Origin of the sequence: Coprococcus sp. RTP21428st1_C9_RTP21428_210409, assembly GCF_040227395.1 — a bacterium.
In the GTDB taxonomy this organism is placed as follows: domain Bacteria; phylum Bacillota; class Clostridia; order Lachnospirales; family Lachnospiraceae; genus Coprococcus; species Coprococcus aceti.
The window spans coordinates 1-57671 of record NZ_JBEHVV010000001.1 but is presented as its reverse complement, the minus strand read 5'-3'; the positions used below and the strand labels follow the sequence as shown (position 1 = coordinate 57671).

At 41.0% G+C, this 57671-nt stretch carries 42 protein-coding genes and 1 riboswitch (1 of these 43 running past the window's edge); of the genes, 2 read left to right on the top strand and 40 right to left on the bottom strand.

Going from position 1 to position 57671, the window contains the following annotated elements:
• The 18 genes from ABUA34_RS00210 to ABUA34_RS00125 form a co-directional block, all read right to left on the bottom strand.
• Nucleotides 1–978, bottom strand: partial view of an ATP-binding protein gene (locus tag ABUA34_RS00210; protein WP_055147233.1) — the 5' portion only. The gene continues 462 nt to the left of window position 1, outside the view; 978 of the gene's 1440 nt are visible here — the first part of the coding sequence; its start codon is at nucleotides 976–978; its stop codon lies off the left edge, out of view.
• A gap of 169 nt (nucleotides 979–1147) precedes the next feature.
• Nucleotides 1148–3046: an ATP-binding protein gene (locus tag ABUA34_RS00205; RefSeq protein ID WP_055147230.1), complete on the bottom strand. Its 1899-nt coding sequence runs from the start codon at nucleotides 3044–3046 to the stop codon at nucleotides 1148–1150.
• Nucleotides 3047–3067: 21 nt separating this feature from the next.
• On the bottom strand, nucleotides 3068–3814 hold the full coding sequence (locus ABUA34_RS00200) for an HNH endonuclease (RefSeq protein ID WP_172674891.1): 747 nt from the start codon (nucleotides 3812–3814) through the stop codon (nucleotides 3068–3070).
• A gap of 86 nt (nucleotides 3815–3900) precedes the next feature.
• Nucleotides 3901–4596, bottom strand: coding sequence for a phospholipase D-like domain-containing protein (locus ABUA34_RS00195; protein ID WP_349822647.1), 696 nt, complete (start codon nucleotides 4594–4596; stop codon nucleotides 3901–3903).
• Complete coding sequence (gene drmB, locus ABUA34_RS00190) at nucleotides 4578–6341, bottom strand: DrmB family protein (RefSeq protein ID WP_349822646.1); 1764 nt, start codon at nucleotides 6339–6341, stop codon at nucleotides 4578–4580. Before drmB ends, ABUA34_RS00195 begins: the two co-directional genes overlap by 19 nt.
• A complete protein-coding gene (drmA, locus tag ABUA34_RS00185; protein WP_349822645.1) occupies nucleotides 6341–9808 on the bottom strand; it encodes a DISARM system helicase DrmA in 3468 nt (1155 codons plus the stop codon). The genes drmB and drmA overlap by 1 nt, the downstream gene beginning before the upstream one ends.
• Nucleotides 9809–9821: 13 nt before the next feature.
• Nucleotides 9822–12554 carry a DEAD/DEAH box helicase family protein gene (locus ABUA34_RS00180; protein ID WP_349822644.1) on the bottom strand — a complete coding sequence of 911 codons (2733 nt, stop codon included), beginning with the start codon at nucleotides 12552–12554 and terminating at the stop codon, nucleotides 9822–9824.
• Nucleotides 12554–14092 (bottom strand): site-specific DNA-methyltransferase, encoded by a 1539-nt coding sequence (locus ABUA34_RS00175; protein ID WP_349822643.1) that lies wholly within the window; start codon nucleotides 14090–14092, stop codon nucleotides 12554–12556. Before ABUA34_RS00175 ends, ABUA34_RS00180 begins: the two co-directional genes overlap by 1 nt.
• A gap of 9 nt (nucleotides 14093–14101) precedes the next feature.
• Entirely contained in the window at nucleotides 14102–16690 is a 2589-nt protein-coding gene (gene drmD, locus ABUA34_RS00170; RefSeq protein WP_349822642.1) for a DISARM system SNF2-like helicase DrmD, read from the bottom strand.
• Between the two features lie 17 nt (nucleotides 16691–16707).
• Entirely contained in the window at nucleotides 16708–17979 is a 1272-nt protein-coding gene (locus ABUA34_RS00165) for a DNA cytosine methyltransferase (protein WP_349822641.1), read from the bottom strand.
• Between the two features lie 434 nt (nucleotides 17980–18413).
• Entirely contained in the window at nucleotides 18414–19955 is a 1542-nt protein-coding gene (gene guaA, locus ABUA34_RS00160; RefSeq protein ID WP_055147204.1) for a glutamine-hydrolyzing GMP synthase, read from the bottom strand.
• A gap of 260 nt (nucleotides 19956–20215) precedes the next feature.
• Entirely contained in the window at nucleotides 20216–21448 is a 1233-nt protein-coding gene (locus tag ABUA34_RS00155; protein WP_055147201.1) for a S41 family peptidase, read from the bottom strand.
• 64 nt (nucleotides 21449–21512) lie between these two features.
• A complete protein-coding gene (locus tag ABUA34_RS00150) occupies nucleotides 21513–22748 on the bottom strand; it encodes a murein hydrolase activator EnvC family protein (RefSeq protein WP_161172255.1) in 1236 nt (411 codons plus the stop codon).
• A gap of 183 nt (nucleotides 22749–22931) precedes the next feature.
• A complete protein-coding gene (gene ftsX / locus ABUA34_RS00145) occupies nucleotides 22932–23840 on the bottom strand; it encodes a permease-like cell division protein FtsX (protein WP_015533994.1) in 909 nt (302 codons plus the stop codon).
• Complete coding sequence (gene ftsE / locus ABUA34_RS00140; RefSeq protein WP_022216898.1) at nucleotides 23830–24516, bottom strand: cell division ATP-binding protein FtsE; 687 nt, start codon at nucleotides 24514–24516, stop codon at nucleotides 23830–23832. Before ftsE ends, ftsX begins: the two co-directional genes overlap by 11 nt.
• Nucleotides 24517–24752: 236 nt before the next feature.
• Nucleotides 24753–25841 carry a PucR family transcriptional regulator gene (locus ABUA34_RS00135; RefSeq protein WP_055224350.1) on the bottom strand — a complete coding sequence of 363 codons (1089 nt, stop codon included), beginning with the start codon at nucleotides 25839–25841 and terminating at the stop codon, nucleotides 24753–24755.
• A 196-nt stretch (nucleotides 25842–26037) separates the two neighbouring features.
• On the bottom strand, nucleotides 26038–27150 hold the full coding sequence (locus tag ABUA34_RS00130; protein WP_004851294.1) for an ABC transporter ATP-binding protein: 1113 nt from the start codon (nucleotides 27148–27150) through the stop codon (nucleotides 26038–26040).
• Nucleotides 27151–27593: 443 nt separating this feature from the next.
• Entirely contained in the window at nucleotides 27594–28184 is a 591-nt protein-coding gene (locus ABUA34_RS00125) for a LytR C-terminal domain-containing protein (protein WP_015533996.1), read from the bottom strand.
• Between the two features lie 148 nt (nucleotides 28185–28332).
• Between ABUA34_RS00125 and ABUA34_RS00120 the strand changes: the two genes are divergently transcribed.
• Complete coding sequence (locus ABUA34_RS00120; protein ID WP_022216899.1) at nucleotides 28333–29061, top strand: SDR family NAD(P)-dependent oxidoreductase; 729 nt, start codon at nucleotides 28333–28335, stop codon at nucleotides 29059–29061.
• A 114-nt stretch (nucleotides 29062–29175) separates the two neighbouring features.
• Nucleotides 29176–29424, top strand: coding sequence for a hypothetical protein (locus ABUA34_RS00115; protein WP_015533997.1), 249 nt, complete (start codon nucleotides 29176–29178; stop codon nucleotides 29422–29424).
• A gap of 117 nt (nucleotides 29425–29541) precedes the next feature.
• Here the strand turns inward: ABUA34_RS00115 and ABUA34_RS00110 are convergent, their stop codons facing one another.
• The 22 genes from ABUA34_RS00110 to ABUA34_RS00005 all read right to left on the bottom strand — a co-directional run.
• Nucleotides 29542–30618, bottom strand: a complete 1077-nt coding sequence (locus ABUA34_RS00110; RefSeq protein WP_055147183.1) for a putative manganese transporter — start codon at nucleotides 30616–30618, stop codon at nucleotides 29542–29544.
• A gap of 23 nt (nucleotides 30619–30641) precedes the next feature.
• Nucleotides 30642–31172, bottom strand: coding sequence for a histidine phosphatase family protein (locus tag ABUA34_RS00105; RefSeq protein ID WP_022216900.1), 531 nt, complete (start codon nucleotides 31170–31172; stop codon nucleotides 30642–30644).
• Nucleotides 31173–31316: 144 nt separating this feature from the next.
• On the bottom strand, nucleotides 31317–33239 hold the full coding sequence (locus ABUA34_RS00100) for a carbohydrate-binding domain-containing protein (RefSeq protein ID WP_349822640.1): 1923 nt from the start codon (nucleotides 33237–33239) through the stop codon (nucleotides 31317–31319).
• Between the two features lie 42 nt (nucleotides 33240–33281).
• Complete coding sequence (locus ABUA34_RS00095) at nucleotides 33282–33962, bottom strand: DUF4956 domain-containing protein (protein ID WP_055224592.1); 681 nt, start codon at nucleotides 33960–33962, stop codon at nucleotides 33282–33284.
• A gap of 93 nt (nucleotides 33963–34055) precedes the next feature.
• A complete protein-coding gene (locus tag ABUA34_RS00090; protein WP_349822639.1) occupies nucleotides 34056–34742 on the bottom strand; it encodes a polyphosphate polymerase domain-containing protein in 687 nt (228 codons plus the stop codon).
• A gap of 420 nt (nucleotides 34743–35162) precedes the next feature.
• Nucleotides 35163–36524: an NADP-specific glutamate dehydrogenase gene (gene gdhA, locus ABUA34_RS00085; protein WP_022216903.1), complete on the bottom strand. Its 1362-nt coding sequence runs from the start codon at nucleotides 36522–36524 to the stop codon at nucleotides 35163–35165.
• Nucleotides 36525–36772: 248 nt separating this feature from the next.
• Nucleotides 36773–37267 (bottom strand): Lrp/AsnC family transcriptional regulator, encoded by a 495-nt coding sequence (locus ABUA34_RS00080; protein ID WP_015534003.1) that lies wholly within the window; start codon nucleotides 37265–37267, stop codon nucleotides 36773–36775.
• Between the two features lie 247 nt (nucleotides 37268–37514).
• Nucleotides 37515–38330 (bottom strand): HAD family hydrolase, encoded by an 816-nt coding sequence (locus tag ABUA34_RS00075; protein WP_349822638.1) that lies wholly within the window; start codon nucleotides 38328–38330, stop codon nucleotides 37515–37517.
• Between the two features lie 154 nt (nucleotides 38331–38484).
• The gene (locus tag ABUA34_RS00070; protein ID WP_349822637.1) at nucleotides 38485–38844 is read right to left on the bottom strand and encodes a hypothetical protein; all 360 of its coding nucleotides are present in this window, start codon (nucleotides 38842–38844) and stop codon (nucleotides 38485–38487) included.
• 66 nt (nucleotides 38845–38910) lie between these two features.
• Nucleotides 38911–39285 carry a hypothetical protein gene (locus tag ABUA34_RS00065; RefSeq protein WP_349822636.1) on the bottom strand — a complete coding sequence of 125 codons (375 nt, stop codon included), beginning with the start codon at nucleotides 39283–39285 and terminating at the stop codon, nucleotides 38911–38913.
• 107 nt (nucleotides 39286–39392) lie between these two features.
• The gene (gene gltA, locus ABUA34_RS00060) at nucleotides 39393–40793 is read right to left on the bottom strand and encodes an NADPH-dependent glutamate synthase (protein ID WP_119202885.1); all 1401 of its coding nucleotides are present in this window, start codon (nucleotides 40791–40793) and stop codon (nucleotides 39393–39395) included.
• Nucleotides 40793–41680: a sulfide/dihydroorotate dehydrogenase-like FAD/NAD-binding protein gene (locus tag ABUA34_RS00055; protein ID WP_022058413.1), complete on the bottom strand. Its 888-nt coding sequence runs from the start codon at nucleotides 41678–41680 to the stop codon at nucleotides 40793–40795. The genes gltA and ABUA34_RS00055 overlap by 1 nt, the downstream gene beginning before the upstream one ends.
• Nucleotides 41681–41913: 233 nt before the next feature.
• Complete coding sequence (locus tag ABUA34_RS00050; protein ID WP_055224589.1) at nucleotides 41914–42219, bottom strand: hypothetical protein; 306 nt, start codon at nucleotides 42217–42219, stop codon at nucleotides 41914–41916.
• Nucleotides 42220–42528: 309 nt separating this feature from the next.
• Complete coding sequence (gene ptsP, locus ABUA34_RS00045; protein WP_349822635.1) at nucleotides 42529–44232, bottom strand: phosphoenolpyruvate--protein phosphotransferase; 1704 nt, start codon at nucleotides 44230–44232, stop codon at nucleotides 42529–42531.
• A gap of 135 nt (nucleotides 44233–44367) precedes the next feature.
• On the bottom strand, nucleotides 44368–44631 hold the full coding sequence (locus ABUA34_RS00040; protein WP_022216909.1) for an HPr family phosphocarrier protein: 264 nt from the start codon (nucleotides 44629–44631) through the stop codon (nucleotides 44368–44370).
• A gap of 401 nt (nucleotides 44632–45032) precedes the next feature.
• Nucleotides 45033–47099, bottom strand: coding sequence for a PTS fructose transporter subunit IIABC (locus ABUA34_RS00035; RefSeq protein ID WP_349822634.1), 2067 nt, complete (start codon nucleotides 47097–47099; stop codon nucleotides 45033–45035).
• Nucleotides 47100–47202: 103 nt separating this feature from the next.
• The gene (gene pfkB, locus ABUA34_RS00030) at nucleotides 47203–48105 is read right to left on the bottom strand and encodes a 1-phosphofructokinase (RefSeq protein WP_118649871.1); all 903 of its coding nucleotides are present in this window, start codon (nucleotides 48103–48105) and stop codon (nucleotides 47203–47205) included.
• Entirely contained in the window at nucleotides 48105–48854 is a 750-nt protein-coding gene (locus ABUA34_RS00025; protein ID WP_022216913.1) for a DeoR/GlpR family DNA-binding transcription regulator, read from the bottom strand. The genes pfkB and ABUA34_RS00025 overlap by 1 nt, the downstream gene beginning before the upstream one ends.
• 396 nt (nucleotides 48855–49250) lie before the next feature.
• Nucleotides 49251–50183 carry a cation diffusion facilitator family transporter gene (locus ABUA34_RS00020; RefSeq protein ID WP_015534011.1) on the bottom strand — a complete coding sequence of 311 codons (933 nt, stop codon included), beginning with the start codon at nucleotides 50181–50183 and terminating at the stop codon, nucleotides 49251–49253.
• Nucleotides 50184–50358: 175 nt separating this feature from the next.
• Nucleotides 50359–50442: riboswitch (NiCo riboswitch) on the bottom strand.
• A gap of 73 nt (nucleotides 50443–50515) precedes the next feature.
• Nucleotides 50516–53284 (bottom strand): glycoside hydrolase family 3 protein, encoded by a 2769-nt coding sequence (locus ABUA34_RS00015; RefSeq protein WP_349822633.1) that lies wholly within the window; start codon nucleotides 53282–53284, stop codon nucleotides 50516–50518.
• 125 nt (nucleotides 53285–53409) lie between these two features.
• The gene (locus ABUA34_RS00010) at nucleotides 53410–54264 is read right to left on the bottom strand and encodes a Fic family protein (protein ID WP_349822632.1); all 855 of its coding nucleotides are present in this window, start codon (nucleotides 54262–54264) and stop codon (nucleotides 53410–53412) included.
• Between the two features lie 266 nt (nucleotides 54265–54530).
• Nucleotides 54531–57671, bottom strand: a 3141-nt coding sequence (locus tag ABUA34_RS00005) for an RICIN domain-containing protein (protein WP_349822631.1), incomplete at its 5' end; no start/stop codon positions are given.

Here is a 57671-nt window from a genome sequence, read left to right as displayed (position 1 = left end):
TCTTCGCTTTGATGGAATTTTCAATAGATCTTTTCCTTCTAGAGAAATCCCACTTACCATTCCACCAGGCGAATATATTTCAATTCTATCATCGAACATATCTATATGGACTTCACTGCCTATCTCCATATAGTTTCTATGAATTAATGCATTTACTACACCTTCAAGCACTGCCCGATCCGGATAATCCGGCATTTCAATTCTGCCGTCCCCAACCTTACGCCATGCCTTCTTAGAGTTATTTCTCACAAAATCAGTTCCCGCCTGCAACAATGTGACAAGACTGCCAGTATATTCCTTATCATCAAGTGCATCTACAATTCCAGATGCCTTAGTAAGTCCATTCCATCTAGTGCAAAACAATCTGGAATGACGCACAGGTGATTCATCTGCCAGAAGTGCTCCAGCATTCGTCAGATTCCCTTTTTCATCAATCAATCCAAATGATTCATAATCTGTATCTTCAAATGTATTTCCTGTTCTCTGCTTATATACTGATTTCAATTTTGTAAATGACATATTGTCAAAATCATAGCTTGATTTCAGGCTATCATAGCTTTCACCGCTACCACGAAGAACCAGTTCTCTTAGTTGTGAAGGAGTCGCTGGAACACTTTCATTTCCTATACGCATAAATGCGACAAGTTGCCCGTCTCCCTCATAATAGTATGGTGTCTGCTGCCCTTTCATAACTTCTACAATAACAAAAGTCTTGTCCCCATCTTTTTCAAACGAAAGCTTAAACTCTGGTATTGGATTCAAATGTATTTTTATTGCTTCACTAATTTTCTCCGCATCACTTTCTGCATCAGCAAGTCCCACTAATTCACTATTGTTAGATACACCAAATATCAACTTGCCACCAAAACAATTAGCAAACGCACTGATGCTCTTGCACCAACTTTTAGGTTTCTTCTCTTCAAGAGCAAGCTTTTTGTCATAATCTGTGGTTTCACCAATTAGCAGCTTTATGTCCATGAATTCACTCCTTCTTTATTTTATGATTGATAAAACTATCTCAATATATAATTAAGCTTTTTCGTATTCAAAAACAGATTCTATCATTTATTGTTTTATGTTTACTATCAATTAAATTCACAAGCTCATTCAAAGTGATAAACTTATTCTTTAACTACATTATATATCCTTATTTATCAGATTTATTATTCTTTTTCATGCTTATGTCTTCATACATTTTATATAAATCATCATTATATCTTCTTGCTTCTGCAAGCAAATCCGAATATGATTTAATAAAAATACCCTCTTTTTCTAATCCTTTTCTATACTTATTTGCTCCTGGTTCATATGTCATATTATCAGATATCAAAAATCCCTTCACATTTCCCTGTGTTTGCGGAAACTGTGTTTCTATAAACTCTACATACTCGCAAATTTGTTGTATCTCTTTCATTGTCAATTTTATCCTTGGTCTTTTTAATTCTATAACATGAATAACACCTGCACTATTTGTACACAAAAAATCCAATCTTCTATTACTTTCTGGTAATATAGATTCATCATTAAATTTTTGTTTCAATAACTTTGTATAGGTAATTTCTCTTTCAAACTTTGACATCTTTGCATCTAACAGCCATGGAAATTCTTCTAGAAATTTTTGGATAACATCTCTCTCAGATGCATTAGTCTGTATAAATTTTTCAAATTGTTCAATAGTCTTTACTCTACCTATAGCAATCTTGGCATATTCTTTCGCTTCAATAGTGTTCCAGTCTGTAAGTAATTTTATAGCATGCTCATTATCTAATTCTTGTAATTCATCTAACTCTGCAGTAAATTGTTTAAATCCCTCAAAGCTATACATATCTTTAATACATCCAATATAATCTGCTGCTATATCCTCAGCAATATCATCATTTTCAATAATTGCATTTGTTAACTTCTGTGCTAAAGGTCTTTCTGCTGGATTGAGAGCTTTTATCCATTCGTCTACATCATAACCATGAGAAGATACTTTCCTTTTCTTTTCCGCTTTTCTTTGCTCCCTCCACTTCTTTTGAGCTATAGACACAAGTTTCTTTATAAGTTCTTGTAATTTAAATAACTCCTCATTCTCATCTATATCCCACGCAAGAGATTTTCTATCTGTAGAACAATTATCAACGTCAAAACTATTGTCTATAAAATCCACATCAAAACTTCCTGACATATATTGAAAAAAATTATCGTTTGCTCTATCATCAAATGAACTATGTTCCTGAACAAGTTTTCCTCTTGAAAATAATACTATTCCTTGAACATCCTTATTCAATGGTGTTTGTGATGTATATATCTTTCCTTGTACTCCTTTAACTTTGCCAAATTCGAATAAATCTTTGAATTTATAAGTTTCCGTATCAAAATCTTTTTCAAAATCTTCTGGAAATTTCCATATAAACTGACATTTATCCTCCGGGATATCATTTGAATTAATTTCATATTTTTCATCATCATTTATATGTACAACAAATTTATCTGAATAAATATGGAATCTAGTTTGCAAATTTCTATGTAGTCTTTCAATATCAAAATCCGACTTTCTTGATAAATGCTCAATAAAAAAAGAGGTTCCATTTTTTTCGTCAGTTTTAATACAATAATCAATAACTGTAGGCTTATATACATTTCCCTCACAATCTTTTAACTGCTCATAGTCCATTACAAAAGTATTCTTGATGCCAGACTTAACAGTTGAAATCGTAATTTTTTTACCTATTCCAAACATTGACAGCTTTCCAAGCCCCTTTTTACCTAACACTTTTCTTCCACCATCAGTTTCATCTTTATGCATTTCAACTCTACGATTTCTTCCAATTTTCAAAAAATAATCATTTAATTCAGAAAATGTCATTCCAATGCCGTCATCAGAAACAGTAATAGTCTTCTCACCTTCATTTTTAAAGTTTATATAAACATTATTTGCATCAGCATCCCAAGCATTTGATACCAACTCTGCAATCATTGGTGGAATCGTTGAATATAGTTTTACCCCCAAGTGATCTATTGTATTTATATCAAATGTTACCTGTAATTCTTTCTGCTCCATCCTATGACACCTTCTTTCTCATTAATTATCATAATAAAAATGATATATATTATTTGTATAAATGTTTATTCCCTTTTCTTTATTACATTTACTACACATCAATTGCATATTTGATACATCATTGAGTCCACCATCTTCTAAAGGAACAATATGATCGTATTGATTCTCATATTGTTCCTCAATATCCATGATTCCGGATAGATCCTTTTGACACATAACACATTTGCAACGGTCTCTATATTTGACTGCACGTTTTACCCATAGTGGAACATTTTTTCTATCTGACTTCCCTAGGAGCACATCTGACATAAATATATTAAAATGCATCAAAAACTCTCTGTTCTGAAACAGCAAATAGACTACTTCGTTCTTAATACAATCAATCACATCATAATAATTGTCCTCAAGATAATTAGTATATTGTGTGGCAACATCCAAAGCTTCAAACTCATCTGGAGTTATATTTTTTGCAATCCAATCTTCCATTTTTTCAATGCATCCTTGATAATGCATAATCGCCAATTCGAATGTAGTGTATTTGTATCCATATCTATAGAATACTTCATGTTTTTTACCAATTACATTTTCAAATCTATCTGCATCAATAGCACTTTCAACATCTAACGCCATATACTTATTTTGTTCGAAAAGAATTCTTTCCACAGCAAAATCTACAAAGCTATGAAGATACGATTCTTTAGAAAAATCTTCTCTTTCACATTCACTTAACGGATCTGTAAATTCTGCCAATGTTCTAGCATAATCCAAGCTAGAGTCCTCAATAATATATTGAATTATTGAACAAAAATAGTATGTGTTAAAATATTTCATTTCTAATTTTCGCAAAACAACACCTACTCTCTTAATTTTGAGAATACTTTCATCCTTACCATTTTTTTCATAACTTCCTCTATCTGTTTTGCCTTATCATGGGATTCAATCAAGAATCCCATTTCAATATTTCCTTGCATTCCGTGATATGAAAGATTCGCCGATGACACTAGTGACCTCTTTACATCTGATACAATAAGTTTCGCATGCAATGCTGCCATCTTGTCATCTTCTTGCTTTTGATATTCATATATCTGTAAGAATCTCGAACGATATGACATCAGCCTGTCAAGTACTTCTTTCTGCTTTTCTATATCATTTACATATATACGAACATATACTCCTTGCTGGCTTTTTTTAATAATAATATCGAGCATTTCGGCAAAATAATCTGAGATTGAATAACCAGTTATAGTAAGACTCTTTTCCGTATTCTCTATCATATTACGCATTGTATCTTTGGTTCTTAATGTTTTCACACGGAATGAATCTGGTGCAGTAAGAACAAGTTCTGCGTGTTCAATTTTCTTTGACGAATACATCTTCATACAAAGGCTGATTATATCTGTTATCTCTTGTTCAGAACAATTAGTAAAATGATTTCTAAGTTCTTCAATCACAAGACGAAACTGTGCATTCTCTCCATTAACAGAATAATTTTCAAGTGCATCTACAATCAGACCTGCGATATATTCGATTTTTACACTTGTATTCCACATAAATCTCTCACCAATTCTCTGAAATATCCCATTTCCTCATGCTCCGGTACCGGTACAACTAATGCTCTATCAAGTAGGCGGTTACCATTTTCACATGCAGTTTCTGATATCATAGTACAAGAATGACAGGCAGCCCCATTTAATCTCTCACTCGTCGGATTCTTCATAAAGCATTCTGGGTCTGTTGTACATGTTAAACCATTCTCCAGTGCCCCTTTTAAAAGCGGCAAAAACTTATTCATTCCGCCAAGTTCAACAAGTCCACCTAGTGAACCTTCCTTATCCGCCGCACCTGTGTAAATTAAAATTCCACACATATTTTCACTACTATAAATGCGTTCATGTAATGCAGATGATGAATATCCTGACTGCATAGACATTTCCTTAATCAACATATGTGAAAGTGTATGTAACAACACATACTCTGCATTTCTTGGTTTAAAATTCTCCCATCCTTTTTTCTGACAATATGCTGCATAACATTCCTCATATTTATCAGAACGAGATTTCACAGTCTCTATCTGCATCCACTGGTTTATTTTTTCCTTATTTAATTCAATAAATACACCTTCACCATTGATTTCGACTGCCGGAAGCCATTTTTCTCCCGAAGAGCACTTCAATTTTACGATATGTGACTGCTCATCCACTTCTGGTTCTGGTGCCTCCAATCTTGTAAAACCTGTCAAAACTCGTACTTCACGTAATCTATGTATTTTAATAATCCTAGAAATATACTCTTTTAAACTTTCACTCAAAGCAACTTCTTCTGCTTTGAAGTACTTAACATCATGTTGATACTCGACATCCTCATGATGCGTAATAGCTGCATACTCCATTTCTTTAAGTTCAGTAAACTCTTTGATATTTTGGCTTAATCTATCATAGGCCGCTTTAAAGTCTTCATAAGAATATTTATCTCCAAAATACTTCTGATAAGCAAATGAAAGACCTGCCTCTTCTCCCATAGCCTCTACCAATGTTTCAATAGTTGCTCTTTGTGTACCCATGATATCATTAATAGGATTTGTCCAAGGTGGAATTGATATTGCATTTCTTGTGACTGTAAAATACACATTAGATGCACCACGCTGGCTAGGTATTACACTCTTCTTACAAATTTTCGCCTTTGCTCCTGGTCTATGCGGATGGTTTCCTGAACAGCATAGACCAGCAAATTTTTCCTTCTGCATTGCTCCAGACATAACTCTCCTTGCACCGCAATTACACTCAACACGGAGTTCTGCAAGTGATGAAGTATTGCCCATTGATTTTAGGTACATATCTTCTTTACAACTTGTTTCTCCATGATGTACCCACCATCTCCAAGGGAAATCGTCCATATGCCCATCTTCGCATACTGTTATAAATCTCGAAGGGTATGCTGGGAATCCACACTTAGGGCATTTCACTTCACCTTGATTCTTTTTGTACTGGTCCATATCAAAGTAATCTCTCATATCAAATAAGAATTTACATGTTCCCTTTGAACACACATGGTAGTATGGAAATGACACAACTGGAATATCCTCTTTTCCACCTGTCTTTGGCATAAAGAATCGTCGAACATTCATATAACTAGCCAATCTTGCATCTCTAATTTCTTTACCAATATTGTTAGTATCCCAGTACTCTATATCTAAAACTGTCAATGAATCATTTACAGCATCCATTATCGAGCCTGGTCCATATGTAGTTATTAACTGATTCGGACGAATCTCGCCCAATTTTTTATAAAAATTCATCAGACACCCTCCCAATAAAAAACTGTTGATGATTGCTCAACATCACGCATAGAATTTAGTGTTGGTTTTTCTTTGTCTCCATAATATTCGCCATAGTATGTAAGCAGCCTCTTCTTATCATCAGCTACTGCTGGAACAAAATAATATAGCTTTTCGTCTTTTGCAATGTTCTTCCAAGTATTGATAAACTCATCCATTTCTTTCTCTGTATCTACATAAGACGATGGTGCAGTTATCTTAACTCGTTCAAGAATTTTGTCTTTTATATCTTTGATTTGTTCATCAGAAATATCATTAATGTTTGATGCTCCACCATTATCAGCCATCGTCTCTACCTGTAATCTTAGTAAAGAAACTACCAATGCATGTAATACTCTGTCTCTAGCTCTAGCCGCAAATGGCGTTGTTGTAGTTCCTTCTACATATCTATACATCTGTGAGTGGAAACCAACAAAATTCTCATAATTAGACAAATCCCTTGGTCTGTAAGGATTATAAACAGTAAAAATAATTCCAGGATGCTGTCGACCCACACGGCTTGTTGCCTGAATATATTCAGAGTTCTGCTTTGGCTGACCTACAACTGACATAAGTCCTAAACGGTCAACATCCATACCTACCGCTATCATATTAGTTGCAATAACAACATCATAACAGCCTTGCTTCTCCTTGTTTTTATCATAAGAAATTGCTAACTTTTCAAGAACCTGCGCAATATCCCATGAAGGTATGCGGGATGTAATTTCCTTCTTTCCCTCAAAACTGAGATACCTCTGTTCTAAGCTATTATATTTATTCTTTACAACACGAATACGGCTTGCTATATCGTCGTCAAGAAGGCGCACTGCACCACCCAATTCTCGAATACTATTAAAGTACCCAATCAATGTGTAATATGGATCAATATAATCCTCATATTCCGGTTCCTTTGCTATATCTAGTGCTGTTTGCAAAATAATCGAATACAAACGAATAAGAGTTGTTTTTACAGATTGTCCGCTCGCACATATACCAGCATATTGACGAAATGGCTTTTTTCCATCACTAATCATTCTACTGATTTTTTCTTCTGAAGCATCAACTAAATTTTCAGTTGGAAGCGGTACTTCCTTAATAAAAAATGAATCTCTTGTATCAAAGCCACTTGGCGGAAATTGTGCAAATTCATTTCTCCCATAAAGGAACTTAATCTGTTCCCCAGCATTTCTAATAGTTGCTGTTGAAACAATATACTTAGGTCGAATCTTCTTTCCATTCTTCTCAATACAACACATCTCTTCTACAACAGTTTCATATCCACCATAAATCGTTCCAAGAGGACCAGTAATTAAATGAAGCTCATCCTGTATAATTAGCTCAGGAGGATAGAATGGTTTACATGCAACCGTTTCAGCCCTTTCCAATCCCGCTGCGACATCTGCATTATGTCTTCCTGCATGCTTTTCTCCAATAGCAATATGTCCACATCTACTACAATATCTATCTGTTCTGCCAAATAGCAAACCAACTCGTTCAGACCATGGAAGTCTCGCAAATTTATCTACAGTAGAAATAATCACAGTAGGACACTTTGCATAAATTTCCTCATCAACAAGATAAACCGGTATGGTTCTTCCTGTTTTTAACGAAAACATACAATTCTTATCTGCACAATGAATTTTAACATACTTTCCCTTTTCATTGATGTCATATTCATCCCGTGTGATTTCCTTACCACAATAAGGGCATTTAATAATCTGCTTTGTAAGCTTCCTTATAAATTCTTTCTTCTTAAATTGATCAGAATCACTGTATTCGCTAAATTTATTTGGGGTAACATTACCTCCAACCCAGAATCCAATTGAAATTTTTTCCTTACCATATAATTTTTCATTCTTCTCACGCAATTGTTCCATTGCAACAATAAGACGCATCAGTCTGTCTCTCTGCTGAGTTGTAAGTAAACGAAGCGTGTACCTTAAAAATACTGTTACTCCACCATCTTTCTCATAATCAGTTTCATCTGAAGCTGTCAGTCTCCTATATGCTATAGTAAAAGCAATCAGCCCTAAATATGCCTCTGTCTTACCACCACCAGTAGGGAAGTATAATAAATCAACAATATTTCGTTCCGGAGACTCACCATCCATAATCCCATACAAATTCAAAAGAACAAATGCAATCTGGAATGGTCTCCACTCACTGTGATCTTTCTTTCTTCCTTTTTCTGGCATATCAGTCATATAATCTCTTAAGCTGCAAGGAATGCCATTACCATAATCTTTTGAAAAAGCTGTAATACTTCTCTGTAAATACATTGCTTGATTCATAAATACAAACGCTTGATATACCTTATCATTGTTTTCAATCAAATCAATTCCAGCATTCATCCTACGATTTGCATCATTGCATTTATCAATAATAGTCTGACCTGTTGCCTTAAATTTATCATCATGCATAGCTTCGTCGTTTGTCAATGCATCTGTAATCCAACTTCCATACATTTCTGTCAATGTACGAAGATTCTGAATAACTTCTGACTTTCTCTTTGGTGAGCCCATCTGAAGCATCGAAAAGGCATGCTCCGGCATATCATCTATCTGTGCACTTACACTTGGAATTTCATAATCTGGAATAAATGATGATTTTATAGCAGTCGCATTTATCTCTTCTGCTTTCTTTTCCCAAGTAGCAGCACAACCTCTTCCTCTTGCATAAACTGGTCTGCCTTTATAATAATATTCATCCTCTAATTCAACTTTTCTACAGAGATATTCTGGTACAAAAACAGGACTCATCAAATCATCTGCTATGAGCATCTCCACTTGGAACATTACCTTTGCATATTCTTTTTCATCGCCATCTGACTTATCATTATTATGCAAATAAACCGATACCATCTTGTATCCATTGTCTAACTGCATCTTCATAACATAAATATAGACGTTTCCATTAGACTCAAGTGAAATCTGCTTCGAACGCCCCATCTCATTAAAATCGATTTCCACAACATCATTCATCTGCTCACGAATATATATGGTATGTTTCTTCTTTTTCTTATTCTCTGCATCTTCTTCTAAGGTTTCATCTATTACTTCACCCTGCACCTGTTCTGCATAATACTTTCCCCAATTAATATAGGCATTAACCTTTTGAACATTATCAGAGACATAGAAAGACACACCTATAGAAGACGGCTTCTGAAAACCACCTTTTACTCTATCCTCTGGTTCCTCTTCTTCAAAAATTCCTGCCTCCAAAGTTTCTCCATCAGCATCGAAATTCTTTTCTGTAAACTCTACATCATTGTAATTTTCATCTTCCGTTACATCTGTATCAGCAGGATATAATAATCCCGTAATATAACTACTCGTTGGTACTTCATTCAATTGTTCACAATCTGATGTTGGTCCTATTAAGTCTTTTCGTACTGCATCTAAAATCTTCTGTCGAACAATAGCATGTTTAAAATCCTTTATATCAGCCATCTACAACCTCCTTTTATTCTCCGTCTACTACAACAGGAATTGCCATACCAATTACATATTTGAATGTATTACCTACTATAATCTTATCCCCTGGCACTAGGCGGTACTCCCAAGTCTTTCCGTCCGCATCCACCTGCGATGCACATTCGCACCACTTAATTGCAGCCTTTGCTTTTTCCTGTACATCTTCATTATCTGTTTGATTTGCAGCCTTCACTTCAATCATATATTTCTTGTCAGCCGTCTCTACTAAGAAATCAGGATTATATTGTTTTGCCGCCTTATAAAATAGTCCTAACTGATTCAAAGGTGGCTTTATAAATCTAATAACTTCTGAATCCTCTTCTAATACCACAGACAACCTTCTCTCATCATCACTATCAAATGCATTCTCTGCATAGTATGATTTCTTATATCCTTCAAACAAATATTGCTTAATATTTTTCTTATCTGGCACTTCCTTCTTAAAATTCAATCGTCCATTTTCCTTCATATTCTTCGCAAATGATTTGAATACAATAAGATCTTTCTGAACGTTAAATACAAACTCAGTGCTTTCTTCCTTTGACGCATATATCTGTTTTCTTAAGTCCTCTACTATAACAGATGCATATCTACGGACAATCTTCTTTTTTTCTTCATCCGTACCTTCGATTAATGCGAGATACTGATCAACCACCTCAAGAATAAATTCTGCATCATCAGAACTAAACTCCGGAATACTCTCCAATAAAGAAACTGCAAGCATATTCTCAGGATTTTCTACAATAAGTGCATCTGCATCCAGCACTTGCAGCAACTTACCATTTACAGCGTCATATCTCTCGATTCTCGATGCCGCAACATCAAAATCCATAATATTTCGTTTAACAGTAAAAGACTTAAATGTAATTGTTGAACTATAGCTAATTCCAATCTTTGGAACAGAGATAGCAACTTTCTTTAACTCTTCAACTTTCTTGATAAACTCTTGTTTTGCATATGGCAATACATTCTTACTGCCAGATGACTTCTGTAAATCAATCTGTAATGAAGCATCCCCCTGATGTACAGTAAATGATGTATCAACTGCATCAGTGCGCATGCCCGTCTGTGTCATTTTGTGATCTGATGCTGTGCCATCATTTGTTTCTTTTTCATCATCGTTAGCAAAATAATCAAAAATAGACATCTGTCCACTATCACTTTCGGACTTCTTGGGTGCTATTTTCTTTACAAATGCTTTCTGATACTCAGCAAACAGATTCTCCACCACATTTTCATTATTCAAATCTTGGTATGATTTCACTTTACTTTCGCATAACGCTTCATCAAATAATGAAATCTGCTGGTTCTCAACTGCTGGCTCTACCATAACTGTTTTTGTGTTCGGTATATCTTCCTCATCAAGATTTCTCTTCTTAAATACAGGGTTATTCTTGATATCATCCACAATCTCTCGATAATGATCGTGAGCAACAATATCCAAGGTATCTAATTCCTCAATACCCGTTATCTCACCAAAAGGAAGCCTCAATCCTCTACCAATAGTTTGAAGTGCCAATATATCACTCTTTGCAGCATTAAGTGGGATAATCGTAAACAGATTATTTACATCCCAACCTTCTTTCAGCTTATATACATGCAGCACAATCTCAATTGGATTGGTATTTTTCTCAATGGTTAGTAATTTCTGAATGTTTTCTTCTGTCTCTGCACCACTTGTGCTAGAGTCAATTTCAATAACCTTACCAACATAACGACCTCCAAAAAAAGCATCTGAATCTATTTTTTCTTTTATTTTTCTAGCATGTGTTGTATCTTTACAAGCTATCAAAACAATCGGCTTTACCTGTTCTAACTGATTGTCTATACAATATTTATATACGATGGACTTTCTTCTCTCATGAAGCTTGATTCCATCTTTCAACTTCATTTCCTCTATATCATCATCTGAATATCCTGCTGTATTTGTTCTTCCCATAACAACCGGAATCTTCAAAAACTTCCCAGCTCCATCCTCTAATCCGTAGTGATAAATAATATTCTTATTTGTACTTTTAGGTGTAGCAGTATATTCTAATCCCAACACTGGATTAAGATAATTAATCGCTTTCTTTGATGCTGGGGCATAGTAACGATGCGCTTCATCCATACAAATAACCAAGTCATCAAACGAACGTAACACATCCGCAAAAGAGCCACCCAAATTTTCATTAAACTTGTGAAATTTAAATTCAATATCTCCCCTAGTAAAAATCTTTGAAATATTAAAGATAAATATCTGAATATCAGATGTTTTTTCTACCACCATTTCCTCTTGGATATATCTTACCGGGTATGATAAATAATTTTCCCCATCATAAACTTTTGGTCTTCCCATCTCTGCTTCAAGTCCCTTAAACATGTATTTTGGATGTCCCGGGACCGCCTCTCGACGCATCTTGTCGTAAATCGTATTTCCTGGTGCCAAAATAAAGAAATGTTTGTACCCTTTTGTTTTGTATAAATAATAAATACATGCACCCATTAAACGGGACTTACCAATACCGGTTGTCATATCAAAGCAGAATGATGGAAAATCAAATTCCTTATCTACAGATATTGTATGTGGAGCTTGGCAATTCTCTGATGCTATTTTCTCTGCTTCGGCTTTTGAACTAGTTCTATACTCAATCTTGGAACTGATTGCATCAAAGTATTGTAGCGCTTCATACTGAGGATCACGCAGGCTCATAGCCCATTTGATTTTATCTACTGAACTCATTATTCCTGCACCTCACTTTCAAAATTACATTTATCCAATAAATCCTTTGGTATTTTTTTCACTTCCACATTCTCTGGAAGAATCATGTCAGCTTGATTTTTCTTACAATAGATAAGTAAACTCTGCTTATCCCCTAAGTTCTTCATTATCGACATCACATACTTTGTATTAACAAATTCTTCTGTGATATGTATGAATCGATTCTCTGATGAATGCCCTTGAAACTCCCCATATGGTTCATAGGTAAATCCTTCTATCTTACAAATAGCTTCACATACCATATCCCATGTATAAGATGGATTTATTTGATAAACAGGAAGAACTTTGTTCTTTACAAGTAATGGTTCTGCAAGTTCGTAGAATTTATATCCCCCGCCACCTTGCCAACCTACCTCTTTGGAAATTCCTCCCTGTTCTCCTTTTATTACTTTGTCCATTCTCACTTTACACAATGAATAGGCATGTTCTCCCATTTCTATCCCAATCCATTTTCTTCCTGTCTTGTGAGCAACGGCTGCTGTAGTGCCAGATCCCAAAAATGAATCTAGAACAATATCCCCCTCATCAGATGCAATATTAATTACTTGCTCGATAAGTTTTTCTGGTTTTGGAGTGTCAAAAGCTTTATTATCATTAAATAATGCTTTTATTTCTGCTTTAGCATTTCTATTGCTTCCAGCAAACTGAAATGACCATAGTGTTTCAGGTGGACGAGTTGCATCTTCTTCTGCAAATATTCTATAGTATGCTGTCCACCCATTTTTTCCGTCAACCCATTCAATTAGGTATGGATTACTATCAACTTTATCCTTAGACCATCTCCATCTCCCATCTGAACCATCTGCTCTTTTAGGGAAAACCTTCTTTCCATTGGGTGCAATTATAGGAAAGTATAAATTTGGTCTATCAGCTCTGCCATCAGCAGTTCCCATATATCTAAGCGGTTTCAAATAATACCTTTTTCCATCTTCAGTTTGTTTATTATAATGTTCTGGTATTTCACCAGAAGGAACTGGGTTTATCTTAACTAATTCAATATTCTTAGCATATACAAGTGTATGATCATATCTAGAAGAAAACAATTTTGCATCCATTCTTGGACTATCCGATTTTTCCCATGCAACATCGGCAATGAAATTTTTTCTTCCGAATATTTCATCCGCCATTACTTTAAAATAATGTACTTCATTATCATCTAATGAAACCCAAATCGTTCCTTCTTCACATAGCAATTCTGATAACTGTATTAGTCTTTTTTTCATAATACTCAGCCATAAACTATGTTCTACAGCATCATCATATTGCTCAAACGCACTTCCCGTATTATATGGTGGATCTATATAAATACATCTTATCTTTCCTCTATAATTCATTTCTAACGCTTTGAGTGCTAACAGATTATCCCCATGAATCAGCATGTTTTCTGTATTCGATTCACCATATGATTTTGATTTATCTTCGATTAATATTCTCGGTTCTAGTTTCTCTTCCTCATATTTACCAACCCATGTCAATTCTAACTTACCTTTTTTCTCCATGGTAGCCTCCTAAAACTTAATCACTATCTTTGTTACCAGTTGTGTTTTTACCAATATATCTTCTGCAAACTGCTTCTGCATATTTACAGCCTCTTCTTCCAATGTCGACATTTCATCATGAAATGCCCGTACCATTTTTTGTTTCTGTTCTTCTAAAATTTCTATTTGTTTTTTTAATGCAATCTTCTGTCTAAAATCGCCTTCAATTGCATATTTTTCTCTAAGCTCGTCTAATTCTGATGTATCCTTAACTGTAAGCAAATATTCCTCTTTTCTTGATTGCAGCCAATTATCCAATTTTTTCTGATTAGCAATCAAAACTGTTCTTTTAGATTCTGTATATTTCTGTTGCATAAATTCATCCACTTTATCAATATATAAAAGGATTTCTTGATTATTAGGAGTCTCTTCTTCTAAGCACTGCTCATTCAATTTTTCACAAAGCTCTCTAGCCAACACATCTGAAGCACCATATATTTTTCCTGTTATATCAATAATTTCAAATACTGCATCTTCAAGAATCTCACCAACATAAGAACCACCAATAAGTAAATATCCGTGTTGAATTCCCGGAATTTCCAAGTCTATATTAGTTTCATAGTACTTTGGACATGTCCCATTTTTCTCTTTACTTCTACCATTCCAATACTCAAACTGTGAATCGTATTCCGCTATTTCTTTCATAATAAAATTAAAATGAGACTTATGTTGTTCCTCTGTCTTATATGTAAATATGGATTTCAGTTCATCCATTTTCTTGTTTCGTTTCTTTTCTAATTCCTTTTCCAAATCCTTAAATTGCTTTGTAAAATCTGATGTTGTTTTACATTCCTGATATATAAGTGTAACTCTTTTTTCAAAATCTGCTCCACTTTCTAATAATCCAATAGCTTTATCGGATGCACCAAACACACCTTGGAATAACTCAAACTTTTCAGAAAGGATTTCATATACTCTCTTATCTGCTACATTCTGAGTATTAAGCAAATTAATAACCACAACATCGTTCTTTTGTCCATAACGATGACAGCGACCAATTCGCTGCTCTATCTTCTGCGGATTCCAAGGAAGGTCATAGTTTATAATCGTATTACAAAACTGAAGATTCAATCCTTCCGAACCAGAATCTGTTACAAGCAAAATCTTGTATTCATCCCTAAATGCTTCTACGATGGCATTCTTCAATTCAACATTTCTACTACCCACATACTTTCCATAATTTCTAGCTTTCCACGCCTTATAAATCTGTTTAGTAACAGGATCATTTGTACTACCATTAAACTTAAGTATCTGACCTTCATATCCGGCATGAGATAATTCTTCAAACATGTATTGTTGCGTTCTAATAGATTCCGTAAACACAACTATTCTTTGTTTTATGCCAGCTTCATCTTGAAATACAAAAGCTGTCTCCACCGCCTGTTTCAATGCTGTCATCTTCGCATTTCTTTTTATACTTTCAGCTTTATTAATAATGGCTGTCACCTCATCTATTTCATGCTGAATAAATTCATTTACCTTTTCTCTTGTGTATAATTCATCCTGCTTACTATCATCATCTGTCTCAATTTCATCATCATCAAAAAAACTAAGGAAAAAATCAATACTTTCATCCGCTGATTCAGTTCTAGTTGTTTCCTTCAAAGTTTCAAGTCTGCCTTTTAATACCTTGAAGGTTTCTGCAACTGCCATACTTGATGATGCAAGCAATTTTCTAATAACAGATGTAATAAGTGTTCTGTGTGAATTGGGCAAAGCATACAAAATTTCCTTTTTCAGATAATTATTTATCATTACATAAAGTTCTATCTCCATTGGCGATAGTTCAAAATCAATTGTCATTTCTTTGCGCTCTGAAAATTGGATATACTCAGCTACTTCTTTTCGTAAAGTTCTTTGCACAACAGGCTCTAAACAAACCTTCAAATCATTGTAATCTTCTCCTCGTAAATATCTTTCGGAAAATACCTGCTTACTATAAAAAACTCTATCATCAATAAACTGAACTAGTCCATAAATATCCAGCAAAGTATTCTGCATTGGAGTCGCAGTTAATAGAATCTTTGGAATTGTCTTTGTTAATTCATATAATGCGTTAGCCATCTTTGACCCATTCTTATACACATTTCTAAGCCGATGTGCTTCATCAAACACACAAAAATCCCAAGCTATCTTTCCAAACTCCGCTTTTCTTTTTGAGGCAAAGTGGTAGGAAACAATAATTACTGCTTGTTTACTCTTTACCTTCGTGAGATAATCCTCCCAGTTAGAACTATCCACAATTAATGAATCAATATCAAATTTCTCTTCTAATTCAACTTGCCATTGCTTTCGCAGATTTGATGGCATAATAAGTAGTATTTTATCTTTTCCACTGCATAGCAAATACTTTATGACCAAGCCAGCCTCAATAGTTTTTCCAAGACCTACCTCATCTGCAAGAATTGCTCCTCCAAGCTCTAATGAAGATAGCGCAAATGTGAATGCTTCAATCTGATGAGGATTGATGTCAATATCAGCCATATGCAAACAACTATATGGATTATTTTTTAATTCTTGTTGCTTTAATTCAGCATATGTACTTTCAACAATACCCATTTGCAAAATCTCCAATCTTATTTTTCTAATTGCTCTTTTATTTTATCTGCTATTACCTTTGCCATCATTGGCGGAACTGCATTTCCCACCTGAACAAATTGTGCCGTTCTCGGTCCTTCAAAATAATAATTATCTGGAAATGACTGTATTCTTGCCGCTTCTCGGACTGTAATTGACCTATGTTGTTCTATATCTGGATGAATGAAATAATGCCCATCTTTCGATAAATGAGCAAGTATTGTGTGACAATGATCCATATCGCCCTCAACAACTTTAAATCGATCTACAAATGAAGTTCTATTTTTATGTGTTTTCAAATCTTCTGGTAAATCATCATATTTCAAACGTTCATGCCGTTTGTTTTCAAACCACATATCTATTGCTCTCTTATAGATTTCAATATCCTGCGCAGTATGAGGCCTTGCTATATGTCCTGTTAATACATCCGATTTAATACGAATATTATTTTCCTTAACATAATCTTTTAGCCTGCTCATGTCTTTCATCGTATGCTCTCTTGCCTCATCACCAGGATTTAAAGCTGGTAAATCCTTAAGCAAATCCCACACTTCTGCATTACTATGAATCACTTCAAAAGATGGATAATCATAGCCTGTCCCCTTAAGCCAGCCTACTATGATTACACGTTTTCTACTCTGTAATACTCCGAAATCATGCGCATTCAACTCATCATAACATATTTCATAACCAACACGTTTCATATACATTTGAAGGTTTTTAAATGCTTGGCCGCCTCTTGCGCTCTTTATACCAGCTACATTTTCAAACACAAACATTCTAGGCTTATACTTATTAAGGAACTGTACATACATCTTGTATAATTCATTTCTTGGATCGTCCTCCATCGGAACTACCATGTGACTGCTCTGCGCCCTTCCCACCAAAGAATATGCTTGGCAAGGAGGTCCACCTATAATTACATCAATATTTTCAATTCCTTTTTCCTTTTTAATCTCATCAATTGTATTGAAAATTCCTTTGATTGTGGACTCTGACATTTCTTTATTAATCACTGTCTTAAGCTCTTCCTCAGGTATCTTCTCTAAAAGTTGCGTTCTAGTTATTTTTCCTTTTTCATAATCATAATAGCTATTAAGTTCGCCATTATCTTTCAAATAATAATATGCTATTCTCGTCTCTAATGTCTTTGCCGCATATCCATTCATCTCAACATGTGCAACTGGTCTATAACCACTTTGTATAAATCCCTCGGAAAGTCCACCGGCACCAGCAAATAGGTCAATATAATTCAATCCATTTTCATTCATGGTTTTCTACCTCATTATTTAACATTTTCTCCCCAATTACACGGTCATATCGTTGTGGTGCTTTTCGCTTACTTTATATAACCTAATCAACTTTATTATATCAGATATATCTAACCTTGGTTCTGCACATATCTTTTCTAATATGATCATAACAACCATCCATCTCTTCTTTTTTCAATTTTATTCATCTTATTTTTCTTGATTTTAGAAATATAATCCCGTTATTTTATTATACCTTGTGTCATATACCTTGTAAAATAATTCATTTGACCTTTCTTAATTCCATTCCTCTTCGCTTCATTCCTCTATATATTACTATCCTGCACAGTATATTTATTTTTTCACAAGATAAGAAAAAAGACATCATACCCTTCTATTCAAATAATACGGATATAACGTCTTTCTTCATTTTACTCACGCAACTATCATTCTCATTACTCAAACTCAATCGTTCCAGGTGGCTTACTAGTCAAATCATACATTACCCTGTTCACACCCTTAACCTCATTGATAATCCTGTTCATTACCTTCTGAAGCACCTCAAATGGTATCTCTGAACAATCTGCTGTCATGAAGTCTGTTGTATTTACAGCACGGAGTGCTACGGCGTAATCGTAGGTTCTGAAATCTCCCATACAGCCAACTGAACGCATGTTGGTCAGGGCTGCGAAGTACTGACCGAGGCTTCTGTCGAGGCCTGCCTTTGCGATCTCCTCGCGGTAGATGGCGTCGGCATCCTGAACGATCTTGACCTTCTCGGCTGTGACCTCTCCGATGATTCTTATTCCAAGGCCTGGGCCTGGGAATGGCTGACGGAATACCAGGTACTCTGGGATTCCAAGCTCAAGGCCGGCCTTGCGGACCTCGTCCTTGAATAGAAGACGGAGTGGCTCCACGATCTCCTTGAAATCTACATAGTCAGGAAGTCCGCCTACGTTGTGGTGGGACTTGATGACCGCTGACTTGTCAAGGCCTGACTCGATGACATCAGGATATATGGTTCCCTGTACGAGGAAGTCAACGGCACCGATCTTCTTGGCCTCCTCCTCGAATACACGGATGAATTCCTCGCCTATTATCTTTCTCTTTGCCTCAGGCTCGGTTACTCCGGCAAGCTTGCTGTAGAATCTGTCCTGCGCATTTACTCTGATGAAGTTCAGGTCGTAAGGTCCATCTGGTCCGAATACCGCCTCAACTTCGTCGCCCTCGTTCTTACGGAGAAGACCGTGGTCTACGAACACACATGTGAGCTGCTTGCCTATCGCCTTGGACAGGAGAACCGCAGCTACTGATGAGTCCACACCACCTGACAGGGCGCACAGCACCTTGCCATCGCCTATCTTGGCACGGAGACTCTCTATTGTATCTTTAACAAATGAATCCATCTTCCAGTCGCCTGCACACTGGCATACATCCATGACAAATGCTCTGAGCATCTTCATACCTTCCTCGGTGTGCATAACCTCTGGGTGGAACTGAGTCGCATACAGCTTCTTCTCAGCATTCTCCATGGCTGCCACTGGGCATACAGGAGTGTAAGCTGTCTTCTTGAAGCCCTCTGGTACCTCTGCAATATAGTCTGTGTGACTCATCCAGCAGATGGTCTTGTCATTCACATCTGCAAACAGCTTGGATGTCTTGTCAACCTCAACCTCTGTTCTTCCATACTCGCTGACAGGGGCCGTGCTGACCTTGCCGCCCAGCAGATGAGCCATGAGCTGTGAACCGTAACATATTCCGAGAATAGGAATACCCAGTTCGAATATCTCCTTGCTGCAGCTAGGTGAATCGTCTTTGTATACGCTGTTTGGTCCGCCTGTGAAGATGATTCCCTTTGGATTCATCTCCTTGATCTTCTCCAGCGGCAATGTGTACGGATGTACTTCGGCATATACATTACACTCTCTTACACGTCTGGCGATCAGTTGGTTGTACTGTCCGCCAAAGTCCAATACGATAATCAGTTCCTTATCCATGTATATCTCCTTTGTTGCCTTTTATTACTTATAACAGATTTCTGAACATTTCCTAGTATAACACAATATGCAGCACTTTTGTGCTGCATATTATCTAAAAATTATGTTGTTTTAATTATTTATGCATTTTACATATACGATAGCATTCGAACAGATACTTCACTGACAAATTTATATAACGCAGTAACGTCATCTGCCCTGCCCACTCAATATTGAAATCTATTATATAACTATATTTATACCAATCTCTATCTTAATCCCTACTTCAGCTTCTCCTTCAAAACCTCAATACCCTTCTGGTACTGGCTGTCATTCTTGCCCTGGAAATCCTCATAGGTATAATCATCTGGAAGATCCACCTCAATGTCAGGCGCAACACCCTTCTTGTGGATATCGTTGTCATCGTGTGTGAAATACTTCTGTGTCGTGAGCTTGATCGCTGTGCCATCACCAAGTGGTATAACACTCTGCACGATTCCCTTACCGTAGGTATTCTTTCCTACAACAGTTGCAGCCCCGAATTCCTTGAGTGCCGATGTAAGTATCTCTGACGCACTGGCACTGTACTCATTTGTCAGGACTACCATAGGCATATCGAGGTATTCATCATCTGTCGATTTATACTCGTCCACAACCTTGCCGGTCTTGTCCTTGATGGACACTATGGTTCCTTCTGGGAGCAGATAGTCGCAAATGTTTACGACCGTGGTGAGCATTCCACCCGGATCACTTCTGACATCGATCATCAGTGCCTGCATGCCCTCATTCTTGAGCTCCTCAACTGCCTTCTGGAAAAGCTCGTCTGTGTTGTCTATGAACTGCGTGATCCTCACATATCCAATCTTGTCGTCTATCATAAATGATGATACCGTGCTGTACTCAACGATCTCCCTGGTGATGGTGACATCGTGGTAAGCCTTATCACGCTCCCTGTATATCTTCAGCGTAACATCAGTTCCAGCATCGCCTCTTATGAGTGATACGAGGTAGTCAAGATCATCGTCTGTAGTGATCTCGTGATCATCTATCTGTACAATAATGTCATCAGGCTGTATATCCACCTTCTCAGCCGGTGCACCCTCAAGGATATTTACCGCACGGACATATCCCGTATCCTCATCCTTGCTGACCGTAACTCCGATTCCGGCATACTCACCCGAATCATCCTCCTGCAGCTTGGCATACTCTTCCTTGGTGTAATACTGTGCATACGGATCGTCAAGGGATTCCATTATACCCTTGTATATGCCCTCCCTGATCGTATCATCGTCAATATCATTGTAATAATAATTGTCTATGATACTCTCGATCTTCGCTGTCTTGTCAAGTACGTCCGCATCCAACAAATTGCCATCATAGGTTATCTTGGTGGAACTGCCGGTTTTGCCGCTGAGTGTGCCACTGAACACACCTGATGTACCGCAGCCCGTCAGACCGATCACCGTACTTGCCAGCACCGCTGTCACTACTGTCTTCTTCAACATTTTCCTCATATCATTATCTCCTAACCTTGTATTGCCATCAAATACCTGAATCTCTCCATATCCCCTGCCCGGTCTACTGTCCAAGGAAGTCATGCGGATTGACATACGTTCCGTCTATCGACACGCCAAAATGGCAATGCGGACCTGTCGACACACCCGTACTTCCTGCCTTTGCTATGACCTGACCTTTCACAACCTTGTCGCCAACATTTACACATAGCTGTGAGTTGTGCATATATACCGTACATATTCCGCCGCCGTGGCTGATCATGACCATGTTGCCACCGCCGCCATTGTAGCAGGACATCACGACTGTGCCGGCCTCCGCCGCAACAATATCTGTTCCATAATCACAGCCTATATCAAGTCCCTGATGATATGTACTTGCTCCCGCTGTAGGAGCATCTCGGTAACCAAATTCATCCGTGATAACACCTCCGGTCGATACCGGCCACATGAATTTGCCCTTATATTTGGAGGTGTCGTATACCTTTCCATCTTTCGTATACGCACCCGTACCATTTGCATTTGCCTTGCCCATCTCCTGTCTGGATATCTCCGCGATACGTCTCTCGGCTTCCTCACGGGCCACAGTGAACTTGTTCATCAACGACTTCTGGGCTTCTATATCACCATCATATCTGGTGATCTCTTCCTGCTTCTGATCTATAATGGTCTGCAGTTCAGCCTCGTTACTCTCCAGATCCGTCTTGACCGACTCCACCTGTCTGAGGTCAGATTCAAGCTGCGCCTCATAATTTGCTATATCTGTCTTGGTCTTGATCAGCTTTGCAAGCTGCCTCTGATCGTATTCCGATATCTGGTCTATATACTCTGATTTGTTCAGGAGATCGCTGAATGATATGGATTTGAGCAGGGCATCGACATATTCCGTCTCCCCCTCCTCATACAGATACTGTATTCTCTGCTTCATCGCCTCATACTGCTCATCCTCTGCCTTCTGAGCTTCATCCAGACTTTTCTGAGTTGTGTCTATCTCCGTCTGGAGCTCGTCTGTCTGCTCCTGCAGGCTCGTTATCTGAGTCTGGACGGATGTCATCTTGGCATCCAGATCCGCAACGTCCTGAACGATCTTGTTCTGCTGTTCCTCCAGAGAATCCAGAACGTCCTTGGCATTCTTCTCGTTTTCACTGGCATCATCCTTCTGACGCTCAGCCTCTTCCTTCGTCATGGCATATGCCATATTTCCCCCGGTCTGAGACGCAGCCATGCCCCCCATGACTACACATCCCGCAACAAGCAATGCCATCCTTCTGATATTCCCTTTTACATTGACTTTCTTTTTCATAATCTACTACTCCTTGTTATCCCCATCTAACAATTAACTAGTATATCTTATGTCGTCGTGCGTGAGCGCGATGACCTGCGCACGCATCAGCGTGCTTCATTATATTATATCGCCTGCCGGCTCAATGAGGGCATTCGCATTATGACGTCTTGCGCAAGCGCATCCGTCGCAATGCTCATTATATCATACTCTCAAATGCTTCCTCGTGGTAAGGATACTTCCTACCAGTCCAACACCGATACCAAGCACAAGTCCAACCGGTATCATGGTCTTGAACAGGTCATGCTGGCTCACAAATGCAAACAGCGTTGTGACAACCTTAAATCTTCCGGCAACATATGTCAGTATCTTATCATACATGTAGTACAGAAGGACCAGAGGTATAGCCGAACCGACCGCACCTATGATCACGCCCTCTATGATGAACGGCGCCCGTACAAATACATTTGTCGCACCGATCAGCTTCATGATCCCTATCTCTTCCTTTCGCACCGTGATACCTATGGTGATAGTGTTGCTTATAAGGAAGATAGATACCAGCATCAGTATCACAACTATTCCTATGGATGCATATCCGACAAGGGATGACAGTGTCGTGATGCTGTCCGCAGTCACGTCAGAGCTCTTGACCTTTCTGACTCCTGAAAGCCCCTGGGCAAATGCCACGAACTCCGGCTGTCTGGCCACATCCTTGAGCGTAACCTCATATGAGGCCGAATTCTTAAGTGGATTGTCCTCGCCAAATGCATTCTTTGCCGCCTGTGGATCATCGTAGTTCTGCTCAACAAATTTATTCCATGCGTCATCCGCCGACACGTAATCCATCGTGTTTACATAATCCAGAGTTCTTATCTGTGATCCGATAAGCTGTATCGTGTCGTCCGACACATCCTCGTCAAAGAACACTGATATTGTAACTGTATTCTCAAGCTCCTGCATACCGGACTGAAAGTTTACAACTACCGCATATATGATTCCAAAGAGGAACAGACATGATATGATGGTTCCAAGTGATGCAAGTGAGAACAGAATATTTCTTCTTATATTTGCAAAGCCCTGTCTGAGGATATAGAAAAATGTACTAATCTTCATCTATATATCCTCCTTCCTTCTCGTCGCTGATAATTACACCCTTCTTCAGGGTGATAACTCTCTTCTTCATCTCATTGACGATATCCTTGTTGTGGGTTACCACGACAACTGTGGTTCCTCTCTTGTTGATATCCTCAAGGAGGTTCATGATATCCAATGAGTTCTTAGGATCGAGATTTCCTGTAGGCTCATCCGCCAGTATGATGTCAGGATTGTTGACCAGTGCTCTCGCCATGGCAACTCTCTGCTGCTCACCACCTGAGAGCTCTTTTGGATATGATTTGTACTTGTCTGCAAGTCCAACCAGCGTCAGCATGGCCGGAACACGTCTTCTGATGTATCTCGCCGGAGTCTGGATAACTCTCTGTGCAAATGCAACATTCTCGTATATAGTCCTGTCCTTCAGAAGCCTGAAGTTCTGGAATACGACTCCAATCCTTCTTCTGACCTTCGGTATATCTTTTCTCTTTATCTTGCCATAGTCGTATCCGGCAACAGTGATATTTCCCTCCGTAGGATCGAGCTCCTTGAGCAGAAGCCTAAACAGAGTGGTCTTGCCTGATCCACTGCTTCCAACTATAAATACGAACTCGCCTTTTTCTATATTGATGTTCACATTCTTGAGCGCCTGATTGCCCCCAGGGTATGTCATACTCACGTTCTCTAACTCTATCATCTCATGTCTCCTATATTGCCTCTTTACGGCATAAACTGTACATTATCTTACATTTGTCCATAGTCGGATGATTCTGATTCATTTCATCCTCGCTTCATTATACTACATATTGATTGTTTTGTTGTGTATAGTTTGTGAATTAAAATTAATACACGATGCGGCAGTCTTCATATATCCATATGTAAGGCTGCCGCTTCTATGCAATCTATATTCCAGATAACTGTCCACCGGACATTTTAATAATCCAGTGACTCCATGTACTTCATGTACTTTACAACCATAAGAGCGATCTTGAATGTGATGGCATCCTCGAATACTCTCAGATCAAGGCCTGTGCTCTTCTGCAACTTATCAAGTCTGTATACCAGAGTATTTCTGTGGATGTACAACTGTCTTGATGTCTCTGATACGTTCAGGCTGTTCTCAAAGAACTTGTTGATAGTTGACAAAGTCTCCTCGTCAAACTCATCAGGGCTCTTGCCGTCAAATATCTCTCTGATGAACATCTTGCACAGAGGAAGTGGAAGCTGGTAAATAAGTCGTCCTATTCCAAGATTGCTGTATGCTATGATATCTGTGTTCTCATAGAATATCTTTCCAACATCCAGAGCCATCTTAGCCTCTTTGTATGAACGTGAAACTTCCTTTATCTCATTGACAATTGTTCCGAATGATACATGTACAGATGACATCGCCTCGGTATTGAGCATGTCAACGATGACCTTGGCAATCTTGTTCATGTCGTCATATGTCTCGTTGGACTTGACTTCCTTGACAAGAATGATGTTCTTCTCGTCCACAGCAGTGATGAAATCCTTTGTCTTGGCTGAGAAGATATTACGTACTGTCTCAAGTGCATTGGTATCCTTCTCATTCTTTGTCTCTATGATAAATACGATTCTTCTCACATCAGTATCTATGTGGAGCTTCTTTGCTCTGTTGTAGATATCAACCAGAAGGAGATTGTCTAAGAGAAGGTTCTTGATAAAGTTGTCCTTGTCAAATCTCTCCTTGTATGCGACCAGAAGGTTCTGGATCTGAAATGCTGCAATCTTGCCGACCATATATGTATCATCGGTCTCGCCCTTTGCCATGAGAATATGCTCTAACTGGTTATCGTCAAACACCTTGAAGAACTGATAACCTCTTACAACCTGGCTCTCTGCCGGTGAATCAACAAATGCACGAACTGAATCCTCGCAGTCATCTATATCCTTAAGTGTTGACGCAAGCACTTTTCCCTCTGTGTCCAACACGCACAGGTCAGTTCTTGTTATACCTTTTAATCCGTCTATTGTATCCTGAAGAATCTGGTTTGATATCATTCTTTTCACTCCTTATACTCATTATACGTTTTATCCCGTAATCCATTACTCTTATTTTAAAGCAAAATTGTAGAAAAAAAAAGAGAAAATGCAGATTTTTTATATGTATTTTCTGCATTTTCTCAATTTTTCAAGAATTAAACTACTGTTTCCAGTTATCTGGAGTGTAATTGTAAGTTCTATGTGTTATCTAAGACTAGTTAACAAGGATCTCCTCTGTCTCCTTATCGAAGATATGAATCTTGCTTAAGTCAAATGCGAACTGAACTGTGTCGCCAGGTCTAGCTGTTGTACGAGCATTTACTCTTGCTGTGATATCGAACTGGTCGATTGTGAAGTATAAGTAAACCTCGGCACCAAGCATCTCGTAGATGTTGATTCTTGCATCGATTACGCTCTCTGGTGATGACTCGATGAAGAGCTGCTCATCATGAATATCCTCTGGACGGATACCAAGAACAACTTCCTTATCGATAGCATCAAGTGCGATAAGTCTCTCAGCCTTGCTGTCTGGAACCTTGATTGAATGTGAACCGAACATAAGGAGAACGTCAGCACCTGACTTAACAACCTTACAATCGATGAAGTTCATAGGTGGCATACCCATGAATCCGGCAACGAACAGGTTACATGGCTTGTCGTAGAGGTTCTGAGGTGTATCTACCTGCTGGATGATACCATCCTTCATAACTACGATTCTTGTACCAAGTGTCATAGCCTCTGTCTGGTCATGTGTTACGTAGATGATAGTTGTCTGGAGTCTCTGATGAAGCTTTGAGATCTCAACACGCATCTGTACACGAAGCTTAGCGTCAAGGTTTGAAAGAGGCTCGTCCATAAGGAATACCTTTGGCTCACGGACAATTGCACGTCCCATAGCAACTCGCTGTCTCTGTCCACCTGATAAAGCCTTTGGCTTTCTGTCAAGAAGATGCTCGATATCAAGAATCTTAGCTGCCTCATGTACAGCCTTGTCGATCTTCTCCTTTGGAACCTTTCTTAACTTAAGTCCAAATGCCATGTTATCATATACTGACATATGTGGGTACAGAGCGTAGTTCTGGAATACCATCGCAATATCTCTGTCCTTTGGCTCTACATCGTTTACGAGCTTGTCGCCGATCCATAACTCACCTGAGCTGATATCCTCAAGTCCTGCTATCATTCTAAGAGTTGTTGACTTTCCACATCCTGATGGTCCAACAAAGATGATGAACTCCTTGTCTTCGATCTCAAGGTTGAAGTCCTTAACTGCGTTGAATCCGTTAGGATATACCTTGTAAATGTTCTTAAGTGATAAACTTGCCATTTGAAATTACCTCCGTAGTGTATATAATCTTGTTTTTGTTCACCCTAAAAACTATTGTTATTCTACATCATTGGCATTTTTCATTCTATGTGATTATTGCTCAAAAAAATTTTTAAACTTTTGTCTAAATTGTATACGTGCACAAATTTTGCAACATTTTGACGATTTTCGAACCGTTTTCCCTTGGTTTAAACTTCCTTTTTTGTGAAACCTTCACCATACCCATTTATGTCAATAGGGTTTTTCGTCACGTTTTCGGTATATTTTATTACTTTTGCCTATTGTTTTTACTCATATATATACTTGACAAACCAGAAAAATGTAGAACAGCCGGCAAAATCTGTAACATTTTGTACTACAGTAAAAAAACTCTGCTGATATCGGCGTTTTCTATTCCGATATCAGCAGAGTTTTCTATATATTTTCTACATATTCTTCTATATCTAGTTGTTGGCTGCGTTGTCCACACCTATTACTACGACAATGTCTGCACCTGAAATGTCAACATCTGAAGCAACAGATGAGTCAATATCTGATCTGTCAGCCGTTGCCGCTCCACCCAGAAGGCTTACAAGTCCGCTCACATCATATGAATCTGATGTGTAGATAACTGTTGTTGACTGATCTCCGTTGTCATATGTTCCTATATCTACTGATGTGTATCCATCCGCTGTGAGTGTTGTCTGCCATGTAGCTGCCACACCTGACACGCCTGATGCGTTGAGCACTACTACTTTTGCATCCTTGCCATTTCCTGCATTTGCATCCTCTGTTGAAGCGTCCTGTGAGCTGTCATCCGCTGATGTGTCTGAGCTGTCTGCAGCATCGCCTGAACCTCCAAATGTAGGATCTGACGGATCTGACTCCTCAGTCACGATGCTTGTCTTATTGCCCGTGTCCGATGCGTCTGATTTCTTGCTCTTGCTGACGGTTCGTGCAAGCAGTACGAGCATGACAACTATAGCCACTGCAAGTATGATAACCGCTGCTCTGAGCATTGTATCTAAGAATAATTTCATTACTTTCTTACCCATTATATAGCCTCCATCTCAATATAAATGTATATTCTCATTTGTTAACAAAAACAACTAGAGTATACCAAAGTGCTTTTTTATTTTCAACATTTAATTCGCATGATATACTAGAATTAAATTTTTGTTCACAAATAGCGGAGGTACAGATTTGAAAACAGCGATAATAATTGGCGCCTCGACAGGCATCGGAAGAGCGACAGCACTGGCGCTTTCAAGCAAATATAACAGCATATCTATCACTTCATTCAAACACAAAGAAGAGCTTCTCTCTCTGAGAGACGAACTTATGGCAAAAGGCTGCATCTGTTACTGTGAGACCGGAGACGCCGGGGATATGGAATTTATGGAGAAGTTTATACAAAATACCATAGATCATCTCGGCAGCGACATCGATCTCCTCATCAACAATGCCGGCATATCTTATGTGGGGCTTATAAACGATATGACCGCACAGGATTTTGACAGAACCATGAAGTCAAATGTGTACTCGGTTTTCAATAGCTGCCGACTCGTGGTTCCTCACATGATCCAGCACCACAAAGGACACATAATCAATATCTCATCCGTGTGGGGAAATGTCGGTGCGTCGTGTGAGGTCGCATATTCAGCCTCCAAGGGTGCTGTAAATTCCTTCTCAAAGGCTCTTGGAAAAGAGCTTGCTCCAAGCGGTATAACTGTCAACGCCATAGCATTTGGCGCAATTGACACCTCCATGAACGGTCATCTGTCACCGGAGGAACGCCAGATGCTGGAGGATGAAATACCTGCAGGAAGAATGGCCATACCTTCTGAAGCGGCAGATTTCATTGTGCACATTGCCGAGTGTGGAGAATACCTGAATGGTCAGGTGATCACATTTGATGGCGCATGGCAATAGGTGCTTTTCATCAAATTTTACAACAGTATAGGCAATTTCGTCCAAATTTCTATTGCTTAATTGTATATATTGCATTAGAATATTTTATATATGTTATAGAATCGGGGTTATAAAATGGGATTTGGATTTGGGAAAAAGAAGAAAAATATTTCATCGGACACAACTCCCGCCGCCGCAGATATCAAGACTACTCTTGACGAGGACGGCAATGTGGAGATTGTTTCCAAAAACTTCAAGATGAAGCCGACACAAAAGCTGGCGGAGCAACCATCCAGTGAAGGGGACACTTGGATCTGCTGGGGATGCGGACAGCCTACGGATCAGGATATCTGTCCTGTCTGCGGTAAGAAACGCACAAAGTAACAACTCACACACACAAGGGGCTGTGAAAAAACTCGATTGAGTTTTTTCGCAGCCCTTTTTTACTTTATTGCAATGCGGTCACTGCGCATCGCTTACATTTATTTTCTCTACACTCTGCTAAAATGTGATTCCAAGAGCATTTATTATGAGTCCCCACGCAAGGCCTGCAGCATACAGCACCACTGCTATCCTTATATTCTCCACAGGTCTATGCCTGTTCATCCTAAAGAGCACCACAAGGCCTACTCCTGCACTCACCAGAAGTCCTGACATCATAGCACCCGCGCTGAGTATTCCCTGAAGATACAGCTCGGTTATTATGACTGATGCCGCACAGTTAGGAATAAGCCCCACCAACGCTGCTGCCGCCTCTCCAAGCACAGGCACATCATTGAATATGCGGGCTATGGATTTCTCTCCTACAGCCTCTATGATCACATTTATCACAAGTGAGAATATAAATATAAATATCGCAATCTTTGCAGTGTGCACCAGAGCAGATCTGAATATTCCACCCTCGCAGTCGCAGTGTTCCTGTTCGCACACCTCATGGATATTCTTCTCTCCCAAATGTCCGTGGTCGTGACTGTGCTCATGGACATAGTCATGCACATGTCCCTTTCCTTTCTTCTCAGCAGCATCCTTATACACTATATTCTGTGTATGTATGGAGCTTTCTGCCGCTTTTGCAGTGTCACTGTGCACATGTCCGCCATGGTGTTCGTGTTCATCATGTCCGCCATGTCTGTGGACTGGATCTATCTTCTTTACCTGGACCGGCTTTCTCAGTCTGTCCAGCACAAATCCTACTATATAGCCTGTTATTACGGCTATGACCGCCTTTGTCGCAAGGATCTTCACTATTGTCCCCGCGCTTATCGCGTCATTTGACAGCATGATCGGCAGCATCTCGTCCGAGGTTGACATGAACACGGCTATGAGCACGCCCGCCCCTATCACGCCTCCGCTGTACAGGTTGGATGCCATAAGTGAAAATCCGCACTGTGGCACTATTCCCAGCACTCCGCCAATCAATGGCCCAAGCTTCTCTGCCTTTCCAAGCACATGTGCCTGTCGGCCTGCAGTTTTTCTCTCAAGCCACTCCATGACCACATAGGTGATGAGCAGAAACGGGATGAGCTTCACCGTATCAAACAGTGCATCCTTAAATGAATCTATAAGCAATTCCTTCATATTATAAAACACTCCTTCTCAGATCAGCACTCGTAGATATTGTACCCACAATTGTCCTGACTGAATCCAAAATACTCCTCGTTGGTCATATCCATGAAATAGCTGCATATCACCCTGCATATTCCGTTATGGCAGACAAACAGTACCGACGAATCCGGATAGGTCTCGCGGGTTTCAATTATAAGATCGTACGTTCTCCTGGCAATATCCATCATGGATTCTCCACCAGGATATCTGTATGCGAACATTCTTTTATTGTTCAGGAAATCCCTGTCGTCCCTCTGGACACCCTCATACACACCGTAATCCTGTTCTATAAGCCTTTCATCCGTAAGTACCGGCAAATGCTTTCTCTCCGCCACCGCTCGTGCTGTCTCCTGTGCCCTGGAGAGCGGCGATGCTATTATCACGTCAATAGAGCAGCTATCCAATCTCTCTGCAAGAAGCTGTGCCTGCTGAAGTCCTTTATCTGTAAGAGGGGAATCTGTCCTGCCACAGACCTTATTAAGTCTGTTCCATTCCGTCTCTCCGTGTCTTGCAACATATAACTTCATATGTTTTCTCCTTCCAGTCATATTGAATATCTGATCTTTCTCCCAACTGTGTATTAACTACAAAAATCTCATGTCTTTATAATATTAAGCATTTTTGCAAATTAATCAACTGTTTTCGGCTGTTAAAACGTCTGGAATTATCTTCTATATACTCATGCTGTCTGAGCTCGAACTATTGTCTTTGTTCTGTAAACTGCTATTTGTGCTGTCATTCTGCCCATTATCTGAATCACCATCCAGTCTCTGCATATTTCCACCATCTGAATTGCCACCTGGTCTCTGCATATTTCCATCATCTGAGTTGCCGCCTGGTCTCTGCATATTTCCATCGTCTGAATTACCACCTGGTCTCTGCATATTTCCATCATCTGAGTTGCCGCCCGGTCTCTGCATTCCGCCATTATCTAAATTGCCGCCCGGTCTCTGCATTCCGCCTGAGCCCTCGCTGTATGTAATATCATCCAGTGTAAATGTACTGCTCTGGTCACCGACAGTCAAAGTGTAGGTCTCACCCTGTTTCATGTCTGATGTGCTGATAACAACCGAGTTAAATTTCTTATCCACCCTATAGCTGAGCACTTCTTTGCCATCGGAATCGGTGAGTGTGATCGTCTCTCCGGCGTCTATCCACTCGTCAAAGTTGACCAGAGCCGAGCACTGTGTGGACTCATCTCCAAATCCCTGTGCCATACCGAAACCACCTACAGCCACGATCTCGCCGCCTGTTATCGCAGCACAGATTCCGTAGTCCATCGCGCCATTGCCATTGTCAGAAGGACCGAGTACATACACGCTGCCTCCTGTAATTCCAATGCAGCCGTTGGAGTCTATTCCATCACCATCAGCATTTATGTTTATCGTTCCTCCTGTTATAAGAATATATGCATCACTGTCGGCATCCATGTCCACTCCGCCCATACCTGGGTCGCCTCCAAAACCATCATGGTTGTCTCCCGAGCCTGAGCTGCCTCCAGCTGCATTGAAGCCGTCATCACTGGATATCACATCTATATCACCGCCAGTCACAAGGATCTTATCCCCCTCTACCCCCTCACAACTCTTAGATACATCTATATCTCCACCAGTTATTATCAGAAGTCCCTCCGCATGGATCGCGTCATCGCCAACCGATATGTTGATATCTCCGCCTTCTATATATACATATCCATCCTGCTGGTCGTCATTTCCCGCATGTATACCATCCTCATCACAACTCAGGTTAAATGTTCCATCCGCAATTCTCACGCTATCCTTGCCGTTCAGGCAGTGATCCTGACTGTATATGGTATAAGTGCCGCCTGTAACCACCAGGTCATCCTTGGACACGATTCCATGTCCCGTGTTATCCTTGACCGTCAGGCTTCCAGTGCCATTAAGTGTGAGATCACATTTGGCAAATATCACAGCGTCCACATTATTGTCATCCGTCTGGACGTAGTCTCCGGATACCGTAAGACTGTTCCCTGCCCCTTCCGCCAACGTAACAAATACCTTGTCAGCGTTCTTTGCATATATAGCCGCATAGTCCGCAGCCGTGATCGATACTCCGTCAAGTACAAGTTGAACCTTATCGTCATCGCCCGCATCCACCACGATGGTGCCGTCTGTGAATGTCCCTGACAGAACGTATACACCGGCCGCTTTGATCGTCACCACTCCATCCTCGATCTGAACATTTGAACTATTACATGCGGCTGTCTTTCCCGATAATGTTATCTTTACAGCATCGCTCTCATCATAGTTTCCCGCCAGATCCCACTTCGTGAACATATCTGTTATATCTATAGCCGCATCGCTCATGGCTTCATCTATAGCCGCCTGCATTTCCTCCACAGTCATCTCTGTCTTTACACTGGTATTCTCTGCATCCGCACTGCCATTTGGGCTTTCTTTATCAGCGTCCGTCTCTGTGCTCACATCACTTGTCACCTCAGTATCAGAAGTCGAGCTTGTGCTCTGGCTGGTTGAACATCCGACAAGCATTGCCATGCACATGGCCGCTGTCAACCCTATAGCCAGACATTTGCGGATTTCCGCTCTATGTCTCATATATTTATTCTTCCTCATACGATCATCTCCTTACTAAGTATCTGCCTTATCAACTGACTTCTACAATGTCATGTCCCCCGAATCCACCTGTGCCAGCATGATCTCAAGGTTGCCATTTCTCACTCTGAGCTTATCTATCATATCCTTCTGATTTGTGTGCTTCTTAAGCTTCACCACATATGTAAGCTTGAACAGGCTTCCCATGTTGGTCGTCTTCACATTTATCAGTCTGTAACTGTCTGTACAGTCGGCAAGTATCTCATCAAATGCCTCTGTATAGTCGAGATTTTCAGGCACGGTGATCTTCAGGGCTCTCTCTTCATCCCTTCCGCCGCCAAATCCAGTAAGGCTGCAAATGAACATCGCTCCGCCTAGTATGGCGGCAAATAATACTGCATATCCTATAAATCCCATTCCGGTCACAAGTCCTGCTCCCATCGCAAGGAATATGGCGCATATCTCCTTTGCCGAACCTGGAACCGATCTGAACCTTACAAGGCTGAATGCACCTGCCACAGCAACACCCGCGCCAACATTGCCATTTACCATCATGATCACCACGCACACAACCGCAGGTATAAGTGCCAATGTCACCAAAAAGCTCTGTGTATATTTACTCCTAAACGCGTACACCCCTGCAAGGAATACGCCTATCACAAGAGATACCGCTATGCAGATCAGAAACTCCTGCACCGTTATCGTTGTCGCCGTTCCAAATATACTGTCAAATAATCCTGTCATCTTCTATCTCCTCCTGTCTATGTTTGCCACTTTATCATTTAAATAATTCGTCTTTTTTAGTTTCTGGCTTTAAATATATATGATCCACTTATGTCAGCCTACCATCTGTTTATACGCCTCTCCATACTTTGAAAATGACGTCTTGTATGCTCCATACTTTGTCAGCAGATGTGACAGCCACAGCGGGAACCCACCTGCCATCTTGATCTCCATCAACACCTTATATTCTGGTATGACCTTGTGCCCATATGGTTCTTTCTGAAGTGTCAGATCGTCATTCTGCCACAGTATATTGTAATCAAACGTGATCCTGAGCTCCGGATCATCTATTCCTTTGTAGGAATCTCTCTCATACGAGAGAACCACCGCAGGCTCCAGATCCCTGTACACCTGCATGAAGTAATCTATCTCCCTTCCTATCTGACAATCCTCGTGCAGCGGCTGACCGCCCACCAGATAATCCATGGCCTCCTGTTCAGGCACCTCCAGCCTCCTTTTGTACACAACAGATTTGTATTTCTTCTTGAGCTCGATAAAAACCTCTGAATCGTCATCCGGGACTCCATAGCTTCTGAGCCTGAGCTTCTCTTTGTAAACCGGCTTTTCTATGGAGTCTCTGATGAGCCTGTGGGAAGGAGTGTCAAAATATATGTTAATGATCTGGCTATGTGCAAACCTGTCCGGCTGCATATACCTTATCATTTCGCTCATTATCTGCTCGTACTGTTCTCTATCTAACATGTACTTAAGTTCATATCTTTTAAACGTGTTGTCTGCCATAAGCATCATCCTTTCTTTACCTTATCTCCTCTTGATGATGCTATAATAGCCTGTAAAACTTAAACGAACTTTAAATATAAAAAATTGTCTTCGGTGACTCCTGTTGGTGTGTATTCTCTACGTTGTATATCCAATCGGTAGTGCCGGCGACCGAACTTTGACGCTTCTGTGCCGCCGCAGAGAGTTAGGCGCCCTTATCTTGCTTGGCGCGGCGTACACGATGGAAGCAAAGTCAAAGTGAGGGTAGACAAACGTGATTGGATATACAACATAGAGATTACACCAACAGGAGTCACCGAAGACAACCGCAACGCAAAAACGTCCATCTGCGGATCACTCCACAGATGGACGTCTATAGTCTTATATTATAATCTTATGTCTAGTTGATTTGAAGATGTGGCTCTCGTCAAATGCTTATGATTAGCAAACACCCTGAGCAAGCATAGCGTCAACAACCTTCTCGAAGCCGGCGATGTTAGCACCTGCAACATAGTCTGCGTTTCCGCCAACTGTCATGTCGTATCTCTTTGCTGCATCTGAGATGTTAGCGTAGATTGTCTCCATGATTCCCTTGAGCTTGCCATCAACTTCCTCGAATGTCCATGAAAGTCTCTCGCTGTTCTGGCTCATCTCAAGAGCTGATGTAGCAACACCACCTGCATTTGCAGCCTTACCACCAACGAAGAGAACACCATTCTCCTGAAGGTACTTAGTAGCCTCAAGAGTTGTAGGCATGTTAGCGCCCTCTGTTACTGAGATAACGCCGTTTGCAACAAGCATCTTAGCATCGTCAAGGTTAAGCTCGTTCTGTGTAGCACATGGAAGAGCAAGGTCACACTTGATTGACCATACGCCGTGATCATTTGCATCCTTCTTTACATGGTACTCAGCTGATGGTCTAGCAGCAGCATAAGCATCAAGACGTGCTCTCTTAACTTCCTTAACTTCCTTAAGAAGTGCAACATCGATTCCTTCTGGATCGTAGATCCAACCTGTAGAATCTGAACATGTAACACACTTAGCACCTAACTGATGTGCCTTCTGGATTGCGTAGATTGCAACATTACCAGCACCTGATACTGCACAAGTCTTGCCTGCGATATCAATGTCATGATCCTTTAACAGTGCGTTTGTAAGGTAAAGCAGTCCGTAACCAGTAGCCTCTGTACGAGCAAGTGATCCACCATATGTAAGTCCCTTACCTGTGAGAACTCCCTCGTATGATCCACGGATTCTCTTGAACTGACCGAACATGAAACCGATCTCTCTAGCGCCTGTTCCGATATCTCCAGCTGGAACATCGACATCAGCACCGATATACTTACAAAGCTCTGTCATGAAGCTCTGGCAGAATGCCATGATCTCTCTGTCTGACTTACCCTTAGGGTCGAAGTCTGAACCACCCTTACCGCCACCGATTGGAAGTGTTGTAAGTGAGTTCTTGAAAACCTGCTCGAAACCAAGGAACTTAATGATACCAAGGTTTACTGATGGGTGAAGTCTGAGACCTCCCTTGTATGGTCCAATGGCATTGTTGAACTGTACACGGAAACCTCTGTTGACCTGTACCTGTCCGTTGTCATCTACCCATGGTACTCTGAACATGAGCTGTCTATCTGGCTCTGTGATTCTCTCGAGGATAGCATTCTTTCTGTAAAGCTCCTCATTTGCCTCGATACAAGGTCTGAGTGAATCAAGAACCTCTGTTACTGCCTGTAAGAACTCAGGCTGATCTGCATTCTTCTTCTGTACTATCTCGAGTACTTCATCAACATATGACATAGTAAAAATCCTCCTAAACTGATTATATATCGTGACCTGTTAATTATTTTCTGACCACGCTCCCTATTATAGTATAGGAAATTAAGATTGTAAAGAAAAAACTTGTGAAATCTAAGTATTTTTTTGTTTTTGCTTAATTTTCCCCTGTTTTTATCAATTAAGCTTATTATTTATAAACATTCTTCTTGTTTTGGGGTATTTCCCGCTGAGTTAAACGTCTAAAGTCTTTTCGACACAGTTTTCACTTTTTACTTCTTCTCCTCATCGTGGTGAAGATCATTCTTCCAGTATCTGCATCTGTGCTTTACATTTGTGGAGAATACGATCTGAGTCTTGGTCTTGCCAAATCTCTGAAGTTCGCCAACAAAATGATCGAGATCTGCTGTTGTCTTGAAACGTACCTCAATGAGCATTGAGTAATCTCCTGTCACACAGTTGCACTCCACAACATTTAACACGCTGTCTATATATGGATAGAACTCAGCCTTCTGCTCAGGTGAAACCTCCAGATTGATAAATGCCTTGATATAATGACCCATAGCCTCCGGGTTGAGCTTGGTCGTAAATCCCTCAAGCACGCCCTCGGCAAGCATCCTGTCTATTCTTGTTCCAACTGCTGTAGGTGACATGGACACCTCAGCGCCTATATCCTTGAGTGATACACGTGCATTGTCCTGAAGCATGGCAAGTATCTTCTCATCCACCTCATCCAGTCTGTAGTATATCAGTTCTTTCTTTTCCATAAGATGTCTTCTCCTTCTCACTTTCTAAGGCAATTACAATATTATCCTACATAACCGCAATTGTCCTTTTCCCTATTCAAGCACCTTATCTCGTGGTGCAACTTGTGTTTCACAATCATATTAGCATATTTACTTAAGATTATAAATGTGTAGTGTCATTATATACCCTGCTCTGCGCAAATTACAACCTGATTTTTATGTATATTTACCGTTATACTCAACCTGGATTTTTACCCATAAGTTTTCGTCATTTTACGATATAATTATCCTCAAGCCAGTGCGCCACCCCATCCTCATCATTGGATGAAATAACCGCTGTGGCATACCTTTTAAGCTGTTCATCAGCATTTTGCACTGCGTAGCTTTCGTCAGCAAGTTCAAACATATCTATATCGTTCCTGCCATCTCCAAAGGCAACCACCCTGTCGCATCCCAGAAGTTCCTGCAGCTGTTTTATTGCATTGGCCTTGGATGCCGCAAGCGGCATGATCTCCAGCCATTGTTCATCCGTATAAATGTCTTTCTGATATACACAGTGAAATTTATCCTTATACTTATCGTACAACGGCTTTAATTTTTCCGGACTGTCAATGCAGGTTATGTAGAAAATATCTCCCACTTTCAAGTTCTCCACAGACTGTACTACATTCGTCCTGACATCCCCCTGTCTGCTGAGCAGGAACTTCTTCATACCATCTGTGCACAGCTCCGAGACATATGAAAACTTCTCCTTGCCATCTATCTGCGCATACACTATCGGAAATATCTGATTACCGAATAGATCATCAAGCACCTCTCCTACCGATTCATCAAAGTAATTTGCAGCAAGAACTTCACCGGTAAGATTGTCTACTATAAACGCCCCATTGTATACGATCAGTGGAATTTCTGCCCGCAGTCCGCTTGTCACCTTCTTCGCTGTGATAAGTGAGCGCGCCGTGGCATAAGAGAATATCATCCCTCTGTCTGTCAGATTATTGATTACACTGTTTGTATACTCGGATGTGGTCTCATTACTGCGAAGAAGCGTACCGTCCAGATCTGATACATATAAAGTTTTCATGTTGTCACCCACCTATCTCAATTTTCTGCAATACATGCTATTTTTCTACAACTCACACATTTTCATACAACGTACACTATTCCTATAACGCTTTCGTTTTCCCACAATTCACTCGATTTTCAATTTTCTACTACATACTATTTTCCATAACATTCTATCTTCTGTACAGGATCTCCACATCGCCGTCCACGAATCCGGCGGCAACAGCCTCATACTTCTTCAGCTCATCGGCATATTTTCCCTCTGTGAGATACTTTCTGATCATCTCACAGGAAATATCAAGTATCTCCTCCCAGCCGGTATCCTGCTGCCATCCGTACAGGTCCTCCCCGGTGGTGAACTCCTCGTAACAATTCCAGTCCTCATCCTCCTCGTCAAAATAAGTTGAACTTATCAACTGGATCGACCAGTGCAAGTCCACCTCTTCATATATATTGAAATTGATTGCCACACCAGGTAACGGCATATTCTCATCTAAAATTCTGTCTAACCATTTTGCAAATTCATCGTACATATCTATTCCCCCTGTTCGTCACGTTTTTTCCTACAAGTCTTTACTGTTATTTCTATGTTCAACCTTCTAATCCTTCTCATATATAAATGTCGTATCTCCTATGGTGCATTTCAGATATTTTCCATCTATCGTGCCCGTTGAAAAGCTAAGAGTATCCGTCATCTTAAAGTTGTACTGATTATTCCCCGTCTGTTCCACCTGCAGATTGATAGTCTTATCCCCCATCGCCTTACCGGAATAGTAAAATGTTGCAGTATCACCACTTATTTCATAGATCTCTTTTGTGTCCTCACTCTTGACCTTATACGTCTTGCCATCTGGTGTCTCACTTTTTACAAGCACCCATTTTCCATCCAGCGTCTCAGTCTTACCACACGCTGTAAACGCAAACACACATACCACTACCAGTATCACTGATATCATTTTCTTTATATTCCCCATTTTATTTCCTCCCTTTTGAATATCTGTCATCTAAGTTATTTTATCAAAAAGGCTGATGTGAAGTCTTCACTCTTACACATCAGCCTCATTTTTATGATTCTATTTAATTACTTGTTGTTCTTGATGTACTCATCAATTCCCTTTGCACCAGCTCTGCCAGCTTCCATTGCAAGGATAACTGTTGCAGCACCTGTTACGGCATCACCACCGGCATATACGCCTTCCTTGGTCGTCTGTCCGTTTGATTCTTCTGCAATGATACACTTCCACTTATTTGTCTCAAGTCCCTCTGTTGTCGATGAGATAAGTGGGTTTGGTGAAGTTCCAAGCGACATGATGACTGTGTCAACGTCCATTGTGAACTCTGAATCAGGAATCTCAACAGGTCTTCTTCTGCCGGATGCATCAGGCTCGCCGAGCTCCATCTTCACACACTTCATACCGCAAACCCAGCCGTTCTCATCCTCAAGGATCTCTGTTGGGTTTGTGAGGAGATCAAATATGATTCCCTCTTCCTTAGCGTGGTGAACCTCCTCAACTCTGGCTGGGAGCTCCTCCTCTGAACGTCTGTATACGATATGTGTCTCAGCGCCAAGTCTGAGTGCTGTTCTCGCTGCATCCATAGCAACATTTCCACCACCGACAACGGCAACCTTCTTACCTCTCATGATAGGTGTATTTGAATTCTCGTCAAATGCCTTCATGAGGTTGCTTCTTGTGAGGTACTCATTTGCTGAGAATACGCCGTTGGCATTCTCGCCTGGGATACCCATGAACTTAGGAAGTCCTGCACCTGATCCGATGAACACTGCGTCAAATCCCTCATCCTCAAGGAGTGAGTCAATGGTAACTGACTTTCCTACTACTACATTTGTCTCTATCTTGACTCCAAGTGACTTGATGTTCTCGATCTCCTTGGCAACTACCTTCTCCTTTGGAAGACGGAACTCTGGGATTCCGTATACGAGAACTCCGCCTGGCTGGTGAAGTGCCTCGAATATAGTTACGTCGTAACCCATCTTTGCAAGATCTCCGGCTGCTGTCACACCTGAAGGACCTGATCCGATGACTGCCACCTTATGACCATTCATCTCCTTTGCAGGCTCTGGCTTGATTCCGTTCTCACGGGCCCAGTCAGCAACAAATCTCTCAAGCTTACCGATGGATATCGCCTCGCCCTTGATTCCTCTGATACACTTCTGCTCACACTGTGTCTCCTGTGGACATACACGGCCACATACAGCAGGAAGTGCTGATGACTCGCTGATGATCTTGAATGCCTCAGCGAAGTTGCCCTCCTTGACCTGAGCTATAAATCCAGGGATATTGATAGATACAGGACAGCCATTCATACATGGGGCGTTCTTACATCCTATACATCTTGAAGCCTCAGCCATAGCCTCCTCTTCATTATATCCATAACAAACCTCTTCAAAATTCTTTGCACGTACCTGTGGCTCCTGCTCGCGAACCGGCACTCTCTTCCAAACATCTACTTCTATAGCCATTACTTGTCACCTCCACAGTTTCCACATCCGCCATGATGTGTATCGCCCTCTTTTGCTGCAAGGAATGCTCTGCCCTCTGCAGTCTTGTAGAGCTGCTGACGCTGCATAGCCTCCTCAAAGTTCACCTTGTGACCATCGAACTCTGGTCCATCTACACACGCGAACTTAACCTCTCCGCCTACTGTCACACGGCAGGCACCACACATACCTGTTCCGTCTACCATGATAGGGTTAAGGCTGACAACTGTAGGAATCTCAAGCTCCTTTGTGAGCTTACATACAAACTTCATCATGATCATAGGTCCGATGGCAACACACACATCATACTTGTTGCCAGCGTCTACAAGCTTCTGGATCTCATTTGTAACGACACCCTTGCTTCCATATGAACCGTCATCTGTCGTGATATACAGGTTGCCGGCTACCTTCTTCATCTTGTCCTCAAGAATGATGAGTGACTTGTTTCTTCCTCCGACGATGACATCAGCTTCGATGCCCTGCTCGTGGAGCCACTTTACCTGTGGGTATACAGGCGCTGTTCCAACACCACCTGCAACGAAGAGGATCTTCTTTTTCTTGAGCTCTTCTATATCTTCTTTGCAGAACTCTGATGGACATCCAAGTGGTCCAACGAAATCCGCAAATGAATCTCCTGCCTTCTTATTCTTCATCATCTCTGTAGCAGCTCCGACTACCTGGAATACTATAGTGATGGTTCCGTCCTCTCTTGAGTAATCGCAGATAGTGAGAGGAATTCTCTCTCCATCCTCTGAACCTCTGACAATTACAAACTGTCCCGGAAGACATTTATTTGCAACTCGTGGTGCAACCACGTCCATGAGGTATATGGTCTCTGTCAACTGTTCAACCTTAGTAATCTTATACACTCTGTGCTCCGTCCTTTCCGACAGCCAAATCTGACTGTTATGATCATTTTATTCTGTAAATGGGTGCAAACGCCCCTATTTATACACGTACGTACTTAATTTAGCAAAAAATATCAACAAAATCAAGGTATATGTAAAAATAGCACTGTTCTAAAAATTATCCTCAGGTGCAAAAAATCCCGCCAAAAGAGAAATTTTTCTCTCTGGCAGGGACTATTATATCTTACTTTATATTACTGTCTCTTTCGCTTCGCCTTGGCCTTGAGCGCTTCCTCTTTCCTTCTCTCGTTCTCCTGAATTATAAGCTTCTTCATTCCCTCCAGCTTTTTCTGGTTCAGCCTTATCTGCTCAAGCTCGCTCTCCGCTACTTGCTGCGCCTCTTTGCTCTGGAAGGTGACAAACTTGTCAAATGCTCCCGGATAGGCAAATGTCTTTTCTACATTATTATAAGAAAATACAATTCTTATATGGCTTCCATCACATTCCATCACACTGCCTTCACCAAACTTCACATGGTTTACTTTTTCATTCTCAAACATTATTACATCCTCCTATCCATATTATTTCCATCTACAATACAAATGAAACAGACGCACTAAAATTGCTATATGATACGCCTGCCTGTTTCGATTCGCAAGGCTTACTCTGATCACCAAATGTTCTTCCTGCTACTAAATATACTGTAACAAAAAAATCGGCACTTTTTCCAGTTAAAAATGCCGACTTTTTTATTTTCGTGAAAATAGTCACTACGAGTCATGGTTTTTGTTCATTATTGTTTTCTCAAACACATGAAACATACAAAAATGTGCTCATATTTTTACCAAGCCATATTGTGCACTTTTAATCTATCTTACATTTGCTTTGAGAAGTTCCGCAACCTCCGTCTCTGTTGCAAGTGAGAGTGCCTTTGCTGCCAACTCATCTGCTTCAGCCTTCGACCACTTGGCTATCGTTCCTCTTGTCGCAAGGACTGAAGTGGCACTGACTGAAAACTCTCCCAGTCCAAATGATATGAGGAGAGGTATGAGCAACGGATCTGCTGCCGCCTCACCGCACATGCCTACCATGATGCCCACTGCATTTGCCGCCTCAATGATATTCTTCATGGAACGGAGGACTGCAGGATTGTAGGATGAGTACAGATAAGCAACCTTAGCGTTGCCTCTGTCAACCGCCATAGTGTACTGCGTCAGGTCATTTGTGCCTATGCTGAAGAAGTCTGCCTCCTTTGCGAGCAGGTCTGCTATGAGACTTGCCGCAGGAGTCTCTATCATTGCACCGACCTGGATATCCTTGTTGTATGCTATATTCTCAGCGTCAAGCTCCGCCATGAGTTCCTTAACAAGAGCCTTCACACTTCTGATCTCATCAACACATGTGACAAGCGGTACCATAATCTTGATATCGCCAAATGCACTCGCACGGAGAAGTGCCCTCAGCTGTACTCTGTATGAATCTTTATTCTGCAGACAATATCTCACTGCTCTGAAACCTAAGAACGGATTGTCCTCTTTCTCAAGTCCAAGGTATGGGATATCCTTGTCACCGCCCACATCAAGGGTTCTGATGATAACCTCTCTGCCCTCCATGTTCTCAGCAGCCGCCTTGTACGCCTGGAACTGCTCTTCCTCAGATGGGAGCTCCGATGCGCCCATGAACAGAAACTCTGTTCTGAAAAGGCCAACGCCCTCTCCGTCACATGCAGCAACCTGCTTTGCATCCTCCGGATTACCAATATTGCCATACAAATGTACCTTTACACCGTCAGCTGTAACTGTATCTTTGCCTCTATATACCTCAAGGAGAGCCTTGTCGCTAAGATATTTCTCTCTCTTTGCCTGATATTCGTCTATCTCTTCCTGTGACGGATCAAGTATGCAGATTCCATCGCATCCGTCAACTACTGCTGTCATACCATCTGAAACCTTGTCCACTATTCCGTCCACGCTGAGTACCGCCGGTATCTCCAGCGCCCTCGCAAGAATAGCAGAGTGGGATGTCTTGCCTCCAACCGCAGTGATGATTCCTGCCACATTCTCCTTGACGATTCCCGCTGTCATGGATGGGGTGAGATCCTCAGCCACAAGAATCGTTCCGGCTGGAACCTCTGATATGTTCACGTCCGGCGTGCCAGTAAGTATCTTGAGCATTCTCACCTTGATGTCGCCGATATCCGTTGCTCTCTGTCTTGTGAGCTCATCATCCGCCATCTGGAACATTCCTGCAAACATGTCACATGTACTCTCAAATGCCGCCTCTGCACAGGTTCCGCTCATGATGGCACCTTTTGTTATCTCATCCATCCCCGGATCTGTGAGGAGAAGTATGTGTCCTTCAAGTATCTCGGCATTGTGCTCTCCGACACTCTCCTTCATAGCCTCTGCCATGGCATGAGTCTTCTCTGTAAATGCTGCAACTGCATCGTCATATCTCTTGATCTCTGCATCTGTATCTGTGATCGTTCTGTTCTCATATTCCGGCTTTGCGTCAGATATGATCACAACCTTTCCAACGCCGTAGCCGGCTGAACCCGCGATTCCTTTTTTCATAAGAAAACCTCCAATTATTTTATATACAACAAATGGTACTCAATCTGAGTACCATTTGTCCGTAACATTTACTGAAGTCTGATATCAGATTTCACTTATCATTTTCCTACTGCGACGTTAGAACATCTACTCGCTCTACTCGCCGAATCCTGACTCGATGAGCTCAACTGCCTTTGCAAGAGCCTCCTTCTCGTCTGCACCATCACACTCTACTGTAACCTCAGCACCACACTTGATGCATGCTGCGATGATCAGCATCACGCTCTTGGCATTGATCTTCTTGCCTGCTACGTCGAGAGTTACTGCGCATGAGAACTTTGTCATCTCCTTTGCAAACACTCCTGCTGGTCTCATATGAAGTCCCTGTTCATTTACTACTTTTACTGTCTGTGCTACCATAATTTCTTCTCCTTCTTTTACGGACGGACCACCGGTATTCATTATGAAGCTTTGGGCTAATGACACATCCTTTTCAGGGTCGCTCCCGCTTATTTCGACCTGCAGCGGTACTAAGGTGCCGCTTATCGCGCCACCTAAGGACCGGCGGTCTCAAATTCCCTTCAAAGGATGTGTCAGTATCCAGCAGCCAATCTATTCTGTGCGTGGTCCTGTCTCTTAATAAAATCTTATATTTGTGGAATTTCGTGAAATAATCCTGTTTCATTCTAACCATATGGTATCACAGCCAGATGACCTGCCATCTTTACTTGATCCATATTTTTATCAGATTTCTTTCGCAAACCCCAATTGTATAAATTATAACATTCTGTCGTTTTTTGTGCATTACTTTTGTGCATTTTTTACTCCTGCACGTTTCTCTTGATAAGACCGAGCATGATACATGTGATCACTGATCCAACAAGCCATGAGATAATATATGGTAACCAGTTGCCTACGGTTGCGAATACGAAAATTCCGCCGTGAGGTGCCATCAGTGTACATTTGAACGCTGCTGACATTCCACCTGCAACTGCTGCGCCTACGAGTGTACATGGTATTACGTGGAGTGGATCTGCTGCTGCAAATGGTATTGCGCCCTCTGTGATGAATCCACACGCCATTACGATGTTTGATACTGTTGAGTTTCTCTCTGCCTTTGTGAACTTCTTAGGGAAGAAGATGCATGCAAGGGCAATTCCGAGTGGAGGTACCATACCACCTATCATCACTGATGCCATTGAGATATAGCATGCCTGAACTGCCGGGTCTGAGAGCTGTGCGCCACCTGCTACAAGCTCTGACGCTGTTGCCAGAACCATTGTTCCGTATACGTAAGCTGCCTTGTTGATAGGACCGCCCATGTCTATCGCCATCATACCTCCGAGGATGATTCCAAGTGGGATGAGAAGGTTTTTATTTGCAAGGGCTGTCAGCATATCTGAAAGTCCTGTATTGATCAATCCAATAATCGGATTGAGTACAAATATCATAAGTACTGCAACTATAAACATACCAACAAGTGGATATATAAGTGTTGGCTTGATTCCCTCCAGCGACTTAGGGAATTTGGAGCAGATCTTTCTAAGAAGAAGAACCACATATCCTGCAAGGAAACCTGCTGCGATACCGCCGAGGAAGCCTGATACTGTGTTTCCGCCGCCTTCTGCGACGAAACCAAACTTTGATATAAATGACTGGAATCCGCCAAGGTTATCTCCTGCCCATACATAACCTGATAGTGCTGCATTACCGGAAGATGCCAGGATACCACCTAGGAAACCAACCGCAAGTCCCGGTCTGTCCGCTATGGACTCTGCTATAAATCCTGCAAGTACTGGAACCATCACGCCCATCGCCAGGCCACCGGCATACTTGAAGAATGCTGAGAGCGGCGTCATGGAACCGAAATTGGCACCACCTGTTGCACCATATCCGCAAAGTGTATCTATAAGGAATGCAAGAGCTGTGAGGATACCACCGCCGATTACGAATGGGAGCATGTGTGATACTCCGTTCATAAGATGCTTGTATATTCTGCTTCCTACACTGCCATTTGCACTGCTTGACTCTTTTCTGCCGCCCTCCTCGTGATGAACAGGAACCTGACCATCCACGATCTTCTGGATGAGCTCCTCAGGCTTGTGTATTCCATCTGCTACTCTTGTGAAAAGAACCGGCTTTCCATCAAATCTTGCTGTTTCAACATTCTTATCAGCCGCAACTATGATACCATCACAATTTGCGATCTCTTCATCAGTAAGAATATTTTTTGCTCCGCCTGAGCCATTTGTCTCAGCCTTTAAAGCATATCCCATCTTGGCGCCGGCCTTCTCAAGTGCCTCGGCTGCCATATATGTGTGAGCTATTCCTGTAGGACACGCTGTAACTGCAAGTACTCTGAACCCTTTCTTCTCAGGAGCCTTCTCAACCGTCTTTTCCTCAGTCTTCTCCGCTGTCTCCTCTGGGAACTTTGCGTTCTCGTATTTGTCAACGACTGCAAGGAATGCATCCTTGTCTGCTGCCTTCAGAAGCTCTGCTCTGAAGTCCTCATCCATGAGGAGCATAGACAGTCTTGAAAGTACCTCAAGATGTACATCTGATCCGCTCTCTGGTGCTGCGATCATGAAGAACAGGTTTGATGGCTGTCCGTCAAGTGAGTCGTAATCAACTCCATCTGGAACTGTCATAGCTGCAAGTCCAGGTCTCTTGACTGCCTTGTTCTTGGAGTGAGGGATCGCTATTCCTTCTCCTATAGCTGTTGAGCCCTCTTCCTCTCTCTTAAGTATTCCTTCTTTGTATGTTTTCTTGTCTGAGATGTTGCCTGCTGCATCGTGCAGGTTTACAAGGTAGTCGATCGCTGCATCCTTTGAATCTACCTTTACACCCAGAGCAATGCTTTCCTTTGATAAAAGCTCTGTGATTCTCATAAGCGTAACCTCCTCTTAAATAATCAGCCGCATCCACATATGCTGCTGTGCGATATCTGAATCTCCTAAGTATTCCCTCTCACGACGGAACACGTACGTTTTACTATAATTGCTTGTAGAGTTCTTCTACTTTGTCCGCTGTGGCAAGGCCTTCTGAAAATGCTGTGGCACTTCCGGTTGCTGTTCCTCTCTTCAGCGCTTCCATGTAATCGTGATCCTTCAGGTAGCTTGCTGTAAAACCTGCCACCATAGAATCACCTGCCCCTACTGAGTTCACAACTGTTCCCTTTGGAACTCCGATCTTGTGAACCTCTCCTGTCTCTGTGATAAGTATTGCTCCATCCCCTGCCATGGATATGAGTACATTTCTTGCACCCATGACCTGAAGCTTCTTCGCATACTCAACAATCTCGTCGTCTGTCTTTAAGACAACTCCGAACATCTCGCCAAGCTCATGGTTATTCGGCTTGATGAGGAATGGATGGAACTTCAATACATTGAGCAAAAGATCCTTTGTCGCATCCACCACGATGTCGATGTTCCTGTTCATAAGCTTCTCCATGATCTGCTCGTATATGTCAGATGGAAGTGATGCTGGTATGGTTCCCGCAAGTATCAGGCAATCTCCCGACTGGAGCTTGTCTAGCTTGTCAAACATCTGCTGAAGCTCATCTTTCTTAATGTCGGGTCCCTGTCCGTTGATCTCCGTCTCCTGTTCTGCCTTGATCTTGACGTTTATCCTGCTGAGACCATTCTTCAGCTGGATAAAATCTGTCCTAACTCCCATGGCCTTGACTCCGTCCTCAATCTCCTTACCGGTAAATCCGGCAACAAAACCGAGAGCTACGGAATCAACTCCTATGTTCTTAAGTACGGTTGAGACATTGATACCTTTGCCGCCATAGAATATGGCTTCTGACTTACTTCTGTTCACCATTCCAAGCTCAAGGCTGTCCATCTTGACAACATAATCGAGCGCCGGATTGAATGTCACCGTATAAATCATTATCTGAGTACCTCCTTTACAACTGTGGCGTCTATGTACTTATCATTTACAAGTCTGTCAGTGATAATACAGGCTTTTTCGATTGCCGCAAATGTCACTGCCGTCACCTTGTCGAACTTGCTGCTGTCGGCAAGGACTATGCTGGCATAAGATCTGTTCACCGCTTCCATCTTCACCATAGCCTCTTCCACATCGACCGTTGTGAATCCATAATCCATATGGATTCCATTTGTTCCAAGAAAGCACTTTGTGAAATTGAACTTTTTCATGGAATTGACCGCCTCGGCTCCGATGATTGCCTCTGTGATCGGCTTTACAAGTCCGCCTATCATATACGTTCTGAGGTTCTTCTTGAGAAGCCGCTTGGCATGTGCTATTCCATTGGTGACAAATGTAGCATTTGTTTCGCCGATATAGTCGATCATGAGAGCCGTGCTGGTTCCTGCATCTATAAATATGAAATCTTCATCATTGATCATAGTTGCCGCGTATTTTGCAATGGCACTTTTCTCTTCGACGTTGAGCTGTGCCTTGGCTGAAACCGGTGCCTCATTGGTGATATATTCATGCTCAATCGCCTTGGCACCACCATGGAATCTCTTGATCTTACCCATATCGTCCAGAGCTATCAAATCTCTTCTTATAGTAGATTCTGACGCTCCCGTGATCTCCGTGAACTCTGCAACTGTCATAGACTTTCTCTCTTTCAGTGCATCTAAAATCGCTGTGTATCTATCCTCGGTCATCATAATAATTGCCTCCTGCCTTTTAAGTATGTCTCCTGTATATGTGTTTTCGTGTTTGTGTATTTTCTTTTTTCGTGGCTTTTCAGAATGCATATATCTGCATCCGGTGCTTTTAACTTTTCTTTAGGATAACATATTTTTTGACTGTTTTCAATTATTTGTGATTGTTTCAAGGTGATTTTTACTTGATTTCAGTCACTTTCAATCAATCTATATGCATAATATCATCGTAAATGAAGATTGTCAATCATTATTCTGCATATTTTTGAAGATTTCTGAATTATTTTGATTGTTTTTGACTATTTGCAGGTTTGGTACTCGTTTTGCAGCTTCCAACACACAAAAATAAGACACAGACCAAATCTGATCCGTGCCTTACTCTGCGTTATCAATCTATGATTATTCTGCCACATCCGCAGGATTGACATGCACCATCACATGCTTTACCTTTGGAAAATTCTTCTCTATTCCCTCATGGACCTCTTCCGCTATCTCATGCGCATGTCTTAATGTATATGAACCGTTTACACCTATCTCCACATCTACATATATTTTGTTGCCAAATATCCTTGTGTGAAGAAGATCAACACTGAGAACTTCTTTCTGGGCGAGCACAAAATCCCTCATCTCTTTCTCTGTCTCTTCATCGCATGAGTGATCCACCATCTTATCCATGGCATCCTTGAAGATATCGTATGCCGCCTTAGCTATGAATACAAAGATAACAATACTTGCAATGGAATCCATAACCGGGAATCCCATCATCGCACCACCGATACCGACAAGCGCGCCGACCGATGACAGCGCATCTGATCGGTGATGCCATGCATCTGCCATAAGTGCGCTTGAATCTATCTTCTTCGCATAGTGTCTTGTGTACCAGTACATTATCTCCTTTGTGACAATGGATACAACAGCCGCCACCAGTGCCAGCATCCCCGGTTTCTGCAGGCTTTGGTAATTGCCACCGATTATGTCCTTAACCGCCTGCGAGCCGATCTTGATACCGGTATACAGCAGCACTATAGACAACACGATCGCTGCCACACACTCAAGCCTCTCATGGCCGTAAGGATGCTCCTTGTCGGATTCCTTCGACGCTAGTTTTACTCCAATTATCACTATTATGGTGCTGAACACGTCTGATGCTGAATGTACCGCATCACTTATCATTGCATTTGAATGTGCAAATATTCCCGCAAATAATTTGAATACTGACAACAGTACGTTCTGTACTATCGTTATAAACGATACTTTATTTGCAACCTTTTTAAACTCATCCTCTGATACGGCAGATGCCGCCATCGTGTTTATTTTGTTTGCGCTTTCCATATAATCAGCCATCCTTTCCTAATGAACACCAGTCTATTGATAATCACCTTAATCAAAAGACCGATGCTGTGCGATCAATAAATTTCAGAAAGCTCTTATCACTAAATATATGTGGGAGATTTTATAGAATGTCTAAAAGAGTATAAAAAAACACCCACGACTCAGTATTAGTAACTACTGTCCCGTGGATGTAAAGATTCCACTGCCATGATGGCCCGACTCCTTGGCTTACACCAATGGTCTGCTCAGTTTGTACTGTAGATTTATATGCAGTGCAAAGAGTTAATTTAGGTTACCATCTATGGCAGTCTATGTCAATATTTATTTTCAGATCAAAACTCTTTTTCAAAACTGAACTTAATATCCTTGAGATCAAGTCCATTCGATTTCACATACAGTCGGAGCACATTGAATCTGCCGTAAAATTTGACCTCTTTCCTGATCACAACATCCTTGCCGTCAGTTCCGTTAAATGTGAAGTTGCTCACAGGGAATCCGTTGAAAAACAGGGTACACGGCAGCTGGGCAAGCTTTTCGAGTGTCGAGCTTCCCCTCAGGCTCACCTCATACTCTCCCGGATGTTCAACATCAAGGGCTATGACATAATTCGTGTCGGCGGTGCTGGCCTTCTCTGTCAGATCTATAAGTATATCTCTGTCGACATTGATGTATTCCACATCATCAATTGAAAAATCGTCCGCCTGCTTTGGACGGTTTATTATCTCTACCTCTACAGGCTCTCCCACAAGACGCTTAAATGCATTCGTATTCATGGCAAAGTTACACACATTCTTTGCAATTCTCTGAAGCTCAGCTCTCAATATACGTCCGTCCTGAAGTGCCTCTATGACATTATCTCCGCCCATGTTCTTCGAGCCGTCCGGGCAGCACATATACATGTCATTCTGTGCCTGTATCATAGTCGCAAAGTCATTTGCATCCGGCTCCATACCCCTGCGGTTGATGGATGCCCACCAATCTGTCATGACCACGCCTGTAAATCCCCACTCATTTCTGAGTATCGTGGTATTCAGATCATAACTTCCTGCGGTGTAGAGACCATTTACCAGACCATATGTTGTCATAACAGAGTCGGCATATCCCGACTTGACAGCTATCTCAAATCCCTTCAGGTATATCTCCCTGAGTGCCCTCTGGGAGATGACCGAGTCCGTCGTATGGCGGTGATACTCCTGATTATTTCCGCAGAAATGCTTGATCGTTCCGGACACGCCGCTGGACTTAAGTCCCTCTAACTGTGCAGTTGCAATGGAACCCGTAAGGTATGGATCCTCGGAGAAATACTCAAAGTTTCGTCCATTAAGCGGGTGACGGTGGATATTCATTCCCGGTCCAAGAAGAACCTCAACCTTATTTGCTGTCATCTCAAGTCCGAGAAGTGCATACAGTCTGGTGTTCAATTCTTTGTTAAATGAACATCCGCACAGAGTGCCATTTGGAAGTGAGAATGCCTTCATACCTGAGTCGAGTCTCATTCCCGATGGTCCGTCATCACAGCACACCGACGGAATCTTATGTGCGATCAAATTTGGCGATACCCCGGCAAATGCTGACGCTGTTCCCGCCGTCACAAGAGAACTTCCCATTCCCTCGCCGCGGACAAAGCATGCCAGATCCTCATCATCAAACTGCGCTATGAACTCATCCATGGTGGCCCTGCCTTCCCTTACATCAAGAAGCGTAATTCCCTTGTCACCGGTAACCGGTATCTCCTCCGGCAGTTCCTGCTCTCTCCTGTCATACATATCAACAGTGACTAGAGGTGTCTCCTCATACTCTATAAGCATCCTGCCGTTCTCATCACAGAATGGTTTCATGCGGTCAAACTTCTCATAAGGTGCAAGTGCCTCCTGAAGCTTCTGAAGCTCCACAGTCTCGGCAAGCTCAAAGAACAGACACTCTGTTGTATTTCTTATGCTGTTTCCTACATGGATAGTGTAGTCTCCAGCTTCAAGCACATAACAGTTTCTATGGCCCGTGACTCCCGAATCGTCAAATGATGCCATACGGTCAAGCGGAATCTCAAACTTCAACTCATCGCTGAGTCCCGGAACAAGCTCCTTTGTCTTTGCAAAATCAATGAGTACTCTGGATGGCTTGCCAAGCCTGCCCTGTGGCATCTCACCGTACACCTGGACAACCTCCTTGCCAAGTCTCTTTCCTGTATTTGTGACTTTGACACAGATATTCGCCACACCTTTTTCAAAATCCATGCTTGCATGCTTTACACCGATTTTGAAGTCTGTGTATGACAATCCATATCCAAACGGATATCTGACCTTATCCTTTGCAAATGTCTCAAAGTAACGGTATCCCACATAGATATCCTCAGCGTAGAAGTTTCTCTCTTCGCCGCCGAAATTGTCATACGCAGGATAATCCTTGATATCGTAGGCTATCGTGTCTGTGAGTTTTCCTGAAGGGCTGACATCTCCTACGAGGACATCAGCCACTCCATATCCTCCGACCATTCCACCCTGCCATACATACATGCAGGCATCCGGGGAAATCGTGTCAAGAAATGACATATCTATAAGACCGCCGACATTCAAGAGAACGACCATCTTCTGGAAATTCTCTCTGACAAGTCTAAGCATATCTGTCTCTATATCAGTGAGCATAAATGCTCCTTTTTCAAGTGTATTGTCCTTGTCCTCACCAGCTGTTCTTGCAATTATCACTATGGCTGAATTCGACTCGCCGGCAGCCTCCTGCACGAGCTCATCTGTAACCGGCATCTCCGCCTGTGACCACGGCTCCTGTCCCCAGCCAAGTCCCAACTCCACAGGATGTTCCTTATCCCATGCGGCATAAGTCTCTGCCAATTTCTGATTGACATTCACATCCTTGCACTCATTAAGTGCATCAAGGATTCCTACCACTCTGGCAACATTCACCATGCCGCCCGAACCGGTTCCACTCTTATAATAATGGTTCTGCATACGTCCAAATACAGAAACCGTCTCTCCCTGCTTAAGTGGCAGAGCTTTGTTGTCGTTCTTTAACAGAACCAGTCCCTCTGCAGCCATCTCACGGGCTGTCTTCTCATATACTGCCCAGTCAAGTACTCTATCTTCCATGTATTTAACCTCCGTTGGGTATTTCAAACTTTTTGTGTTTTTCTTGCAATTTATATTTTACAGTCAGTTTCGTTTATTTGATATGGAAAAGTTGTTTTATTGCATTACCTGATGACATAACTTTTCTACTGCTTTACATATCTCTGGTTTCTGCTGTTAGGTTTATCAGGCAATGTCATCTTTATCAGTCCAAGCTCCATCGCCGGATTTATATAATTGTTTCTAAGGGTCTCTTTGGACTTAAGCCCCAACGCCTCCATTATGGAATTCGACGTATACGGAACATCATATTCCATGACCGCCAGCATCCGCTTCACATACTCTGAAACTTCAGAATTTGATCTGTTTACCTGCAAGATGACTTCATCCAAAATCTGATTTATCATATTGAGCATGAATTCTATAAATATGTCCGAGTTGCCTTTTGTATGACATACCGCTATCGCATCATAATATTCATTCTGAAACCGCTCAATCTGGCTCTCCAGCGGTATATATTCAAATACGCTTCTCCACCTATATAAGAGAACTGTATGCCACAATCTTGCCATTCTTCCATTTCCATCTGCAAATGGGTGAATAAACACAAACTCATAATGAAATATTGCAGATAAAATAAGTGGGTGAATAACTCCCTCATCGCCTTTTCGGAATATACCGGACTCGCGGGCGGTTCTGTACGTCAATATTCCATGAATCCTTTTCAGGTCTGATATACTTGTCGGATCTATTTCGGGGATCTTCTCATAGGCTACGTATGCATTTTGCACTTCCTGTATTTCCTTTTGATCGTCAAGAACCAGATGTCCATTTATTACATCTCTGACATCATTCAATGATAACGAATTTGCCTCTATCTTTAGCGAAGAATGAATTGATCTTATTCTGTTGTTTCTGCGCAAATGTGGTTTTGACTCCAGCTCTTTATGACTGGTAATCCTTCCAACTTTTTCAGATATCTCTGAAACAAGTTCAAGCATTTTATTTGAGATCGTATATAGTGGTATATAACCGCTCATCAGCTCACCTCAATCTTGCTTATTATCTTACCAATTTATTGTGGGATTTTCAATGATGTTTATATACATATCGCAAGATCCCAATGTAGGAATTTGAAGAATCAACGCAAACAACGATAAGCATTAATAAAAAACTACTCTACAAAGCATTGCTTTGCAGAGTAGTTTGTCTACAGTCTGAGACTAAATTTTCTAGACTTTCCCCTATTTTTTATATGGCATAAAAATTATTTAACTTTTATCTTCTTTATACCACTATAACTTCCATATATTTTCTGTGATCCTACGATCTTATAACTTCTCACCCTTACATAATAGATTTTACCAGTCCGCTTCTTAGTTAATGTCACTCTATACTTCGAGTACGGCTTTATTGTATATGTATTTACAGACTTTTTAAATTTGCTATCAAGAGCTGTTTGAATCTCATAGCCACTTACCTTTGTATCTTTAACATACTTAACATATATGCTTGACTTTTTCTGTGATTTGATTCCCTTTATTGCCTGTATCTTAGGCTTTACAACCACTGTTACCTTCTTTGTTGCGGCCTTATATGCGGTCGTCGCTGCTACATAAATGGAAACAGTCACCTTACCTGTATTTTTAACAATCATTTTTCCAGTCTTATCAATCGAAACTACATTGTTATTAGAAGACTTGTATGATATTTTTCCATTTCCATTTGTCTTTGCCTTTATGGTAACAGACTTTCCGCCATATACCAAAGTATAATTTGCAGCATTCGTTGTTATTGTCTGTGTCTTTTTAACTACAGGCTTTTTGGTTATCTCAAAAACACATGTTGCTGTACCTGCATAATAATCCTCTGTCTCTGCAACATATGCCTTAATTATATACTTTCCTTCATTAGATGGTACAGTATTTGAATACTTGTTACTTCCTACTTTAGAATATGTATATGTAACTTTACCCTTTCCATCATTTCCTGTAAGAACTGGAGAAGATGGGCGATCACCAACATGCCAGCCCGCCATCATCAAAACAAGATTATTGAGTGACTTTTTCGTTACAGGCTGTAAACTACTATATTTATCTGTAATTGTAAACTTACAGGTTGCAACTCCACCATAATATTCATCAGTCTCTGCAACAACAGCTTTTATTATATATGTTCCCGCCTTTGTTGGTATAGCACTTGTGTACTCTGTACTTCCAACTGATGCATAGCTATATATTACTGCGCCATTGCCCAAATTGCCTGTCAAAATTGGTGTTGATGCATTTTCGCTTATATCCCAATCGTCAAGTATTAATACTAAGTTATCCAATAATTTTTTGACTACCGGAGCTGGCTTACTATTGTTATCCGTTATTGTGAACGTACATGTTGCCACTCCAGCGCAATATCTATCAGTCCCTGCTACCTCTGCCTTTACAGTATATGTTCCTGCTTTTGTCGGAAATTCTGCTGTGAAAACATCGCTTCCCTCTGGTGCATATGTATATGTTACCGCACCATTACCATCATTTCCAAGTAATACTGGCTGTGATGCCGTTCCGCTCAAATCCCAATCAGACATTTTAACTGCAAGATTACTTAATATTCTTTTTGTCGCAATGGTCAAGATATTACTTCTACATCCAGTATAAATTTCGTTCTTATTTTCATATGTACATATACCATATGCTTCTACCAAATAAGTATATGTAGTATTCTGTTTTAAACCAGATATAACACAAGAGGTTGTTGAACCATTTGCTATATCCTTCACCTTTGAATATGTATCATCATTCTGATTATACAAATAAATATTATATCCATCTGCTCCTCTTACTGAATCCCATGATATGTTTACACTATCAGCAGAATACTTTACAAGTGATGCATTTGTAGAATCAAGATACAAGCCATGACATTCGGCACCTGATGCACCTAAACAATAATCATTTGCTGCATTAACCCTGTACTCATATGTTATTCCTGATATACAATTTTTATCTTCGTATGTATCTATGTCTTCTCCTGAAACAACTGCTATTCTAGAATAGTCACTGTCCGTTGCCTTCTTACGATACACTTCGTATTTTGTTGCACCTGACACGGTATCCCATGATAACCGGAAACCGCCCTGTATTGTTGTCAGACCGAGAGCATTACAAGTATCAAGGCTTGTTGCCACCTTCTTTATTGTGAATTTCTGAGCTGAACTCTCATTTTTTTCATACAACCACACATTTGTACCATCTGCCGAGCCATTGCTATCTATATCAAGTACCGCATCTCCACATGATGCGTTTATAAAATAAGCACCTTCTGCTCCTCTCACAAACCACTTTTGCGCAGTCGTATTATTTCTTGTATATACTCCTACATTCGTTTCATTTTCCTGTCCCCAATTAGTATCATCAAGAGCTTTATCAGAAGCATTGTTTATTATTTCATATGATCCGCTTTCTCTCTTTCTAAAATGCCAAAGCTGATTTTTCTGTCCCGAGGCGGTTCTTATTGTCACATTGTCATCGCTATCGGCTGTCAAATACTTACCATTTCCTGTATTGATTATATTTGCGTAAAAGTCATCTCCTAAGTTAACTATCGAACTATCATATCCATATGTACTTACTGTCTTCACTGCTTTCTTCTGACGATGCTCTTTATCATTATAAGGTATTGCATATATATCAATTCTATAATGTCCTTCTTTCGGAATTGTAAATTGATAACTATTTGCATTTACATCTCCGTTTGAACCTGTTGCTCCACCGATGCACTCTTCCCCAGTATCAGTATTGGTGATGATTAACCAATAATGTAAGAAATCACTCTGACTGCTCGTTTTATTCCACGTAATATTTATTTTATCTCCAACTATGTAACACTCTCTGTTTGTTGTAATCGTTGGAGTTGTCATTTCTCCTGAAGCCCCACTCAAAGCACTTATGTGTAATACTCTTGCACCAACATCACACCCATTACTCCATGTGTGTGGATCACACCATTTTCCAAACGCTCTAGGAGTATTATTTCTAGCTCCGTTATGTGCGTAATAGGTTGCATAACCACTACTATTATATCCTCCACAAATCATTATATGTGGTCTGTATGTATGCGTATTACACCACTCTATTACAACATCTCCAGCCGCAAGAATATCTCCATCCAGACTTTTTGTCGCCTGTCCAGATGAATCAAGCTTTAAAATCTGTCCTTGTACTCCAGTTGCATTTGATACTGCATTATAACAATTTGTCGTTATTGTCTCAGTATTTATTGATATACCACCAGCCTGTACACACCGAGAAACAAATTCAGCGCATAATCCTACACCATCATTCCAATGACTTGCTGCATATTGTAACGCTGCTTCAGCGTTATATCCAGCAGCCTCTACTTTATCAGCTTT

Excerpts from the sequence above, each read along its gene's own strand:
- ABUA34_RS00205 (WP_055147230.1), bottom strand. The coding sequence starts at position 3,046 with ATGGAGCAGAAAGAATTACAGGTAACATTTGATATAAATACAATAGAT.
- ABUA34_RS00195 (WP_349822647.1), bottom strand. The coding sequence starts at position 4,596 with ATGTGGAATACAAGTGTAAAAATCGAATATATCGCAGGTCTGATTGTA.
- drmB (WP_349822646.1), bottom strand. The coding sequence starts at position 6,341 with ATGAATTTTTATAAAAAATTGGGCGAGATTCGTCCGAATCAGTTAATA.
- drmA (WP_349822645.1), bottom strand. The coding sequence starts at position 9,808 with ATGGCTGATATAAAGGATTTTAAACATGCTATTGTTCGACAGAAGATT.
- ABUA34_RS00180 (WP_349822644.1), bottom strand. The coding sequence starts at position 12,554 with ATGAGTTCAGTAGATAAAATCAAATGGGCTATGAGCCTGCGTGATCCT.
- ABUA34_RS00175 (WP_349822643.1), bottom strand. The coding sequence starts at position 14,092 with ATGGAGAAAAAAGGTAAGTTAGAATTGACATGGGTTGGTAAATATGAG.
- drmD (WP_349822642.1), bottom strand. The coding sequence starts at position 16,690 with ATGGGTATTGTTGAAAGTACATATGCTGAATTAAAGCAACAAGAATTA.
- ABUA34_RS00165 (WP_349822641.1), bottom strand. The coding sequence starts at position 17,979 with ATGAATGAAAATGGATTGAATTATATTGACCTATTTGCTGGTGCCGGT.
- guaA (WP_055147204.1), bottom strand. The coding sequence starts at position 19,955 with ATGGATAAGGAACTGATTATCGTATTGGACTTTGGCGGACAGTACAAC.
- ABUA34_RS00155 (WP_055147201.1), bottom strand. The coding sequence starts at position 21,448 with ATGAGGAAAATGTTGAAGAAGACAGTAGTGACAGCGGTGCTGGCAAGT.
- ABUA34_RS00150 (WP_161172255.1), bottom strand. The coding sequence starts at position 22,748 with ATGAAAAAGAAAGTCAATGTAAAAGGGAATATCAGAAGGATGGCATTG.
- ftsX (WP_015533994.1), bottom strand. The coding sequence starts at position 23,840 with ATGAAGATTAGTACATTTTTCTATATCCTCAGACAGGGCTTTGCAAAT.
- ftsE (WP_022216898.1), bottom strand. The coding sequence starts at position 24,516 with ATGATAGAGTTAGAGAACGTGAGTATGACATACCCTGGGGGCAATCAG.
- ABUA34_RS00135 (WP_055224350.1), bottom strand. The coding sequence starts at position 25,841 with ATGATATCAAACCAGATTCTTCAGGATACAATAGACGGATTAAAAGGT.
- ABUA34_RS00130 (WP_004851294.1), bottom strand. The coding sequence starts at position 27,150 with ATGGCAAGTTTATCACTTAAGAACATTTACAAGGTATATCCTAACGGA.
- ABUA34_RS00125 (WP_015533996.1), bottom strand. The coding sequence starts at position 28,184 with ATGGGTAAGAAAGTAATGAAATTATTCTTAGATACAATGCTCAGAGCA.
- ABUA34_RS00115 (WP_015533997.1), top strand. The coding sequence starts at position 29,176 with ATGGGATTTGGATTTGGGAAAAAGAAGAAAAATATTTCATCGGACACA.
- ABUA34_RS00110 (WP_055147183.1), bottom strand. The coding sequence starts at position 30,618 with ATGAAGGAATTGCTTATAGATTCATTTAAGGATGCACTGTTTGATACG.
- ABUA34_RS00105 (WP_022216900.1), bottom strand. The coding sequence starts at position 31,172 with ATGAAGTTATATGTTGCAAGACACGGAGAGACGGAATGGAACAGACTT.
- ABUA34_RS00100 (WP_349822640.1), bottom strand. The coding sequence starts at position 33,239 with ATGAGGAAGAATAAATATATGAGACATAGAGCGGAAATCCGCAAATGT.
- ABUA34_RS00095 (WP_055224592.1), bottom strand. The coding sequence starts at position 33,962 with ATGACAGGATTATTTGACAGTATATTTGGAACGGCGACAACGATAACG.
- ABUA34_RS00090 (WP_349822639.1), bottom strand. The coding sequence starts at position 34,742 with ATGGCAGACAACACGTTTAAAAGATATGAACTTAAGTACATGTTAGAT.
- gdhA (WP_022216903.1), bottom strand. The coding sequence starts at position 36,524 with ATGTCATATGTTGATGAAGTACTCGAGATAGTACAGAAGAAGAATGCA.
- ABUA34_RS00080 (WP_015534003.1), bottom strand. The coding sequence starts at position 37,267 with ATGGAAAAGAAAGAACTGATATACTACAGACTGGATGAGGTGGATGAG.
- ABUA34_RS00075 (WP_349822638.1), bottom strand. The coding sequence starts at position 38,330 with ATGAAAACTTTATATGTATCAGATCTGGACGGTACGCTTCTTCGCAGT.
- ABUA34_RS00070 (WP_349822637.1), bottom strand. The coding sequence starts at position 38,844 with ATGTACGATGAATTTGCAAAATGGTTAGACAGAATTTTAGATGAGAAT.
- ABUA34_RS00065 (WP_349822636.1), bottom strand. The coding sequence starts at position 39,285 with ATGGGGAATATAAAGAAAATGATATCAGTGATACTGGTAGTGGTATGT.
- gltA (WP_119202885.1), bottom strand. The coding sequence starts at position 40,793 with ATGGCTATAGAAGTAGATGTTTGGAAGAGAGTGCCGGTTCGCGAGCAG.
- ABUA34_RS00050 (WP_055224589.1), bottom strand. The coding sequence starts at position 42,219 with ATGTTTGAGAATGAAAAAGTAAACCATGTGAAGTTTGGTGAAGGCAGT.
- ptsP (WP_349822635.1), bottom strand. The coding sequence starts at position 44,232 with ATGAAAAAAGGAATCGCGGGTTCAGCCGGCTACGGCGTTGGAAAGGTT.
- ABUA34_RS00040 (WP_022216909.1), bottom strand. The coding sequence starts at position 44,631 with ATGGTAGCACAGACAGTAAAAGTAGTAAATGAACAGGGACTTCATATG.
- ABUA34_RS00035 (WP_349822634.1), bottom strand. The coding sequence starts at position 47,099 with ATGAGAATCACAGAGCTTTTATCAAAGGAAAGCATTGCTCTGGGTGTA.
- pfkB (WP_118649871.1), bottom strand. The coding sequence starts at position 48,105 with ATGATTTATACGGTGACATTCAATCCGGCGCTCGATTATGTTGTCAAG.
- ABUA34_RS00025 (WP_022216913.1), bottom strand. The coding sequence starts at position 48,854 with ATGATGACCGAGGATAGATACACAGCGATTTTAGATGCACTGAAAGAG.
- ABUA34_RS00020 (WP_015534011.1), bottom strand. The coding sequence starts at position 50,183 with ATGGAAAGCGCAAACAAAATAAACACGATGGCGGCATCTGCCGTATCA.
- ABUA34_RS00015 (WP_349822633.1), bottom strand. The coding sequence starts at position 53,284 with ATGGAAGATAGAGTACTTGACTGGGCAGTATATGAGAAGACAGCCCGT.
- ABUA34_RS00010 (WP_349822632.1), bottom strand. The coding sequence starts at position 54,264 with ATGCTTGAACTTGTTTCAGAGATATCTGAAAAAGTTGGAAGGATTACC.